Genomic DNA, 50,942 nt, shown 5'->3' on the forward strand with positions numbered 1-50,942 from the left:
GCGCCCGCCACTTTCCCTCGTCAAATCCGCCATTGCGCCGCTGCCGCCCGTTCAAAAGGGCGCGAGTTTAGCTGCCGGCCCCAGCCTGCCTGTTGGGGACTGCCCCCAGACCGCCTCCACCGCGACGCCTCAAAAACGGGCATTGCAAGCGCCGGGCAGGCCGATCAAGCACTTAGCGTCGATGTCGTCAGTCGGCCCACAGACTTGTCCACAGCGGGCGGGGACAAAGCGCATCGAAATGTCATTCCAACCCGTGACATCTGCACTTGGCGGCTTGACTTATCCCCAAACCTGGAAGGCGTCAAGCCCCGCCAGCCCTCCTGCCCCCTGCCGCATGGGCTCTCCGTGCCATGACGCTAAGTTATTGATTCATATAAACGAACCGCAGCTGCCTAGAAATTGAGCAACCTAAGCGGACCCGCATTCCATAAGGGCTTGGCTGCGATGGAGGGGGGTTCTCCACAAAGTTTTCCACAGAGTCGGTGGATAGCTTTCAGAAGCGTTACAAATCAGTGACTTAAGCGCGATCCTTGATGCGCTGCCGAGCTTTCGGCTGCAACTTGGTAGCGCTGCCGGCGCCATCGCAAGCTACATTGGGCCGGCCACCTCAAGGAGAGTCCATTTTGGCTACCCCGAACTACAGCTACGAAAAACGCCAGCGCGAGCTGGCCAAGAAACGCAAGGCCGAAGAGAAGCGCCAGCGCAAGCTCAGCGGCAAGCCCGACGAGCCCGACACCCCGGATGAGCCGCAAGCCGATGGTGAGGCCGCCGCCGACCCGGCCGCCCCCGCCAACCCGCAAACCTAGAATCCGCAGTTCCGTCCGCATCCTCCCGCTCTCAGCGCCCATGCCCCGCCAGCTCTTCGTCACCACCGCCCTGCCCTACGCGAACGCCGGTTTCCACATCGGCCACATCATGGAGTACACCCAGGCCGACACCTGGGTGCGCTTCCAGCGAATGGCGGGCCACGAAGTGCATTTCGTCTGCGCGGACGACGCCCACGGCGCGCCGATCATGATTTCGGCCGAGAAGGCCGGGAAGACGCCGCAGGACTTCGTCGCCGGGATCGCGGCCGGCCGCAAGCAATACCTCGACGGCTTCCACATCAGCTTCGACAACTGGCATTCGACGGACGGGCCCGAGAACCACGAGCTGTCCAAGGCCGTCTACCTCGCGCTGCGCCACAACGAGCTGATCTCGACCAAGACCATCGAGCAGTTCTTCGACCCGGCCAAGTCCATGTTCCTGCCGGACCGCTTCATCAAGGGCGAGTGCCCCAAATGCGGCGCGAAGGACCAGTACGGCGACTCCTGCGAGGTCTGCGGCGCCGTCTATGCGCCGACGGAGCTGAAGAACCCCTACTCGGTGCTGTCCGGCGCGACGCCGCTGCTCAAGACCAGCGAGCACTACTTCTTCAAGCTGAGCGACCCGCGCTGTGTCGACTTCCTGACCCAGTGGACGCAGGAGGCCGGGCGCCTGCAACCCGAGGTGCTGAACAAGATCCGTGAGTGGTTCGAGACCGACGAGGACGGCAACAACAAGCTCAGCGACTGGGACATCAGCCGCGACGCGCCCTACTTCGGCATCGAGATTCCCGACGCGCCGGGCAAGTATTTCTACGTCTGGCTGGACGCCCCCATCGGCTACCTCGCCTCGCTGAAGAACTACTTCGGCAAGACTGGCAGGGACTACGACGCCTTCATGGCCGACCCGGCGGTGGAGCAGATCCACTTCATCGGCAAGGACATCACGTATTTCCACACGCTGTTCTGGCCGGCCATGCTGCACTTCAGCGGCCGCAAGACGCCCAACCACGTCTTCGTGCATGGCTTCATGACCGTCAACGGCGGCGAGAAGATGAGCAAGAGCCGCGGCACCGGCCTGGACCCGCTGAAGTACCTCGCCCTCGGCCTGAACGCCGAATGGCTGCGCTACTACATCGCCGCCAAGCTCAATGCCAAGGTCGAGGACATCGACTTCAACCCCGAGGACTTCGCGGCCCGCGTCAACAGCGACCTGGTCGGCAAGTTCATCAACATCGCGTCACGCGCCGCGGGCTTCCTGACCAAGCGCTTCGACGGCCACCTCAGCGGCGACCTCGGCGTGGAAGGCCGCATGCTGCTGGACGCGCTGCGCGCCCAGAGCGGCGCCATCGCCGAGCTCTACGAAGCGCGTGAGTTCGGCAAGGCCATCCGCGAGATCATGCTGCTGGCCGACAAGGTCAACGAGTTTGTCGACCAGCACAAGCCCTGGGAGCTGGCCAAGCAGGAAGGCATGGACACGGCCCTGCACGACGTCTGCAGCGTCTGCATCGAGGCCTTCCGCCTGCTGACCCTCTATCTCAAGCCCGTGCTGCCGGCACTGAGCGCCCAGGTCGAGTCCTTCCTGAAGATCGCACCGCTGCAGTGGAGCGACAGCGCCCGCGCCCTTGGCGCCCACCAGATCGGCGGCTACCAGCACCTGATGCAGCGTGTCGACCTCGCCAAGGTCGAGCAGCTGTTCGAGGCGCCGCCGGCGCCCAAGGTCGTGCCCGGCGGCGAGGACATCGCGGCCGAGATCAAGATCGACGACTTCGCCAAGGTTGACCTGCGCATCGCCAGGATCGTCAAGGCCGAACTCGTCGAAGGCTCGGACAAGCTGCTGCGCCTGACACTGGACGCTGGCGAAGGCCGCCTGCGCAATGTCTTCAGCGGCATCCGCAGTGCCTACAAGCCGGAAGACCTGGAAGGCAAGCTGACCGTGCTGGTCGCCAACCTCGCGCCGCGCAAGATGAAGTTCGGCATCAGCGAGGGCATGGTGCTGGCCGCCAGCCATGCCGACGAAAAGGCCCAGCCGGGCATCTTCGTGCTGGAGCCCCACAGCGGCGCCCAGCCTGGCATGCGGGTGCGCTGAGCACCATGCGCCGGGCAACGCCCCGTTCGCTGCTCGGCCCTTCTCGGCGCCGGCGTTTCATCGCCGAGCGCTACCACTGCGGACCTCCAGCCGCGACCTCGCCCACCGCGTCGTCGCCACCTCGGAGGTTCCATGCCACTACCCAAGCTCCACCCCTTCCGGCCCCGCGCGCTTGCGCTGCGGTCGGGCTACACGCGGGAGCGCTTCCTCGCTGACCTCGGCGCCGGCCTGACCGTCGGCATCGTCGCCCTTCCCTTGGCCCTGGCCTTCGCCATCGCCTCCGGCCTGCGACCCGAGCAAGGCCTGGCCACCGCCATCATCGCCGGCCTGCTGATCTCGCTGCTGGGCGGCTCCAGCGTGCAGATCGGCGGCCCAGCCGGCGCCTTCATCGTCGTCGTATACGGCATCCTGCAGCGCCACGGCCTGGCCAATCTGCTGCTCGCCACCATGGGTGCCGGTGTGCTGCTGTTCGCCATGGGCGCTCTCAAGCTGGGCGTGCTGGTGCGCTACATCCCGGTGGCCATCGTCACCGGCTTCACCAACGGCATCGCCGTGCTGATCGCACTGGCTCAGTTGAAGGACGCGCTGGGCCTGTCACGAGTGCCCATGCCGGCCGACTTCTTCGGCCAGATCGGCGTGCTGGGCGCGCACGCGGCAGGCTTCAATCCCTGGGCCGTTGCGACGACTGGCGCGGCCGTGGCCGTGGTGCTGCTCTGGCCCAAGAACATCGGGCAGCAGGCCCTGAGCGGCGTACGGCGCTGGTTGGCGCTGCTGCCCAGCACCGTCATCGCGCTCGTGGGCGCCACGCTGGCCACCGCGCTCTTGAACCTGCCGCTGGAAACCATCGGCAGCCGCTTCGGCGGCATCCCCCGGAACCTGCCCGCGCTGGCCTGGCCCGACGTCAGCTGGGACGGTCTGCGCCAGCTCGTCATCCCGACCCTGACCTTGGCGCTGCTGGGCGCCATCGAATCGCTGCTTTGCGCCCGCGTGGCCGACAAGCTGACGCCCGACCTGCCCCGCCACGACCCCAACCAGGAGCTGATGGCCCAGGGCATCGCCAACCTGGTGGCGCCGCTGTTCGGCGGCATGCCGGCCACCGGCACCATCGCCCGCACGGTCACCAACATCCGCGCCGGCGCCAGCAGCCCCGTTGCTGGCATCGTGCATGCGCTGAGCCTGCTGCTCATCCTGCTCGTGGCCGCGCCCCTGGCCATGCACGTGCCACTGGCCGCCCTGTCCGGCATCCTGCTCGTGGTGGCCTGGAACATGGGCGACTGGCACGAGTTCGCCCGGCTGCGCCGCTTCAAGCTCAGCTATCGCACGCTGCTGCTGGGCACCTTCACGCTGACCGTCGTAACCGACCTGACCGTCGCCGTGGAAGTAGGCCTGATCGCGTCCTGCGTCTTCTTCGTCTGGCGCATGGGCCAGCTGTTCACGATCAGCCGCTTCGACGCCGGCCCCCTGCCTGAGGGCGTGGTCGCCTATGAGCTCTACGGCGCCCTCTTCTTCGGCGCGGTCGGCAAGATCGAGTCGCTTCCCGAGCAATTACCCATGGGCACGCGAGCCGTCGTGTTCGAGATGCACCGCCTCGTCGTCATGGACACCTCGGGCATGGAAGCCCTGCGCGAGCTGCACCGCACCCTGGCAAAGGGCGGCGTGGCCCTGGTGCTCGCCCACGTCAACACCCAGCCCCTGGATCTGCTGCGCCGCTCCGGGCTGGCGGCCGAGTTGGGCGACGCCGCCATCGTGCCCGGCATCGCCGATCTAAAATCAGTCCCTTAGCCCAAGAGACCGCCATGCCCCTGTTCTGGAAGCCCTACAAGTCCGAAGTCACCTCCTTCATCGAGCAGCTGAAGGCCCAGCGCCCGACGCTGGAGGCCGAACAGCGCGCCGGCCGTGCCCTGCTGTGGGACAAGGCGCAGGATCGCAGCGCGCAGGCCGACTTCGACGACGCCCGCGTGCCCCAGCAGCCCTACGTCTACCAGACCTCCGGCAAGTAAACCTTGACCGTCATGGCTGAGGAATCCAGCCACGCCGAGTCCGCCGCCCCGGATATGCCCGAGGTGGTCGACGCGGTGGCGGTGGCGCGCCTGTATGGCGAGCCGCTGTTCCAGATGCCGCTGGACCTCTACATCCCGCCGGATGCGCTGGAGGTCTTCCTGGAGGCCTTCCAGGGGCCGTTGGACCTGCTGCTGTATCTGATCCGCAAGCAGAACTTCAACATCCTCGACATCCCGCTGGCCGACGTGACGCGCCAGTACCTCAGCTATGTCGAGCAGCTGCGCAAGCACAACCTCGAGCTGGCCAGCGAATACCTGCTGATGGCCGCGATGCTGATCGAGATCAAGTCACGCATGCTGCTGCCGCCCAAGCGCAGCGAAGACGGCAAGGAAGTCGAGGACCCGCGTGCCGAGCTGGTGCGGCGCCTGCTGGAGTACGAGCAGATGAAGCTGGCCGCCGCGCGGCTGGACCGCCTGCCGCAGTTGGGCCGCGACTTCCTGCGTGCCCAGGTGCACATCGAGCAGTCGCTGACGCCCAACTTCCCCGACGTCAATACCGACGACCTGCGCGAAGCCTGGCTCGACATCCTCCGGCGCGCCAAGCTCAACCAGCACCACAAGATCAGCCGCGAGCAGCTGTCGGTGCGCGAGCACATGAGCATCGTGCTGCGCCGGCTGCAGGGCCAGCGCTTCGTCGAGTTCGAGGCCCTGTTCGACGTGACCCGCGGCCACGCCGTCCTCGTCGTCACCTTCATCGCGATGCTGGAGCTGGCCAAGGAGCGCCTGCTCGAGATCACACAGGCCGAGGCGTTTGCGCCGATCTACGTCAGGCTGGCCTACAGCGCCAGCTAGCCCCTGCCGCGGGTTTGCGTTGAGCTTCGGTCGGCGCCACTGCTGGCAACATGCTGCCCCAAAGATCAGGCCGCGGCCAGGGAGCAAGCAAGATGTTCATCGTCTGGGGGAGAAAGATTGTCCGCAGGAAGCTCGGCCAGGTGGCCGATTTCTGTCCCATCTGCCGCAAGACGACGGCCTTCACACTAGTGCGCGTGGGCTCGGCGGGCCACGTCTACTACATCAGCTCCGGCGAGGGCGAGCTGGTGGGACACGAGCGCGCCTGCACCGAGTGCGGCACAACGCTGCGGGCCGAGCCCGCCACCTACGCTGGCGTGGGCAAGGCACGCACGCCACTGGCGGAGCTGGTCGCGCAGACCTATCCGGGCATCGACGACGCGCGGAGCGAGCGTTTCGCGCTGGAGGCGCGCATTGCGGGCGACCTGCAATCGCTATCCGCCGATGAACGCGGCGCGCTCATCCGGGAGCCCTTCATGGTGCTGTCGGGCAAGGTCGAGGAACACTTCTCCACGACCCACCTCGACAAGGAAATGTTGCTGGCCATCGTCGCGGCATTGGTGCTGTTGGTCGTGGGGCCGGCATCGCTTCACGGCCTCATGCCGGAAGAGGAAGGCACGCTGTTCCTGGTGTTCGGGCTCATCGGCCTTGCTCTCGTCGTGTGGCAAGGCATTCAGTCCGGCCAGCGCTTCATGCGCAAAGCCATACTGCCGCAGCTCGCGCGCGCACTGCATCCGCTGCGACCCACGCAAGGCGAACTGGACGAGGTGCGCTCGGCGCTGCGCACCCATGGCCACAAGCTGGGCCGCCGGTTGCGTACCGAAGACCTGATGGCGCAGCTCGAACGCCGCGAATCCCGGACGAGATCTGCGAGCCTGACGCCCGACCCGGCTTAACGCCCGCGCAGCTTCTGCACCGCCGTCACACCGGCCAGCACCAGCGCCCCGGCCACCACGCCCACCAGCCCGTTCGCGCCGTTCTCCAGCACGGCCGACACAACCCAAGCCCGGCCCTCGGCCAGATGCGCGATGGCATGGTGCAGCGGCGCGATGCCGTGCGCCAGGATGCCGCCGCCGACCAGGAACATCGCCGCCGTGCCCAGCACCGTCAGCAGCTTCATCAACTGCGGCGCTGCGGCCAGCAGGAAACGGCCCACGGCCTGCGCCGCAGCGCCGGCCTTGCGCGACAGCCACAGCCCGGCGTCGTCCATCTTGACGATGCCGGCCACAACACCGTAGACGCCCACCGTCATCGCGAAGGACACCGCCACCAGCACGGCCAACTGGGTCTGCAGCGGCGCACTGGCCACGGTGCCCAGGGCGATGACGATGATTTCGGCGGACAGGATGAAGTCGGTGCGGATGGCGCCCTTGACCTTGTCGCGCTCAAAGGCGGCCATGTCGACTTTCGGGTCGGCAACGGCTTTGACCAACTCGTCGTGATGCGCCTTGTCTTCCTCGGCGCTGTGCAGGAATTTATGCGCCAGCTTCTCGAAGCCCTCGAAGCACAGATAGGCGCCGCCCACCATCAACAAGGGCGTGATGGCCCACGGGGCAAAGGCCGAGATGGCCAAGGCCGCGGGCACCAGGATGGCCTTGTTCAGCAGCGAGCCCTTGGCCACGGCCCACACCACCGGCAGTTCGCGATCGGCATTGACGCCGGTGACCTGCTGGGCATTGAGCGCCAGGTCGTCGCCCAGCACGCCGGCGGTCTTCGTGGCGGCGACCTTGGTCATGGTCGCCACGTCGTCGAGGAGGGTGGCGATGTCGTCGAGAAGAACAAGCAGGCTGGAGGCCATGGTGGAGCGGGCGTTGAAAGCCCGCGATGCTAGCGGTAATGCCGCGCCAGGCTCTCCGCGACACACACCGGCCTGGACATACCCTCGGCTTCAACAGCCACTTCCACCGTCAATTGCACCGCGCCACCGGCGACATCGTCCATGGCCAGCAGCTTGAAACCCGCGCGCAGCCGGCTGCCCACCGGCACCGGCGCCGTGAAGCGCACCTTGTTGAGGCCGTAGTTCAGCACCATGCGGCTCTCGCGCACCGCAAAGCCGGTCTCGAAGAAATAGGGGATCAACGACAGCGTCAGGAAGCCATGCGCAATCGGCCCGCCAAACGGCCCCGCCTTGGCGCGTTCGGGGTCGACGTGGATCCATTGCCGGTCCTCGGTAGCCTCGGCGAAGGCATTCACGCGGGCCTGGTCGACGCCGATCCAGTCGCTGTGGCCCAGGGGCTGGCCGATCAAGGCTTGAAGATCGGCAAGGGTCTCGAAGATGCGCATTCGGGGTGGCCAGAGTGGAGCGGTCGTGCTGCCACGTTACCCTCGCGCGCCCCGCCCGACCGTAGCCCAGGCGACATCGCCATCCATTTCCCATGCACATTCTGTTGATCGAGGACGACCTCGACCTGGGCGCCGCGCTGCAAACCGCCCTGCACGCCGAAGGGCACAGCAGTCTCTGGCTGCGTCGCTGTGCCGATGCGCCCCTGCAACTCGCCCCCGCCGCGCAGGATGCCGTGCTGCTGGACCAGACCCTGCCCGACGGCGACGGCCGCCAGTTGCTGACGCGCTGGCGCCGCCAGGGCAGCACGGTGCCGGTCCTCGTCATCACCGCGCGCGCCGCACTGGAAGACCGCCTCGCCGGTTTCGATGGCGGCGCCGACGACTACGTGATCAAGCCCTTCGAGATGCCGGAGCTGATCGCGCGGCTGCGCTCGGTGCTGAGGCGCTGCGCCCAGCAGGCGAGCGACCAATGGACGCTGGGCGGCCTGACGATCGAACCGCGCCGCCAGCGGGTGTTGCTGGAGGGTGTGGAGCTGGCGCTGTCACCACGTGAATTCCAGCTGCTGCTGGAACTCGCTCGCGAGCGTGGTGGCGTTGTCGCCAAGCACCAGCTCGCGCAGCGCCTGGCGCCGCTGGGCGAGCCGATGGAGTTCGGCACGCTGGAGGTGCACCTGGCCAACCTGCGCCGCAAGGTGGGTGCGACCCGCATCGGCACGCTGCGCGGCGTGGGTTACTGGCTGGAATGCGCATGAAGCTGCAGTGGCTGCAACCCACGCTGACGCGCCGGCTCATCCTCGCGCTGCTGCTCGCCTTCACACTGTGCTCGGTGCTGCTGCTGTTGGACGACCAGCTCGACATCCAGCACCAGCTGGCCACCGACCCCGGCGTGCGCCAGTTGGGCCGGCAGCTGGCCGCGGGGTTGGAGGAGATCGACGATGCCGTGCTGGCAGCCCGCGTGCTCGATGGCCACACGCGCTACATCAACGGGTTGCGCGCGGGGTTGAGCATGACGACCGGCCCGCTGCGCGTGCAGTTGCTGGACCGCGAAGGCCGGCAGGTCTACGCGTCGGCAGCCGGCGACGCCATCGCCAAGCCAGGCGTCGGTGAGCAGACCATCGCCGGCCGCATGCACTGGACCTACCGGCAGGACGGGCCGCGCTGGTCGCTGCGGCTGGCCGAGCCGGCCTTGTCGCGTGCACAGCTGCTCGGCTTTGCCAGTGGGGCGCTGGGCATGCAGCTGCTGGTGGGCTTCCCGCTGATGCTGCTGCCGCTGTGGATCGCCGTCTACACGGGCCTGGCGCCGCTGCGCCGCTTTGCGCGCCGCTTGCACGGCCTGGACCTGCGGCAGGACCTGGCACCGCTGGACGTGGACCTGTGCTACCGCGAGCTGCGCCCGCTGGGCCAGGCCTTCGACGCGCTGCTGCAGCGCCTGCGCCAACGCCGCGCCCGCGAACGCGCCTTCGTGCACGAGGCCGCGCACGAGCTGCGCACACCGCTGGCTGTCGTCGCTACGCAGACTCACGCCCTCGTACGCGCGGGCGACGCCGAGGCGCGCGCGACCGCCGCCGCCGAACTGCAACGCGCCATCGCGCGCAGTGCCCACCTGTCGCGCCAGTTGCTGGACCTGGCCAGCCTCGACAACGATCAGCCCACCACGCCGGCCGCCCTCGACCTGGCGCACTTCTGCGCGCAGCGGCTGGCCGAACAGGCGGGCGCCGCGCGCGAGCGAGGCATCGCGCTGGCGCTGGACGCGCCGGACCACCTGCCGGTGCGGCTGGACATGATGGCGCTGCAGTCGGTGCTGCAGAACCTGCTCGACAACGCGCTGCGCTATGTGGGCCGCGGCGGCCGCGTCGAGGTGAGCCTCGACATCACCCCCGATGGCCCGCGGCTGGCCGTGGCCGACGATGGCCCGGGCATTGCGCCCGACGACCGCGCACTGGCCTTCGAGCGCTTCTGGCGCGGCGCCGGCCATGACGTGCAGGGCAGCGGGCTGGGCCTGGCCATCGTGGCGCGGGCGGCCGAGCGGCTGGGCGGCCAGGTCATGCTGGGCGATGGCCTCGCACGGCCCGGCGGCTGCGGCGCGCGCTTCGCGCTGCAGCTGCCAGCCTCCGTCTTGGGCGTTCCTTAAGGCGCGGCTTTCAACAATGGCCGGTCACTCCCTCAACGACCCGGAGCCTTGTTTGAAAGCTGTGCTGTTCCTCACCGTTGCCGCGCTGGCCACTTGCTGCGCGCATGCCGCCGACCCCTACGTCGGTTTCAACCTCACCACCCCCGGCGAGGCGAACTTCAACATCAACGGCCATGACGTGGCCAACGACAACAAGCCGCATGCGATGAAGCTGTACGCCGGGCTGCAGTTCACGCCCACCTGGGCGGCCGAGCTGGGCTACGGCGCCTTCGGCCGCTACCACGCCACCGACCCCACGCCAGGTTCTCCCTACCAGCTGAAGATGTCCACCAGCGTCACCTACCTGGCCGCAAGAGCCACCACCTCGCTCGGCGATTCCTTCGCGCTCTTCGGCAAGGTCGGCCTGGCCTTGAACCGGCTGAAGGCCAGCGACTCGCTGGGCCACACCGATCGCGAGTCCTTCGTGCGGCCCATGTTCGGCAGCGGCCTGGCGTGGAAGCTCTCGCCGCAGTTGTCAGCCACCGTCGAATACAACCGCTACGGCTCGCGCCGCAGCGACGGCGACCGCTTCACGCAGCAGAAGGCGGAAGTGGGACTGAGCTTCAAGTTCTAGGAGCAAGTTAACCTCGCGGGCCATGCCCGACGCCAACGCCCGCGACATCCTCGTCCTCGCCGCCCATCCCGACCTGGCCCGCTCCCACGCGACCCGCACCGTGCTCGACGCATTGCGCGCTTCGCCCGCGGCCGACCGGGTCGAGTTGCGCGACCTCTATCGCCTCTACCCCGACTTCCACATCCACATCGACGCCGAGCAGCGCGCCCTCGAAGCGGCGCGTCTGGTCGTCATGCTGCATCCCATCTACTGGTACAGCATGCCCGCCCTGCAAAAGCTCTGGCTGGACGAAGTGCCACGCCTGGGCTGGGCCTATGGCCCGGGCGGCACGGCCCTGCATGGCAAGGATTTCTGGCTGGTGGCCTCCACCGGCGGCGGTGCCGAGGCCTATGCGCCCGGTGGCCACAACCATCACCCCATCGAAGAGTTCCTGCTGCCCTACCAGCAGTCGGCCAAGACCTGCGGCATGCACTATCTGCCGCCGCAGATCCTGCACGCCGCCCACCGCGCGACAGACGCCGAGATCACCGCGCATGCCGAGTTGTTCGTGAAGCGGCTGGCGCACTACCCCGAGTGGTGCCATGACCTCGCGGCGCCGGAGGTCGGCGACGAGGAGGCCGTGGCGCTGGACGAAAGGCCGCCGCTGTTCTCGACGATCGGGGGTGCCGAATGACCCACGGCGCCTGGCTGCAACTGCCCCTCGTCTTCCTCGCCGCCGCGGTGCTGGCAGTGCCGCTGGCCCGCTATCTCAGGCTGGGCTCCATCCTCGGCTACCTGGTCGCAGGCCTGCTGATCGGCCCGGCGGTGCTCGGCCTCATCCCTGAATCCACGGCCATCCCGGAGGTCGCCGAACTCGGCGTCGTGCTGATGCTCTTCCTCGTCGGCCTGGAGCTGGAGCCCAAGCGCTTGTGGGCCATGCGCCGGCCGATCTTCGGCTGGGGCAGTGTGCAGTTGCTGGGCTGTGCGGCGGCGCTGACCTTTGTCGGCCTCGCTCTCGGCTACCCCTGGCGACTCGCCGTCGTCGTCAGCCTGGGCCTGGCGATGTCATCCACCGCCGTCGCACTCGCGGTGCTGGCCGAGCGCAATCTCGGCCGCACGACGGCGGGAGAAAGCATCCTTTCGGTGGCGCTGCTGCAGGACATCGCCGCCATCCCCGTGCTGGCCCTGGTGCCGGTGCTGGCCCTGAGCGGAACGTCGGACGACGGCGATGGCCGCACCTGGCTGGCCGGCGCCAAGGCCGTGGGCGCCATCGTCGTCATCATCTTCGGCGGCCGCCTGCTGCTGCGGCCCGCCCTGCGCTGGATTGCCCACAGCAAGACGCCCGAGATCTTCACCGCCGCGGCCCTGCTGCTGGTGCTGGGCACGGCGGCCCTGATGCAGTTGGTCGGCCTGTCCATGGCCCTGGGCGCCTTCCTCGCCGGCGTGCTGCTGGCCGAAAGCGAATACCGCCGCGAGCTGGAGACCGACCTGGAGCCCTTCAAGGGCTTGCTGCTTGGGCTGTTCTTCATCGCAGTCGGCATGGGGCTGGACTTGAAGGCCGTGGCGGCCCAGCCGGGTTTCGTGGCCCTGCTCGTGCTGGCCCTGCTGGGCTGCAAGATCTTCGTCCTCGTTGCGATGTCCAAGGCGATGAAGATCCCGCTGGTGGAGCGGCCGGCCTTCGTCATCCTGCTGGCCCAGGGCGGCGAGTTCGGCTTCGTCGTCTTCCAGCTCGCGCAGAGCGAGGGCATGATCAGCGCGGTGCAGAACTCGGCCCTGGTCGCGGCCGTCGCGCTGTCCCTCGCGCTGACGCCACTGCTGCTGACCGGCGGCGACCGGCTGATGTCGCAGAAGCTCGCCCGCCGCGGCCTCAAGAAGCGCGCCGAGGCCACGCCGCCGCCGCCCTCGCCCATCATCATTGCCGGCAGCGGCCGCTATGGCCAGGTCGTCGCCCGCATGCTGCGCGCCAATGGGTTGGAAGCCACCGTGCTGGACCATGACTCCGAGGCCATCGAGAGCCTGCGCCGCTTCGACTGGACGGTCTACTACGGCGACGCGACGCGCCTGGACATGCTCAAGACGGCCGGGGCGGCGACGGGGCGCATCCTCGTCATCGCCATCGACGACATCGCGCAGAGCGTCGAGATCGCCGAGCTGGCGCGCGAACACTTCCCGCAGCTCACCGTCGTCGCCCGGGCGCGCAATGTGCAGCACTACTACCAGCTGCACGAAGCCGGCGTGCGCCACATCGAGCGCGAGACCTTCGACGCCGCGCTGATGAGCGCGCGCAGCGTGCTGGAGCTGACCGGCATGGAGCCGCACGCCGCACGCCGCCAGGCCATGCGCTTCAGGCGCCACAACATCGACGTGCTCAACACCATGGTGCCGCTGCAGGGCGACGAGGGCGCGCTGATCGCCGCCGCCCGACTGGGCCGCCAGCAGTTCGAGCAGTTGATCGCCGCCGAACGCGAGGCCGAGGACGCCCACCGCAAGGCCCAGCGCGGCGGCTGGGACAGGCAGGACGCCGACGCATCCTCATGAAGGAGGCGCTGGACCAGGCCGCCCAGCTGATCACCCAGGCCGACGCCCTGGTCATCGCCGCCGGCGCCGGCATGGGTGTCGACTCCGGCCTGCCGGACTTCCGCGGCCGCGAGGGTTTCTGGCGCGCCTACCCGGCCCTGGGCCGCGCGGGGCTGGACTTCACCACGGTCGCGTCGCCTCGCACCTTCGAGACCGACCCGCGGCTGGCCTGGGGCTTCTACGGCCACCGCCTGGCGCTGTACCGGCGCACCGTGCCGCATGCCGGCTTCGGCCTGCTGCAGCGCTGGGGTGAACGCCTGCCGCAGGGCCTGGCGGTGTTCACGAGCAATGTCGACGGTCAGTTCCAGCGCGCCGGTTTCGACGCTGCCCCTCTCCACGAATGCCACGGTTCGCTGCATTGGCTGCAATGCCTGCGCGGCTGCGGCCAGGCGCCGCTGCCGGCCGAGGGTCTCGAGCCACAGATCGACGAGGCCGAGTGCCGCTGGCTGGGCGAATTGCCGGCCTGCCCCGGCTGTGGCGGGCTGCTGCGGCCCAACCTGCTGATGTTCGGCGACTGGGGATGGATCGCCGACCGCTACGACGCGCAGGAAGCTCGCCTGGCCCGCTGGCTGACGCAGGCCGAACGCCCGGTCGTCATCGAGATCGGCGCCGGCACGGCGGTGCCCTCGGTGCGCCATTTCAGCCAGCACGTGGCCGTCCATCATGGCGGCCAGATCCTGCGCCTGAACCCCCGCGAGCCGGCCGTCGCCGCGTCGCTGGGCATCGGTATCGCGATGGGCGCGCTGGCCGCGCTGCAAGCCCTGGCAGGCCGACTGGATTGAGGCCGGCGGCGACAATCGCGCCATGTTCGCTCCCTCCCAGCTCGAAGTCCGCCGCTTCTTCTGCGCCACGTATCGCAAATGGCGCGACGGCGCGCCGTTGATCCCCATGGAGGCCATCGCGGCCGACTGGATCGCCGAGCACCCCGAGTACCACGAGGAACTCGCCGACGAGGCCGCCGCGCTGGACAAGGTCTACACGGTCGAGGAAGGCCGCACCAACCCCTTCCTGCACCTGTCCATGCACCTGACCATCACCGAGCAGCACGCCATCGACCAGCCCTCCGGCATCCGCCAGGCCATCGACCTGCTGGCGGCCAAGCGCAATTCCCGCCATGAAGCCCACCACGTGGCCATGGAGGCGCTGGGCGAAATGATCTGGGCCTCGCAACGCAGCGGCCTGCCGCCGGACGGCCACACCTATCTGGACAAGGTGCGCCAGGCGGCCACCCGCTGAGTTCCGCCGGGCCTTGGCAATTCCCTCTTTTTTCGGCATGACGGCAAACAGCCGCCGATGATTGTTTTCCTTTTGGGAACGACGCATTGCTCGGTTACTGGTGTTTCTACTGAGGCGAGCTGCCTACAGTTCAACCCATGGACACCGCGGTCGCGATGCCCAAGCAAACCAGGCGGAACAACCCGCCACGGAACTTGAAGGAAATCATCATGAGCAAGCTGTCTACCGTTTTCGCCACCGCCCTCCTGATCGCCGCCGGTGCTGCCTCCGCCCAGACCACCCGCGAAGCCGTCATCGCCGACCTCGTGGCCGCCCGCAACAACGGTGAACTGGCCGTCCTCCAAGGCGAGAAGGGCATCGAAGTGACGGCACCGGCCGCCGCCAAGAGCGCCGCCGTCGCGACGACCAAGCTGCCCCGCCAGGCCATCCTGATGGTCAAGGCGACGGAACTGCAAACCGAGCAGACCGCTGCCCTGGCCGCCGACCATGGCGAAAACGCCGCTCGCGAACTGGGCGACTTCCCGGCCCCGGTCGCACACCGCGCCACCGCCCTGGCTGCCAAGTAAACAGCGCCTGGCGCAATAACAAGCGGCCCTGCGGGGCCGCTTTTCTTTTGGCCTTCCCGACCGATCGGGCACAAAAAAGCCACCTCGCAAGGTGGCTTCTTTCATTCGAAGTCGCTCAGGCCTGGTAGCTGCCACCGCCAACGCTGCGGCGCTCTGCCTTGCCGCCGGCACCGTAGAGGCCGGTGGGCTCGCTCGGGATCAGCACGTCCAACGCACGGTCCAGCGAGGCGTTGCCGCGGGCCAGGGCTTCGCGCTGGGCGGCCAGCAGGCCACCGGCACGCACGAGGCGGTTGCGCAGGGCACTGGGCACGCTGCCGGTGCGGGCGGCTTCGCTGAAGCTCTGCACGGCGCGGGCCAGATGCTGGTGCAACTCGGCCGCATGCTGTTCGATGGCCGCGGCGTCACGGCGGGCCAGCGCGTCGCCGAGCTGGTTCAACGCGGCCTCGACAGCCAGCAGAGGCTGTTCGAGTTCGGTGCCGAGAGTGGACGGAGCGGTGGCGGTCATGGGTTCAGTGCTTGTTCAATGCTTGTTGACGCGGCTGTCCAGCAATTCTTGCGCATTCGAGACCAGCTTGTCCGCGATCGCGTCTGCATTGACCGTGAACTTACCCTCACTGATGGCCTGGGAGATGCGGGCGACCTTGGCGGCGTCGAAGCTGCCATCGTCGGCGCCACCACTGGCGGCGAGCTTGGCGGTGCTGGAAATGTCGACCTGGGCGCTGGGCGCCGAGGTGGCGGCCTGGGCGGTCTGACGGACGACGTCGGTCGCGGAGGCGGTCTCGGCCTTGCGCGCGGCAGGCCGTTCGGCCTTGGGCGGGCTGACGCTGCCTTCTGGGCTGTTACCGATCTTCATGAGCTTCTCCAGGGTGCGGGGCGGGCCCCGCAGAGGGCATTGCAGGGGAGTTTCCCCCTGTATCGGCCCCTGGCCTAGGAACTTGAGCGGGAACTGGCCGGTTTTTCCGGCCAGTTGTTGCGATTCGTGGCAGTTTGCTCACAGCAACACATCCACGCGGCGTTCGGCGACGGCCCGGCCGCTGGCAACGCGGCCACTTTCAAACCTCACCCTGACCTCCTGGCCCTCGATGCCGGCCGACAGGGCCTGGGCCTCGGAGGCGACGGCAAATCCCTCACCCGCCACGCGGACCTGGACGGTCTCTCCGGCGGCAAACCACTGGCGCGACTTCAGCGCCGGCGCGCGCACCGCCTCGGCGGCGCCGAGCGGGCGCGCCAGCGTACGCCCGATCAGCAAGGCCGGATCGGTGAAGACAGCGCCAGGTTCGGCTGCGATGTCGATATCGGCCAGGGCCAGTTGTTCTTGAGACAAATTCACGCCCGCCGGCAAGGGGCCGTTGGCGACCACGGCGCGGCCGAAGACGGCGACCCGCACCGGCAGGGTCACATTCCAGCGCGCGGCGCCGTCCGTGCAGCGCAGGCCGATGCGGCTCTTGCCCCAGACGGCCATGCCGGCTGGCAGATAGGGCTGGACCTGCTGGCAGGGGGCCAGGCGCAGGCGGGCGTCCAGGGCGCCGATCTCGACGGCGACGCGGGTATTGGGGGGGGCGGCGGCACGCGCGGCCGTTTCGGCCAGCACGCGCACGCGCTCCAGCAGCGCCGGATCGAGCACGGTCTGCGCCCGCCCAGGCAGGGCAGCGAGCAGGCAGACGAGGAGCAGGGTGGCACGGAGCATGGCCGCCACTCTAGAGATGGGAGCGGCCGCCCCTAGGTCGGAATTGAGCGGCTTTGGCCCCGTTAATCCCGCTCATGTTTTCGGGCCTGCTTCAGACAATTTGCGCAAGAGCCATCCCGGCCCTGCACCTCGAAAGAGGCCCCAGATGTTGAACCGACTTACAGACACGCTGAACTTCCAGACCCAGGCGCTCCAGCTCCGGGCGGAGCGTCAGCGCCAGCTCGCCAGCAACATCGCCAACGCCGACACGCCGGGCTACCAGGCCCGCGACATGGATTTCGCCAAGGCGCTGCGTGAAGCGACCGGCGAAGTCGCCACCAACGGCGCCCTGCAGGCGACGCAGCGCGGCCATATCGCCCCGCTGGCCGGCGCACGCGGCGAGAGCGGCAAGGATTACGCGCTGCAGTCCCAGACCAGCCTGGACAGCAACGGCGTCGACATGGACCGCGAGCGCGCCAGCTTCGCCGACAACTCGGTGAAGTACGAAGCGACGCTGCGTTTCATCAACTCGTCCGTGCGCACGACGCTGGACGCGATGAAGTCGCACAACCAGAGCTGATGGAGGACTGAATCATGTCCATGTTCCAGATCTTTCACGTCGCCGGCAGCGCGGTCAGCGCGCAGAGCCAGCGCCTGAACGTCGTCGCCAGCAACCTGGCCAATGCCGACACCGTGGCCGGCCCGGATGGCCAGGCCTACAAGGCGCGCCAGGTCGTCTTCCAGACCCAGCTGATGGGCGCGGGCAACGACAGCGGCGCCGCCGGCGTGCGCGTGACCAATATCAGCGAAGACCAGACCCCCGGTCGTCGCGTGCACGACCCCAAGCATCCGCAGGCCGATGCCGACGGCTATGTGACCTATTCCAACGTGAACCCGGTGGAAGAGATGGTCAACATGATCTCGGCCTCGCGTTCCTACCAGAACAACATCGAAGTCATGAGCACGGCCAAGAACCTGCTGCTCAAGACGCTCCAACTGGGTCAAAGCTGATGGACATCACCGCACTCAACGGCAGCTCGACGAGCACGCCGACCACCTCGGCCAAGAACGCCGCCGAGACCCAGGATCGCTTCCTGAAGCTGCTCGTCGCGCAGATGAACAACCAGGACCCGCTCAACCCGATGGACAACGCCCAGGTGACGAGCCAGATGGCGCAGATCCAGCAGGTGACCAGCCTGTCCACGCTGGACACCAGCATCAAGGGCCTGGGGTCACAACTGGGCCAGATGCAGGCCCTGCAATCCATCTCGCTGGTGGGCCGCGAGGTCAGCGTGCCCAGCGACAAGATCCAGGTCCAGAGCGGCGTCGCCGAAGGCAGCTACGAGCTCGACGGCGCGGCCCAGACCGTCAAGCTCGAGATCCTCGGCGGTGCAGGCAACGTCATCGACACCGTGCAGCTGGGCGCCCAGGGTTCGGGCCGCCAGACCTTCTCCTGGCCCGCCGGCAGCAAGGCGGCCGACGGCACCGAGCTCAAGTACCGCATCACGGCCACCAACGGCGCCAAGGCCGTCACGCCGACGCTCTACGCCCACGACAAGGTGGAAGCCGTCTACAGCGAGAACGGCAGCCTCAAGCTCAATCTCGAACGCCTCGGCCCCGTGGACTACACGGCCGTCTCCTCGGTCAACTGATCACTCCCCGCACGACAGCAAGGACTCCCTCATGAGCTTCCAGCAAGGCCTTTCCGGGCTCAACGCCGCCTCCAAGAACCTGGACGTCATCGGCAACAACATCGCCAACTCCGGCACCTTCGGGGCCAAGAGCTCGCGGGCCGAGTTCTCCGACGTCTACGCGGCCGCGCTGAACGGCGCCGGTGCCAACCAGATCGGCATCGGCACCAGCCTGCAGTCCGTCGCCCAGCAGTTCACGCAGGGCAACATCACGACCACCGAGAACCCCATGGACCTCGCCATCAACGGCGGCGGCTTCTTCCAGGTCAGCGATGGCGTGAACCCGACGCGTTACACCCGCAACGGCCAGTTCAAGGTCAGCAAGGATGGCTTCATCGTCAACAACGACGGCCTCAAGCTGATGGGCTACCCGGCCAATGGCGCCGGTGTCATCCAGCCCGGCACGGCCCAGCCGCTGCAACTGCCCACCGGCGGCATCCCGCCCGCCGTGACGACCAAGGTCTCGATGGAGTTCAACCTCGACTCCCGCCTGAAGACCACCGCCCCCGGCGGTGGCGCTGGCACGGGCATGGACCTGAAGGACAGCACGACCTACAACAACGCGACGTCCATGACGACCTACGACGCCAAGGGCCAGGACGTCGCTGTGACCTTCTACTTCCAACGCGCGGCCGACCCCAGCGGCGCGGTGCCGCCCAACGACGTCTGGAACGTCTACGCGACGGCCAACGGCACGCCCTTCGACACCGACGCGTCCGGCAACGCCATCGCGCTGGATGCCAACGGCAACCCGACGACGCCCTACACCACCATCACCTTCCCGCCCACCGGTGGCGCGCCTTCCGCCATCGCCGGCAGCGCAACGACACCGCCCGGCACGATCTCCATGCCCGTGCCGGCCGGCACCAGCACGCGCGGCAACCCGACGCTGGCCATTGCCGGCATCCAGCTCGACCTGACGGGTGCGACCGAGAACGGCAGCAGCTTCGCGGTGACCGCCCTGACCCAGGACGGCTATGCCCCGGGCCAGCTGACCGGCATCCAGGTGGCCAACGACGGCATCGTCCAGGCCCGCTATTCCAACGGCCAGAGCAAGCCGGCCGGCCAGGTCGAGCTCGCCAGCTTCCGCAACCCGCAGGGCCTGCAGACCATGGGCGGCAACGTCTGGATCCGCACGGTGGCCTCGGGTGACGCCGTCGTCGGCGTGCCGGGCGACGGCAATATGGGTGCGCTGCAGTCCGGCGCGCTGGAGGAAAGCAACGTCGACCTGACCGCCGAGCTCGTCAACATGGTGACGGCCCAGCGTGCCTACCAGGCCAATGCGCAGACGATCAAGACGCAGGACCAGGTCCTGCAGACGATCGTGAATCTGCGCTAACGACTGAAGGCGAGGACGCGCGATGGACCGCATGATCTACCTCTCGATGGCCGGCGCCAAGGCGGCCATGCAGCGGCAGGACGTGCTCTCGCACAACCTCGCCAACGTGACGACCAACGGCTTCCGCGCCGAGCTGCAGGCCTTCCGCGCCGTGCCGGTGCGCGGCGACGGTGCGTCCACGCGCGCCTACTCGCTGGAAACCACCATCGGCTACAACGACGCCCAGGGCCCGCTGACACCGACCGGCCGCAACCTCGACGTCGCCATGCAGGGCAACGCCTGGCTGGCCGTGCAGGCCAACGACGGCACCGAGGCCTACACCCGCGCCGGCTCGCTGGACGTCAACGCCGAGGGCCTGCTCGTCATGCGCAACGGCATGCCGGTGCTGGGCGACGGTGGCCCGATCAATGTGCCGCCCAACAGCGAACTGACCATCGGCAGCGACGGCACCGTCAGCGCCAAGGCACCCAACCAGAAGCCGACCACGGTGGGCCGGCTCAAGCTCGTCACGCCCGAAGCCGCCAACCAGCTCACGCGTGGCGACGACGGCCTGTTCCGCGCCGCGGACGGCGACCTGCCCGCCAACCAGGCAGCGCGCCTGCAGGACGGTGCGCTGGAAGGCAGCAACGTCAGCCCGGTCGAGACCATGGTCGCCATGATCGCCGCCGGCCGCCAATTCGAGCAGCAGATGAAGCTGCTGCAGATTGCCCAGACCCAGGGTCAGCAATCGGCCAAGCTGCTCGGCAGCACTTAAGGAACCCAAGCCATGATGCGCTCGCTCTGGATCGCCAAGACCGGCATGGAAGCCCAGCAGACCCAGCTGGACAACATCTCGCACAACCTCGCCAACGTGGCCACCAATGGCTACAAGCGCTCGCACGCCGTCTTCGAGGACCTGATCTACCAGAACATGCGCCAGGCCGGTGCCAACAGCACCGACCAGACCACGCTGCCCACCGGCCTGCAGGTCGGCCTGGGCGTGCGCCCGGTGGCCACCGCGCGCATCTACACCCAGGGCAATCTGCAGCAGACCAGCAACAACCTGGACCTGGCCATCAAGGGCGACGGCTTCTTCCAGATMCAGCAGCCCGACGGCACGACCGCCTACACACGCGACGGCTCGTTCCAGCTCAATGCCAATGGCCAGATGGTCACCAACAACGGCTACACGCTGCTGCCGGGCATCACCATTCCCGCCAACGCGCAGAGCCTGACCATCGGCAACGACGGCACCGTCAGCGTCACGCTGCCCGGCCAGGCCGCGGCGCAGACCGTCGGCCAATTGCAGCTGGCCACTTTCGTGAACCCGGCCGGCCTGGACCCCAAGGGCCAGAACCTGTTCACCGAGACGGCCGCCAGCGGCACGCCCAACACCGGCGCACCCAACAACAACGGCATCGGCGCACTGCAGCAGGGCTTCGTCGAGACGTCCAACGTCAATGTCGTCGAAGAACTGGTGCAGATGATCCAGACCCAACGCGCCTACGAGTTGAACTCCAAGGCCGTGCAGACCTCCGACCAAATGCTGCAGAAGCTGGCCCAGATCTAAGTTTTAAGGCGCGCCATGAAGTACCTCGCCCTGATTGCCCTCCCCCTCCTGCTCGCCGGCTGTGCGACGCCCTACCCCGAGCCGCATGTGGAGATGGCCGCCACGCCGGTCGTCAACCTGCCGGCGACGCAGCCCATGGCCGCGAGCAACGGCGCCATCTACCAGTCGGCCAGCTACCGTCCGCTGTTCGAGGACCACCGTGCCCGCCTCGTCGGCGACACGCTGACCATCAACATCACCGAGCGCGTGTCGGCGTCGCAGACCAGCACCAGCGAGCTGAGCAAGACGGGCAGCCTGTCCGCCGGCATCACGGCGGTGCCGGGCATCTCGCCCAAGGCCTTCGGCCGCGCCAGCGCCGAGGCCACATCGGCCAATGACAACAAGGGCAAGGGCAGCAACCAGAACACCAACGAGTTCACCGGCGCCATCACGGCCGTCGTGACCGGCGTGCTGCCCAACGGCCATCTGATGATCAGCGGCGAGAAGCAGATCGGCGTGAACCGCAATGTCGACGTGCTGCGCTTCTCCGGCCAGGTGGACCCGCGCATGATCGCCCAGGGCAATGCCGTCGCCTCGACCTCGGTCGCCAATGTGCGCATCGAGCAGCGCGGACGCGGCGCCGCGGCGGATGCCCATGCCGTGGGCTGGCTGTCGCGCTTCTTCCTCAACCTCGCGCCGAGCTGATCACCCCGCCTTGCTGGCCAGGTAGTCCACGGCCAGGTTGGCCAGGGCCCTGACGCCCACCTCCAGGCCGCGCTCATCGACGATGAAGCGCGGCGAGTGGTTCGAATAGGCCTTGCTCGGCTCGATCTCCGGCGGCGTGACGCCGACGAAGAAGAACAGGCCGGGGATCAGGCGCTGGAAGAAGGAGAAATCCTCCGCGCCGGTCGCCTTGGGCACCACCTCGATGCCCATGGGTCGCGGGCCGGTGCTGGCCACGCGGGTCAGCGTCGGCACCATCTGCTCGGTCAACACGGGGTCGTTGCGCGTGACCGGGTAGTTGCGCGTGATGCAGACCTTGCATGAAGCGCGTGACGCCGCCGAGATGCCCTCGGCCAGCTGCGTGACGCGCTCGTGGATGGCCTCGCGCATGCCTTCGTCGAAGCTGCGGATGGTGCCGCGCATCTCCACCGTGTCCGGGATGATGTTCTCGCGCACGCCGCCCTTGATGGCGCCGATGGTGACGACCGCGGGTTCGCGGTTCAGGTCCAGCGTGCGGCTGACGATGGTCTGCAGGCCCAGCACGATCTGGGCCGACGTGACGATGGGATCGATGCCCAGCCAGGGTGCCGCGCCATGGGTCTGCTTGCCCTGCACGGTGATCTTGAGCTTGTCGCTGCTGGCCATCGTCGGCCCCGGCCGGTAGCCGATGACGCCGGCCTGCTGGCGCGACGTGACGTGCAGTCCGAAGATGGCGCTGGGCGTCGGGCTCTCCAGCACGCCCTCCTTGATCATCAGCGCCGCGCCGCCCTCCTCGCCCTCGGGCGGCATCTCCTCGGCCGGCTGGAAGATGAACTTGACCGTGCCGGGGATGTCATCGCGCAGCCCGGCCAGGATGCTGGCCACGCCCATCAGGATGGCGACATGGCAGTCATGGCCGCAGGCATGCATGACGCCGACCTCCTCGCCGTTCCAGACCGCACGGGCCTTGGACGCGAAGGGCAGCTCCACCTCCTCGGTGACGGGCAGGCCGTCCATGTCGGCGCGCAGCGCCACGACGCCGCCGGGCCGGCCGCCCTTGAGCAGGCCGACGACACCGGTGTGGGCGACGCCGGTCCTGACCTCGTCGAAGCCCAGGTTGCGCAGATGCTCGGCGACGACGGCGGCGGTGCGGAACTCGCGGTTCCCCAGCTCGGGATGCTGGTGAAGATCGCGCCGCCAGGCGATGACCTGGAGCTCCAGGGCCGCGGCGGCGGCGGTGATGCGGTCGGCGAAGTTCATGCAGGAGGGCCCGAGTGCGATGCCCTCCAAGTATGGCGTCAGGATGGCTGCGCGAGCCGGTTCAGGTCCTGCCGCGACCATGCGCGTTGCGCGGCCACCGCAAAGGCCAGCGCGAGCGTCATCTCGATGGCCAGCAAGGCCAGGCCGCGCTGCGGCACCCCGCCCGACGCCAACACCGCGCCCAGCAGCAGCACGCTGAGCATCGCCAGGGCCAGGCCTGCCAACACCTGCGCGAAGCCGTTGTTGCGCAGGCCGCGCATCCACAGAATCCAGGTCATGGCCAGCAGCACGTCGGACATCACCGGCGCCCAGGCGCTCAGCTGCACGGCACGCACGTCGGCCGGGCTGACGGCCATGCTCAAGGCCATCACGGCCGACATCCAGGCGATCGCATTCAGCATCGAGCCCGCCACCATGCGGCGCGCCCAGCCGGCAGCCGACGACCCGCGTGGCGCCAGCCGCGCCCGCCAATGCAGCGGCGGGCCGACGACGACGGCGTTGACGAACAGGCCGAGCAGCAGCATCCACAAGCCTGCCCAGGCCAGGTCCGCGCCGCTGGACAGGGTCTTGCCCCAGGCATGGAAGCGCCATTGCGGCGCCTGCATCAGCGCCTGGGGCAGCAGGAACCACATCCACAGCGTGGTGCCGCGCACGTTGGTGGCGATCTCGTGCAGGGTCGCCACATGACGCCAGCGTCGCCAGCCGCCCTTCCAACGCCATGCCGAAGCCGACCGCGGGCGCTGCACGGCGGCGAGCCAGGCCAAGGCCCGGCGCTGCAGGCCGGCGCCCAGCAGTGCGCCGACGAGCAGCGCGGCGGCCAGCACCAGCAGCACCTCGGCGGCCATGCCCAGCAGGTCCCAGCCTGGGCGCAGCCACGCGAGGCTGGCCACCATCACCAGCGGGCCCGCCAGCGCGCGGGCGGCGAGGCGGCTCAGCATCTTCAACAAGACCTGGCGCACCCGCCGGGCGGCCGCCGAGGGCGCCACGCGACGCCGCCAGCAGCCCGCATTGGCCGCTTGCGTGCCGGCAATCACCGCCGCGCCGAACAGCGTCAACAGCGCCTGGATGGCGGAGACGACCTCCAGCGGCGCGCTGCTGGCGATGCCGGAGACCAGCAGCGCCCAGGCCAGCAGGATGCCGAACAGTGAGGCGATGCTGGGCAGCAGCAGGGTCGGGCCGAGGTAGCGCTCCTCGGCCGCGGCCCGGCGGCGGCGTGCGGCAGAGACATTGACCAGCTTCATGAGTTGAGCAGCTCCAGCAGGTCTTCCATGCCCAGGGCCGGCAAGGCGGCAGCCTCGCGATGCTGGCGCGCATCCACCAGCAGCTGGCCCTGCGTCCAGTGCAGTTCGCCCGCCCGCAGTTGCACCGGCTGCTCGGGGCTGGGCAGGCTGCGCAGGTGCTCGACCGCCTCGTCCCATTCGACGAAGAGCTGCAGCCGGCCTTCACGCAGAAACATCACATGGCTGACGACACGCTCCAGGTCGCTGAGCAGGTGGCTGGAGACCAGCACCGTGCGTGGCGCCGGCTTGCGGCGCAGCGCGAACAGCGCGCGCATGAAGTCGCGCCGGGAGATCGGGTCGAGGCTGGCGACCGGCTCGTCCAGCAGCAGCAGGTCGGGGTCGTGGGCCAGCGCCAGCACGACGGCGAGCTTCTGCTGGTCGCCCAGGGACAGCGACGACGCCCGCTTGCCCAGGCTCAGGTCCAGCCGGGCCGCGAGCAGGCCGGCGTCGGCCAGGTTCAGGTCCGGATAGACCGCCGCCATTTCCTCCAGATGCTCCAGCCCGGTCAGGCGCGGGAACAGGTCGGGCGTCTGGGCCGCATAGCCCAGGCGCTCCAGCACCGCGTCGGGCAGGTCGCGGCTGGGCGCGCCGAGCAGGCGGGACTCGCCCGAGCTCGGCGTCGTCAGCCCCAGCAGGCAGCGCATCAGCGTGCTCTTGCCGGCGCCGTTGCGGCCCACGMGGCCGACGACGGCGCCCTCGGGGATGGCGAAGTCGATATGGTCCAGCAGGCGCGGCCGCGCCACGCTCCACTGCTGCTCTTGGACGTCCAGGCAGAGCTGGCGGGCTTCGAGTGCGGGGCTCATGTCGGGGTGTCCTCCTGGGGGGTTTGTTGCAGCGCCAGCTCGAAGGCCGCCAGGGCCGCCTCGGGCGCGATGCCGAGCTGCAGGGCCTGGCGCGCGGCCATCTGCAGGGCCGGCGCCAGCAAGGCCATGCGGTCGGCCGAGGCGCCCGCGGCCTGCACGCCGGCGGCCACCACCATGCCGACGCCACGGCGCCGCTCCAGCAAGCCTTCGGCCTCCAGCAGGCTGTAGGCCTTGCTGACGGTCATGGGGTTGATGGCATGCCGCTCGGCGACGGCCCGCACGCTGGGCAACTCGTCGCCCGGGCGGAGCTGGCCGCCGGCGACGCGGCGCTGCACCTGCTCCACCACCTGGCGGTAGATGGGCGTGGCCAGTTGCGGCTGGATGTCGAAGAAAGCCTGGGGGCTGGGCATGCGTATTAGTGTATTACACACACAATACACATAACAAGCCCCGGTTTGCTAGCCGCCGATGACTCGCCTCAGCCGGCGCTTCAAGTCCAGCCATTGCCTGCCGCGCGAGCGGTCGATGCGCTTCACATCGATGAGGGTGAAGCCACCACAGCCCGTCAAGGTGTGCAGGCCCGCGGTGTGGCTGTCGCTGGCCAGGTCGCCGGTCAGACGCTCGGTGCCGGCTTCGATCTCGACATGCTCGGGCGTCAGCCTGGGAAAGCGCAGCAGCCGCGTCGCGCTGCCATAGCCGGCCGAACTGTCCTGTACGGGCAGGGTCAGCACGCCGTCACGGCCGATGAAGGGGCGGCCGGCCGGGCGGGCGCCCTCGCGGTTGACGCGCACCGGGTTGGCGGCCAGCGGCGTCCACGGGCCGACCAGGGCCGGCGCATGCGCGATATGCAGTTCCCGCTGGTCGCGCGCGCCGGGCCCGACCAGGGTGTAGAACATCCACCATCTGCCCTGGTGCTCGATGAGGGAGGCGTCGGCACCGGGCAGGCGGCCCAGCAGCGCGCACTCGCGCTCCCAATGGTTGAGAGAGCCGTCGGTGGCGCGGTAGAGGGCGATCTCGCCGGCCTGGTAGCTCTCCGGCACCATCCAGGTCTCGCCGTCGTGCTCGAAGACCTGCGGGTAGGACAGGTGGAAGGGCTTGTCCAGCACCGTGGCCTGCCCGCGCCAGGCCAGGTCGTCCAGGCCGAATTCGTGGCGTTCGATGGTGGCCCGCTTGACGCGGTAGTCGAAGGCCTCGACGAAGACATGCAGGGCGTCGCCCCGCACCAGGCCGAAAGGGTCGGCCAGATAGCGCCAGCGGCCGGCACCGGGCAGCCAGGTGATGCGCTCGCGCACGGCGCTCAGCCGGTGGGCGTCGATGTCCTCGACGGGAACAGGAACGATGCCGACCTGCCAGAAGTCGGTGCGTGGCGGCTTCAACATCAAACGTGCCAGGCGGCGTAGGCCTCTTCCCCGTCGTCGAAGCCCTTGGCCTGGGCTGCCTGGTGGAGCATCACGTCGCGATAGAAACCCAGCGTGCGGGCGACGGCGTTGGCGCGGTCGTAGGCGGCCGTGGCATAGCGCACCCCGCGCTCCTGCGGCGTCAGGCGGCGCAGCCGCGCCAGTTCCTCGGCGACGGCGTGGCCCAGGGCGTTGGCGTCGCCCACCGGCACGAGGCGGGCGGGCTGACCGGCCAGCATCTCCTGCGGCCCTTGGGTTGCCGTGGACAGCACCGGCCGGCCGGCGCGCATGGCTTCCAGGATGGCGAGCGGGAAGGCCTCCTCGCGCGACGGCGACACGAAGAGATCGAAGGACTTCAGCGCCTGGTCGACATCGCTGCGGTAACCCAGCAGGCGCACGCGCGGATCGCCCGCCGCCAGTGCCTTCAGGGCCGCCTCATCCGGGCCTTCGCCCAGGATGGCCAGCACGGCGTCGGCCGGCGCATGCGCCTTGAAGGCGGCGATCAGCAGGTCCATGCCCTTGCTGCGGTGCAGTCGGCCCACGCTGCCGACCAGCAGCTGGCTGGGCGCCAGGCCCAGTTCGGCGCGCAGGTCGGTATGCCGTGCCGCGGCCGCGGCGTCGCGCTCGGGCGCCCAGTTGTAGATGAGGCTGGCCAGCGCATCGCCTTTCGGCAGGCCTTCGTGCTGGGCGCGGTTGACGCAGACGAGGCCGTCCAGGCGCGCATGGTGATGGGCCTTGTAGCCGACGTGCAGCGTGCCGATGCGCACCGAGCGGCGGGCATGGGCGACGGCCTTGCAGGCCGGGCCGAGGTGGCCATGGCAGACGTCCGCACCCAGGCGGCGGGCCAGCGCCGCGACACGCCAGCCCCGCATGAGCGGCAGGGCCAGGCCATGGAACTGCACGCCGGACGCCAATGCGCCGGCGACGGCCGAACCGGCCGTGCCGATGACGTGGACGCGGTGACCCAGGGCGGCCTGGGCGTTGGCGAGATCGATGCAATGCCGCTCACCCCCCGCAATGCGGGAGGAAAAGACGACATGAACCAGGGTCAACGGTTCGAAGGGCGGAGGCATGGCAGGTCTTGCAAACGAATGCAGCTCGGATCGGTAAGCAAAACTTTACCGACAGACACATTCAGAAACCTGTCATCAACCCCTGCGATTCGGGGTGCCAGAAAGCCGAAATTTCGCTGAAATGCCGGCAAACAGCGGGAAATCCCGGTAAACGTGAACTAGTTTCGCCCACATGCGCCGATCACAACGACTTCGCGGCACGCTGGCGGCGGTCTGGGATCGGGATTGACAGGATGTCACGTCAGTTGTGACAAAGCTGAGCAGGAGCTTGCTGGTGGCCCACAGCAAAATGCCCGACCGGGCGGTCGGGCATTCCTGAGGCGAACGCGGGCCGTGAGTGGCTCAGCGCATCTTGCTGATCCATTCGTTCCGCTGCTCGTCGTAGCGGTACATCATCAGGAAGCGCAGCGTCTCCATATTGACCTGCTCGCGCGTCAGCGTGCTCACGTCGCGCGGCGCCTTGATCGGCACCCAGCTGCCGACGGTGTCGTCGTAGACATTCATGCGCAGGAACTGGTCGCGCATGGCCAGCACCTCGGCACGCGACATGACGCCCTTGGGCGGCTCCATGCCGGACTTCAGCACCCACATGCCGGTCAGTTCGTCCCAGCGCATCAACGCCAGGAAGGTGTCGCGCTCCATCTTGACCTGTTCGCGGGTCAGGCCCTGGGCCTGGGCGGGTGCCGAGACGGCGGCGAGGGAGGTGGCCAGCACCAGGGTCAGCAGGGAAAGGCGTGTCATATCGGTCTCCAAAAGGATGGTGGAAGAGGGGTTGCTGTGCTGACTGGGCGCCTCAGTGCTCACAGGTGGTGAGTGGTCGGGCAGACCGCCTTGGCCTTACAGCGTGAAAAATCCCCGCCCGACAGCGCAGGACGACCGACGGTTCAGAAAAGCGGGGCTGACCGCGCCCTTTTCGTTGGCTTCGCGGGCTCAAGGATCCGCAGAATCGGTCGAGTGAAGTACCTGCAAGCCCTCCTCCTCAGCCTGGCCGTCGTGCTGGCGCCCGTTGCCCCTGCCCATGCCGCGCGCATCAAGGAGGTCGCGTCGGTCGCCGGCGTGCGTTCCAACCCGCTGACGGGCTACGGCCTCATCGTCGGCCTGGACGGCACCGGCGACCAGACGACGCAGGCACCCTTCACCGGCCAGAGCCTGACGGCCATGCTGCAGCAGTTCGGCGTGCTGCTGCCCCAGGGCGTCACGATGCAGCCGCGCAATATCGCCGCCGTCATGGTGACGGCCTCGCTGCCGCCCTTCGCCCAGCCCGGCCAGCAGCTGGACATCAACGTCTCCTCCATCGGCAACGCCAAGAGCCTGCGAGGCGGCACGCTGATCGCCACGCCCCTGCGCGGCGCGGACGGCCAGATCTACGCCATCGCCCAGGGCAACCTGGTGGTCGGCGGCGCCGGTGCATCGGCCGGTGGCTCCAAGGTGCAGATCAACCACCTCAGCGCCGGCCGCATCCCGGCGGGCGCCCTCGTCGAGCGCTCGGTGCCGACACCGATTGCCCAGGGCGACACCCTGCAGCTCGACCTGAACAGCAGCGACTACGCCACCGCCCGCGCCGTGGCCCAGGCCATCAACAAGGCCAAGGGCGCCGGCACGGCCCAGGCCCTGGACGGCCGCGTCGTGCGCGTGAAGGCGCCGGCCACGCCGGACGAGCGCGTCGGCTTCCTGGCCGATGTCGAGAACCTCGCCATCGACATGGCCACGCCGGCCGCCCGCATCGTCATCAATGCGCGCACCGGCTCCATCGTCATGAACCAGGCCGTCACGCTGTCGGCCTGCGCCGTGGCCCACGGCAGCCTGTCGGTGACCATCAGCTCCACGCCCATCATCAGCCAACCCAATGCGCTGTCCGGTGGGCAGACGACGGTGGCCGAGAAGGCCGACATCTCCATCCGCCAGGAGCCCGGCAGCCTCATCCAGCTGGCCGCCGGCGCGCGGCTGGCCGATGTCGTCAAGGCGCTGAATTCCCTTGGCGCGACGCCCCAGGATCTGCTCGCGATCCTGCAGGCCATGAAGAGTGCGGGCGCCCTGAATGCCGAGCTCGAGGTGATCTGATGGCCAACAGCTTCCAGTCCATTTCCGGCCAGAGCCTTGGCAGCGTCGACGCGCTGAACGGGCTCAAGGCCCAGGCCGCGCGCGATCCCAAGGCCACCATCCGCGAGACCGCCAAGCAGTTCGAGTCGCTCTTCATGCAGGAAGTGATGAAGAGCATGCGCGMGTCCACGCTGTCCAGCGGCATGCTGGACAACAACGCCACCCAGCTCGGCACCGAAATGCTGGACACCCAGTTCGCCGGCAAGATGAGCGGCCTGCCCGGCGGCCTGTCGGAAGCCATCCAGAAGCAGCTGCAGCGCCAGATGGGCGTCCAGGACCTGTCGCCCGAGAACATCAGGAAGAACAGCCAGACAACGCTGGCCCAGGCCCTGCCGGCCCTGGCCACCAAGGGCATCCCCAACCACGTGCAGGGCTTCATCCAGAAGCACGACGCCGCCGCCCGCGCGGCATCGGCAGCCACGGGCATCCCGGCCAGCTTCATGGTGGCCCAGGCCGCCCACGAGAGCGGCTGGGGCAAGCGCGAGATCGTCGGCGCCGACGGCAGCAACTCGCACAACGTCTTCGGCATCAAGGCCACGCCAGCGTGGACGGGCAAGACCGTCGACGTGAAGACCACCGAGGTCATCAACGGCCAGGCCGTCAAGGTGACGGCCAAGTTCCGCGCCTATGGCAGCTACGACGAGGCCTTCAAGGACTACGCCAGGCTGATCAGCAGCAACGACCGCTATTCCAAGGTCGTTGCGCAAGCCCAGAGCGGCAACGCCGCCGGCTTTGCACGCGGCCTGCAGCAGGCCGGCTACGCCACCGACCCGGCCTATGCCGAGAAGCTGGCCAAGACGATCCAAACCACCCAGCGCGTGCAAAGCACGATGCTGGCCTGACATGAAGCCCCTCGCCCAAGAAAAATCTTGGTCGGTCCCCCGCGGGGACGGCGATGCTTGCCGGTTCGACCGTCAAGCACATCGCCAGCGCGGGCCGGCTAGGGAGCGGCCCGGCGCTCGGCCCGCAAATCTGATGCACCGCAACTGCCGCGAGTGCGGAACGGAGAACTGAGATGGCTGGCTTGCTCACCCTCGGCGCCCGCGCGATGTTCGCCAACCAGGCGGCATTGCAGACCATCGGCCAGAACATCGCCAACGCGAACACGCCGGGCTATTCGCGTCAGTCCGTCGTGCTGACCACGTCGCCTGGGCAATACACCGGCGCCGGCTTCTTCGGCAAGGGCGTCGACGTGCAGACCGTCGTGCGCTCGCACAACGAGTTCCTGACCAAGGAGGCGGCATCCTCCAAGGCCACCGCGGTGGCCGATTCCACGCGTGCCGAGCAACTGTCGCGCATGGAAAAGATCTTCCCGCCCGGCACCGACGGCCTGGGCTACGCGGCCAGCCAGTTCCTGAACGCCATGGTCGACGTGACCAGCCGCCCCAACGACCCCTCCGCCCGCCAGGTGGCCCTCGGCCGTGCCAACGAGCTGGCCGTGCGCTTCTCCAACGCCGGCCAGCAGGTCACCGACCTGCAGGCCGGCGTCGTCAGCGACCTCAAGGCCAATGTCGTCGTCGTCAACCAGCTGGCGCAGCAGATCGCCAACATCAACGACCAGATCTCCAAGACCCGCGGCAGCGGCCACACGCCCAACGACCTGCTGGACCAGCGCGAGCGCCTGATCTCCCAGCTCGGCGAGCATGTGGCGGTCACGACGCTGACGGCCGACGACGAGACCGTCGGCGTCTTCATCGGTGGCGGCCAGCGCCTCGTGCTGGGCAACCAGGCGTCGTCGCTGCAGGTCTCACCCGACGCCTACGACCCGGCGCGCGCCGTGGTGTCGCTGAACGAAGGCGGCCAGACCCGCCCGCTGGACGAGAGCGTGCTGACTGGCGGCTCGATGACGGCCCTGCTGAGCTTCCAGAACAAGGACCTGCAGGACGCCAAGAACCTGCTCGGCCAGCTCGCCGCGGCCATCGGCACGCGCGTCAACGAGCAGAACGCGCTGGGCCTGGACCTGTCCAACCCGCCCGGCAAGGGCGCAGCCATCTTCAGCGTCGCCACGCCCAATGTGCTGCCGGCGGCCAGCAACCAGCGCAACCCCGGCGGGGGCTTCACCAATGGCGTCGCGGCCAGCATCGTCGACGCCAGCCAGCTGCAGGCCAGCAGCTACAAGCTGACCTCGAGCACGCCCGGCGTCTACGAGATGACACGGCTGTCCGACGGCCTGGTACGCACCGTCAACGACGGCGACACCATCGACGGCTTCAAGATCACCTTCAGCCCGGCCGCACCGGCCGCCGGCGAGAGCTTCCTCATCGAGCCCGTGGGCTCCGCCGCCGTCAACATGCGGCGCACGCTGGACAACCCCAACGGCATCGCCGCCGCCTCGCCGCTGACGGCCTCCGCCGCCGTCACCAACAAGGGCACCCTCACCGTCGACAGCATCTACGCGGTCAACCAGAACTTCAGCGCGGCCAATGCGCCCATCACGCTGGATTTCGGCGGCCCCGACCCGGCCAATGCGAGCAACGTGCTGTACACGCTGACGCTGGCCAACGGCACGGTGCTTTCGGGGAGCTGGAGCTCCGGCCAGCCCATCGGCAACCAGCCGGCCGCAGGCATCGACCTCGGCTTCGAGATGCGCACCAACGGCGTGCCGCGCCAGGGCGACCGGATCTCCATCGACCCGACCATCTACACCGCCACCAACAACGGCAACGCCAAGGCCTTCCTGAACATCCAGGGCGAGGCCTTCGTCGGCCGCCAGTTGCTGGCCGGTGGCGGCTTCACGCCCGGCTCGACGATCAACGACACCTACGCCGCGGCGATGAGCGACATCGGCGCCCGCGTGCAGAGCGCCAACTACCTGTCCGACGTGTCCACCAACGTCGCCGGCGACGCCGAGTCCAGCCGCGCCGGCCAGGCCGGCGTCAACCTCGACGAGGAAGCCTCGCGGCTGATGCAGTTCCAGCAGGGCTACCAGGCCGCCGCCAAGGTACTGCAGACGGCCCAGACACTGTTCGATGAATTGATGAGGATTGCCCAGAGGTAAGCCATGAGACTTTCAACCGCCAACCTTTTCGACGCCTCCATCGCCAATCTGCAGCGCCGCCAGACGACGATGCAGAACCAGCAGGAGCAGCTGACCTCGGGCAAGCGCATCGCCATGGCCAGCGACGACCCCACCGGCGCCGCGCGCGCCGAGCGGGCTCTGGCCTCCATCGGCCGCGTCGAGGCCAACCAGCGCGCGCTGGAAGCCAGCCGCAACAGCATGACGCTGGCCGAATCGGCCCTGGGCGACGCCAACGAACTGCTGCAGCAGGCCCGCGAAACCATGGTCTCGGCCGGCAATTCCAGCTATTCCGACGCCGAGCGGGCCGGCCTGGCGACCAAGCTCAAGGGCATCCGCGACCAGTTGCTGTCCATCGCCAACCGCTCCGACGGCRCCGGCGGCTTCATCTTCTCCGGCCAGGGCGCCTCCACGCCGCCCTTCCTGGACCAGGCCGGCGGTGTCGCCTACATCGGCGTGCCCGGCACCATCCAGACCGGCAATCTCGACAACTTCCAGCTCACCGTCGACGGTCGCGGCGCCTGGGAGCAGGCCGCCAGCGGCAACGGCAGCTTCGAGACCGGGCCGCGCATCCTGACGACCGACCCCGCCACCGGCAAGCCCGTCGTGCAGCTGATCGACCCCGTCAGCGGCGGGCCCCTCGTCAACGGCATCACCGGCAACCCGGCCTCGGGCTGGATCGACGCCGGCCGCACCGTCAACCCCGCGCTGCTGACCGGCCACAACTACCGCGTCGACATCGCCGGCACCACACCCAACCAGACCTACGCCCTGACCGACACCGACCTCGGGGCAGTCGTCACCAGTGGCGCCTTCAAGCCCGGCCAGGCCATCACGGCCGACGGCATGGCCTTCACCATCTCCGGCACCCCCGTCGACGGCGACGCCTTCGCCATCGCCGGCTCCAAGACCGGCCTCAAGGTCTTCGACGTCATCGACAAGGCCATCACCGACCTGAACACGCCGCTGCGCACCCCCGTGCAGGTGACGCAGAGCAACACCGCCAGCATCCGCGACATCGATGCCGTCATGGGCAATCTGCAGAGCGGCCGCAGCCAGGTCGGCGAGCGCCTGAACAACCTCGACGGCACCGAAACCCGCCTCGCGGCTCTGAAGCAGTACAGCTCCGAGGAGAGGAGCGCCGCCGAGGATCTGGACATGGTCCAGGGCATCTCCGACTTCCAGAACCAGCAGACCGGCTACGAAACCGCGCTCAAGACCTATGCCATGGTGCAGCGCATGACGCTGTTCCAGTACATCCAGGGTTGAGGCCCCTCGCCCAGTCTCGCCCCGCTGGACGCGGGCGAGCCTGATCGGTCCCCCGAGGGGACGGCGATGCTTGCGGCATTGAGCCGCAAGCACATCGCCGGGTGGGCCGGCTCGGGAGCGGCCCAGCGCTCGGCCCGGAATACCCTGATTCCAGACACGCCGGATGGGCCGCGCTAGCGTCTCGGCAGCCCGCCCTCGGGCTCGGAGACGCATATGGAACTCGGATTCATCGGCCTCGGCGTCATGGGCCTGCCCATGGCGCGGCGGCTTGCGGCCGCAGGACATTCGCTGCACGCCTGGAGCCGCAGCGGCACCCAGGCCCTCGAAGGCACGCCGGGCTTGCGCCATGCGGCCAGCGCCGCCGAGGTCTTCGCCCAGGCCGACACCGTGCTGCTGATGCTGGCCAACGCGGCCGCCAGCGATGCGGTGCTGGCACGCGGCAGGCCCCAGTTCGTCAGCCTCGTTCGAGGCCGTACCCTGGTCCAGATGGGCACGACGGCGCCCGAATACTCGGCCGCGCTGGCTGCCGACGTGCATGCCGCCGGCGGCCGCTACGTGGAAGCCCCCGTCTCGGGCTCCCGCGTGCCGGCCGAGACCGGCCAGCTCGTCTGCATGCTGGCCGGCGAGCCGGAAGGCGTGGCCCGCGCCAGGGAACTGCTCGCGCCGCTTTACAAGGACTGTTTCGCCTGCGGCGCGCCGCCGGCGGCACTGCGCATGAAGCTGTCGGTCAACCTCTACCTGATCACGCTGGTAGCGAGCCTCGCGGAGGCCGTGAACTTCGCGCAGCGTCAGGGCTTGGACCTGGGCCTGCTGAACGCCGTGCTGGACGCCGGCCCCATGGCCAGCGCCGTGTCGCGCATCAAGCTGGACAAGCTGGTCAGGCGGGATTTCAGCGTGCAGGCGGCCATCAGCGACGTGCTGATGAATGCCCGCCTGGTCGCCGACGCCGCGGCCGAGGCCGGCGCGCCGACACCACTGCTGGACGACAGCCTTGAGCTCTTTGCCGCCGCGGAAAGCCTGGGCCTGGGCCGCGATGACATGGCGGCCGTCATCCAGGCGCTGGAAGCCCGAGCGCGAACCGCCACCGGGCCGGTCTGAGGTCGGCCATGCCGGGAGCGTCAGGCCGGGGAATGAATTCGGTCACGAATCGTCCCCGTGGGCCGGCGGCGCTCGTGGCAGACTGCCGCATTCACCGCCAGCCCTGCGCCGCGCCATGTCCGACACCACTCCTGCTGCCCTCGATCACGCCATCCTGCCTGGTATCGCCCTGGGGTATGCCCCGGTCATCGACAGGCAGCGCAACATCGCCGGCACGCGGCTGACGCTGGTGCCGCTGCGCGCCGATGCCCGCATCGACCACGCCGAGCTGCTGGCCGCGCTGGCCGCCACCTGGCCCAAGGGCGGTGCCGTCATCAGCGCCCAGGGTGAGGCGCTGCTGGCCGCCCTGCTGGCCCAGCCACCGGCCCAGCCGACCCAGATCGAGGTGCCGGCCTTCATCGCCGCGGACCCCGCCCACGCCGATGCCATCGCCGCCCTGAAGTCGGCCGGCCACAGCGGCCTGCTCAAGGGCCTGCCCAACGCGCCGCTGCCGGCCGCCGTCGCCGCCCTCTTCAAGCAGGTGGTGCTGGAACCCGGACAGGCCGCGCCGGCAGGTACAGCCACCGTGCACGCCGGCGTGCGCGGCGCCGAAGCCATCGATGCCAGCTTCAAGGCCGGCGCCGAGACCGTCATCGGCTGGCCGATGGACGGCGTCTACGAAGCCGCCCCGGGTGCGCCCAAGACCGAGATCGCCGCCGACCTGCAGGTCATCATGGAGCTGATGTCGCGCGTCGACGAAGGCGAGGACGTCGAGCGCCTGGAGCAGACGCTCAAGCGCGACCCCAGCCTCGCCTTCAAGCTGCTGCGCTACATGAACTCGGCCGCCTTCGGCCTGCCGGTGGAGGTTTCGAGCTTCCGCCACGCCATCATGCTGCTGGGCTATGCGCGCCTGAAGCGCTGGCTGGCCCTGCTGCTGACGACGGCCAGCAAGGACCACAGCATGCGCCCCATCATGTTTGGGGCCGTGCGTCGCGGCCTGTTGATGGAAGAGCTGGCAGCCGGCATCGAAGACCGCGAGCAACGCGACGAGATGTTCATCTGCGGCCTGTTCTCGCTGCTGGACCACATGCTCAAGGCGCCTTTCGACAAGCTGCTGCAGAGCATCCCCGTGCCCGAGCGCGTGCGCCAGGCCCTGGTCGACGAGACCGGCCCCTTCCTGCCCTATCTGGAACTGGTGCGCGCCATCGAGGCCGAGAGCGTGTTCGACTACCGCGAGCGTGCCGACGCGCTGATGCTCGGCGCTGGCGAGATCAATGCCTGCGTGCTGCGCGCGCTGCACAAGGCCACCCAGCTCGAATGAGCGGGGTGGCTTTTTCAAGGGCCGGCGAACCAGCCCGAATGAGCCCGTCGACCGGCTGAACCATGTTCGGCCCCCCCGCTTCCGCCAGCTTGTTCGACCTCGTCAGCGATCCGGTGCTGACCCTGAGGACCGACCTGTCCGCGCTGCGCGCCAACCCGGCCGCGCGCGAGTGGCTGGGCACCGATGCCGCCGAAGGCTGGCGGCTGCTGCGCCAGGCGGCCGGCGCCCGGCTGGAAGCCTGGCTGCGCGAGGCCACGCGCGCCATCGACGCTGGCCGCACACCACCGCCCGCACCGCCGCTGAAGCTGGCCGACGGCCAGCGCGCGACGCTGCATCTGCTGCGCGACCGGCCCAACTGGCTGCTGCATGCCCAGCTCAGTGCGGCCGACCCCGGCGAGCCGCCGCTGGCCGAATGGCTGGCCCTGCTGCCCTGGCCGGCCCTGCTGGCCGATGCCGCCAGCGGCACGCTGCTGCGCCACAACGCCGCCTTCGCCAACCTCTACGCCGGCACGCCCCGCCACTTGAACGACCTGCCCGACCTGTTGCAGGCCCTGCTGGGCTGGCACCGCGGCACGCCGCTGCCGGCGCTGACGGCCCAGCGCCCGCAGGACGGCCCCCTGGTCACCGAGGCCGAGTTCATCGACCCCCAGGGCCTCCCCCGCTGGCTGCAGGCGCGGCTGCGGCTGTGGCGCCACGCCGGCCGGGCCCTGCTGCTGGCCGTGCTGGAAGACCAGAGCACGCTGCACGAACGCGACCTCGCCCACCAGCAGCTCGACGCGCTGATGGACACCGCCGCCGTCGGCCTGGCCACCTTCCAGCCCGAGGCCGGCTGGCTCAAGGCCCACCGCAAGGGTTCGCCCTTCAAGACCGGCGCCCGCCAACCCGTGGGCTCGCTGCAGGGCATCAACCGCGAGATCGTCGAGCCCGCGTCGCTGCCCGAATTCGAGCGCCTGCAGCGCGCGCTGAAGAAAGGTGACGCCGTCGAGGTGCGCTATGCCGTGCGCCACCCCGAGCTCGGCCGGCGCTGGCTGCTGACCCGCGTCGCGCCGGGGCTGCTGGCCGGCGGCCGGCGCTCGACCTCGGTCGTCACGCTGGACGTGACCGCCCAGGCCCAGGCCGAGAACGCGCTGCTGCTGCGCGCCGAGAGCGAACGCGCCGTGCTGGACTCGGTGCTGGTGGGCATCGTCACCGTCGGCCCCGACGGCATCGAATGGATGAACCGCTCGGCGCGCCGCATGTTCGGCTGCGAGCTCGAGGACGTGCAGGGCCAGCCCATGGGCGTGCTGGCGCCCGAGGACGACGACCACGCCTTCCACATGGAGCCGGGCGCCGAAGTCTTCGAATGCCGGCTGCGCGGCCGCGACGGGCGCGAGTTCTGGGTCATCGGCAACGCGGTGCAGACGCCGCGCGAGGACGGTGGCACCCAGCTGACCTACGCCCTCCTCGACATCGACCGCCGCCGCCAGGCCGAGGCCCAGAGCCGCATGGCCCAGGCGTCGCTGGCCCGCATCATCGAAGGCGCACCGCTGGCCATCACGCTGCACGAGGCCCAGAGCCTGCGCATCGTCAAGCTCAACCACGCCGCGGCGACGCTGGCCGGCCGGCCCGAGGCCGCCATGCTGGGCGGCACGCCGGCCCAGCTCTTCGGCGACGAGCAGGGCGCCCAGGTGGTGGCCGACATGCGCGAGGCGCTGGAGTCGCAGACCGTCGTGCAGCGCGAATACCACGTGCCGGCGGGGGGCTCGACACGCATCTGGGATGCACGGCTGCTGCACCTGGCCGGCGTCGGCGGTGACGACACGCCCGAGCTGCTTTTGCTTGTTGCCAGCGACGTCACCGAGCAGCGCGCCGCCGAGCAGGCGCGCCTGCAGGCCGCCATCTCGCAGCGCGAGCTGCTGGTGCGCGAGGTGCACCACCGCATCAAGAACAACCTGCAGGGCGTGGCCGGCCTGCTGCAGCAGATCGCGGCGCGCCGGCCCGAGGTCGCCGGCGTACTGAAGGAAGCCGTCGGCCAGGTGCAGGCCATCGCCCAGGTCTATGGCCTGCAGGTCGGCGCCGCGGGGCCGCTGGTGCTGAAGCGGGTGTTCGACGCCATCGTCGGCTCGGTGCAGCGCATGCAGGGCCGCGTCATCACGACCGCCGCCGAGGGCGGCGCGCTGATGGAGGACTGGTGCCTGCCCGAGGCCGAAGCCATTCCGATCGCCCTCAGCCTCAACGAGCTGCTGGGCAATGCGCTGCGGCACAGCAACGGCGCCCAGGTGCGCTGCCAGCTCATCTGCGACACGGCCGGCGTCACGGTCGAGATCGTCAACCCGGGCCGCCTGCCCGAGGGCTTCCTGCTGCAGGACGTGAAGAGCGGCGTCTCGGGCCTGGGCCTGGTGCGCGCCCTGCTGCCGCGGCGCAGCGCCATCCTGAGCCTGGAACAGCAGGGCGAGGACGTGGTTTGCCGCCTGGAACTGATTCCACCCAGCGTGGTTCACAATCCGGCCACAAAACCAAGTTCTGGATAGAGGGGCACGGTGAGCAAGGGCAAGATCCTGGTCGTCGATGACGACCGTCTGGTATTGGCGACGCTGAGCTATGGGCTCACCCAGGCCGGCTTCGAGGTCATCGACGCCGACAACGGCGACGACGCCATCCTGCTCGCACGCGAACACCGGCCCGAGCTGGCCCTGCTCGACATCCGCATGGAAGGCCTGACCGGCTTCGACGTCGCGGCCTATCTGCGCGAATTCCTGCAGACCCCCTTCATGTTCCTGTCCGCCTTCGCCGACGAGGCGACCGTGGCCAAGGTCAAGGAGCTCGGCGCCGTCGCCTATCTCGTCAAGCCGCTGGACATCTCGCAGATCGTGCCGGCCGTCGAGGCCGCCTTCGCACGCTCGACGACGCCCATCCCGACCTCCGCTGCGGCGCCTGCGGCCATGGCCGAAGCCTTCGAGGCGCCCTCAGAACTCCCGCAACTGGACATGACGGCCCTGGCCGTCGGCGTGCTGATGCACCGCTATTCCCTGCCACGCGACGAAGCGCTGGCACGGCTGATGAGCCTGGCCTCGGCCGATGGCCACAGCCTGCCCGAGCAGGCGCGGCGGGTCGTGGATGCGCTGGAACTGCTGGCGCGGCCAGGCGCGCGCTAGCCGAGAGTGAAGTAGAAGCGCGAGCCTTCGCCGACGGCGGATTCGGCCCAGATGTCGCCGCCATGGCGGCGGATGATGCGGCGCACCAGGGCCAGGCCCACGCCGGTGCCCTGGAAGTCGCTGGCGCTGTGCAGGCGCTGGAAGACGCCGAACAGGCGCTCCGCAAAACGCATGTCGAAGCCGGCGCCGTTGTCCGCCACGACGAAGACGCGCCGTCCGCCCTGCTGCACGCTACCGAAGCTGATCTCGGTCTGAGGCACCTTGCCGCTGTACTTCCAGGCATTGCCCAGCAGGTTCTCCAGCACCATGCGCAGCAGCGTCGGGTCGCCCTGCACGGACATGCCGGGCTCGATGTCCAGCACCAACTCGCGCTGCGGCGCCCCGCGCCGGATCTCTTCCATCACATAGCCAGCCTGCTGCGACAGGTTGACCGGCTGGCAGGCCAGTGGCCGCGTCGACAGCTGGGACAGCGACAGCAGCGCGTCGATCATGCTGTTCATGCGCGCGGCGGCGCTCATGACGCGGTCGAGGTGGTCGTTGCCAACCCGGTCCAGCCGCGCGCCATAGTCTTCCTTGAGGATGCGCGCAAAGCCTTCGACGACGCGCAGCGGCGCGCGCAGGTCGTGGGAGACGGTGTAGCTGAAGGATTCGTGCTCGGCCGCCAGGTCGGCGGCCTGCGCCGGCTGGGGTGCCGGCGTCGTCGCCTCGACCGGTGCGTCGGGGCGCGCCGTGCCCAGGTAGCCGGCGAAATGGCCGTGCGAGTCGATGCAGGGCAGGCCGCGCAGCCGCCATTGGGCGGCACCGTCCGCGGCAGTGAGCTGCAGGTCGGCGAAGGGCTGGTGGGCAGCCAGGCGTTCGCGCAAATGAGCCGCCGGCTCGGCAGCCTCGAAGCGATCCCACAGCTGCTGGGTGCTGGCGACCGCACCCACCCAGCTCGACGAAGGTGCGCCCTGAGGCGCCTGCCAGCGCACCAGGCGGTGCTCGGCATCGGTGGCCCATTGCCAGTCCCGCTGCAGCTGGGCCTGCATCAGCAGTTGCTGGCGCACCTCGCGCAGCGGCTCGGCCATGCGTTGGCGCGTCAGACGCACGCCGGCATGCCAACCCAGCGCCGCCGCGACCAGCACCATGACTCCGGTGAAGAATGCCGTCAGGACGAGGGCGGCGTGCACGAGGCCGACCTCGCCACCCCAGACCCGCATCAGCGCCAGCACCACCAGGCCGCCCAGCACCAGCATCAGGATGGAGGCCGTGGCCAGCGTCAGCATCAGCAGCCGCATCGGCAGTCGTCGCTCCTGGCGGCGCGACGTGAGCGCGCTGTCGTCGCTGAGGCTGTTCATGCGCTTCATTGTAGGCAGCGCTTACCCAGCGACAGGCCCTGGGCAAGTCCGGTGTGGCCCGATGTCAATAACCACAGCGCAGCCCGTCAAATCTGTGCATTCCTTCGCGTTTGGCCCCCCTCCCACCCAAGCTACATTTAGACATGCCGAGTCCCTGACCCGCAGACCTGTCCATGACCGCCTCCCAGCCCGCAGCCCTGCTCGATCCCGAGGCGATCCGTCGCCTGCGGGAACTCGACCCGAGCGGCGGCAACAAGCTGCTGGAACGCGTCGTCGCCGCCTTCTCCAACTCACTTGAACGTTTGCTTCCCGACCTCGCCCGCGCCCGCGAAGGCGCCACGCCTGACCTCGCCGTCGTGCGCCATGTCAGCCACACGCTGAAGTCCTCGTCGGCCAGCCTGGGCGCCATGACGCTGTCGGCGCGCTGCGCCGACATCGAGAACATGGCCCGCGACGGCCGCGTGGACGGCCTGAGCGAGCAGTTGGACGCTATGCTCCAAGACATCCAACAGGTACGCACGGCCCTGGCCGCGCTGCTTTGACACCCAGCCTCATGCTGCCCACCGGTCAAGCCCTCGACGATCTGCCACCGCGCCCCCGCGTGCTGCTGGTGGACGATGACGAGGTCAACCTGCTGTTGACCGCCGCCGCGCTGCGTGAGCGCGGCTTTGAAGTCACCGAAGCCCCCAGCGGCAGCGAGGCCCTGGGCCTGCTGTCCACGCGCACGCCCGACGTCGTCGTGCTGGACGCGCTGATGCCCGAGCTCGACGGCTTCGAGACCTGCTCGCTGCTGCGCGCCACGCCCGGCTTCGAGTCGCTCCCCGTGCTGATGCTGACCGGCCTGGACGACGAAGCCTCCATCAACCGCGCCTACCAGGCCGGCGCCACCGACTTCTTCGTCAAGTCGCCGCAGTGGAGCCTGCTCGACGGCCGCCTGCGCTATCTGCTGCGCAGCTCGCGCACGCGGCTGGAGCTGGAGCGCAGCAAGGCCAAGCTGGCCCGCGCCCAGGACCTGGCCCGCATGGGCAGCTTCGAGTGGTGGCGCGACACGGCCGCCAGCTTCGCCATCTCCGCCGAGGGCCTGCGCGTCTTCGGCCGCGGCCCGCAGGACCGGCTCGACTTCGTCGGCGTCATGCGCATGGTGCCGGCCGACGACCGCCACGTCTTCCTGCGCCTGCTGCGCGACGTCATCGCCCACACCTCGGTGCTGGTCACCRACCTGCCGCTGATCCTGCCCGACGGCCGCCAGCGCGTCGTCCACATCGAGGCGGAGCCCGAGTTCAACGAGCAGGGCGGCGTCAGCGGCTACACCGGCATCCTGCAGGACGTGACCGATCGCCGCCAGGCCGAGGACCGCATCCGCCAGCTCGCCCACTTCGATGCGCTGACCGGCCTGCCGAATCGCCGCCAGCTGATCTACCGCGTCGAGCGCGCCATCGAGAGCGCCCGCCGTGGCGGCCATGAGGTCGGCCTGCTGCTGATCGACCTGGACCGCTTCAAGGTCATCAACGACACCCTGGGCCATGCGGCCGGCGACGAGCTCCTCGTCGAGGTCGGCCGCCGCCTGCGCAGCTGCGTGCGCCATTCCGACCAGATCCTGGAAGGCGTGCTCGACGGCATGGGCAACCGCAGCCACCGCGGCCTGGAAGCCGTGGGGCGGCTGGGCGGCGACGAGTTCGTGGCCCTGCTGCCCGAAGTGACCGATGAGCGCGACGCCGAGCGCGTCGCCCAGCGCGTGCTGGACGCCCTGCGCGAGCCCATCTTCGTCGGCGGCCAGGAATGCTTCGTCACCGCCAGCGTCGGCATTGCCCTCTACCCGCGCGACGGCCAGACCATGGCCGACCTGCTGCGCAATTCCGACGTGGCCATGTATGCGGTCAAGAGCCAGGGCCGCAACGCCTCGGCCGTCTACTCGCCGCAGCTGGCCGGCCACGGCAAGCAGAAGCTGGAGCTGGAAAGCGCCCTGCACAAGGCGCTGGAGCGCAACGAGATCGTGCTGCACTACCAGCCCAAGATCGACGTGCGCGCCGCCCGCATGGTGGGCGCCGAGGCGCTGATGCGCTGGCAGCGCGGCAATGTGCTGGTGCCGCCGGCCGACTTCATCCCGCTGGCCGAGGAAACCGGCCTCATCGTGCCGCTGTCCGAGTGGGCGCTGAAGGAAGCCGCCCGCCAGGCCAAGCTGTGGTCACTGCAGTTCGGCTTCAGCGACTCCATCGCCGTGAACCTGCCCAGCCGGCTGTTCGAGCGCACCGATCTCGTCGAGCACATCCACCAATGCGTCAGCGCCTATGGCGTGCCGCACCGGTCGATCCAGCTTGAGATCACCGAGAACAACCTGATGAAGGACCTGCAGAACGTCATCCCGTCGCTGCATCGCCTCAACGAAGTCGGCGTGGAAATCTCCATCGACGACTTCGGCACCGGCTATTCGTCCCTCGCCTACCTGACCACGCTGCCGATCTCGGAGGTCAAGGTCGACCGCACCTTTGTGCGCGACCTGGGCATCACGCCGCAGAGCTCGGCCGTCGTCACGGCCATCATCGCGCTGGCGCGGGCCCTGGGCCTGCGCGTCATCGCCGAAGGCGTCGAGACGCTGCGCCAGATGGAAGTGCTGCACCGCCTGGGCTGCTCGCTGATGCAGGGTTTCCTGTTCAGCAAGGCGCTGCCGGCCGATGAGCTGGAGCGCTGGATCGCCCAGACCGTGCTGCCACGCAAGGCGCCCTGGATCACCCAGGCCGACGGCAGCACCGACGTGGCTTCGCGCGGGCAACGCTGAATGCGCAGCCAACTGCCGCCGGCCCAGCTGGCCAAGGCCGCGCTGCAGCGCCTGGCCCAGGCCAGGCTGGAGCCCACGCCCGAGAACTACGCCCGCGCCTACGCCATCGAAGGCGGCGAGCCCGCACCGGCAGCGGCGGCCAACGGCGCCGTACCCGAGCGCCTGCAGCAGCTGATGTCCAAGCTGATCAGCCTGGCCCTGCCCTCGGGCAACCAGCGCCAGGACCTGCAGACGGCGCTGCGCGACCAGAAACTCGACGAACTGCAACGCCAGGTCGACAAGCTGCTCGACGTGGCCGGCCCGGCCGCCCAGGCCGAGGCCCTGGCTCAGGCCATCGAACGCCTGGTGCGCGGCCTGGAGCGCGGCGGCAAGCACTGGACGCTGGCACGCAAGAAGGACGGCATCCAGCGCGTGCTGGAGCTGGGCCGCAGCGACAGCGGCAAGCTCGTCAAGCGCCTGGGCCAGCTCGTGGTGAGCTGGGACAAGGATGGCGACGGCAGCGGCGTGGAGACGGACGAGGACGGCGGCACGCCCAGCCAGTTCTTCTCCGAAAGCACCTTTGCCGAGACCGGTTTCCGCGAAAGCACGGGCTTCGGCGAACTGAGCCGCACCGGCCTGCGCGACACGCCGGCGCCGGCTGTCGACACCAGCCCGCATTGGGCCGACGTCAGCGGTGAGCTCAGCGGCACGGTGCGCCATGCACTGCGTTCGCCGCAGACCGAGGCGACGCCGGCCGACGCGCTGATGCGCGAGATCGACGCCGCCCAGGCCGAACTCAAGGCCCAGGGCGCCAGCCCCGAGCGCGCCACCCAGATGGCCGCGCTGTGCCTGCGCGCCCGCCACCTGCTGGACCACCGCCGCCATCTCTTCGACGAACTCGGCGGCCTGTGCCGCGAGCTGAGCAGCAGCCTGGTGGACCTCGCCGAGGACGACTCCTGGGCCCGCGGCCAGGCCGAGGCGATGAACCACACGCTGGCCCAGGGCCTGTCGGGACGCGGCGTGCGCACCGTGTCCGAGCTGCTGACCGGCACACGCGAACGCCAGCGCGTGCTGCGCGACGAGCGCTCCAAGGCGCGCGACTCGTTGAAAGGCCTGATCCAGCGCATGCTGACCGAGCTGGGCGAGCTGGGCCAGCACACCGACCGCTTCCAGAGCAGCGTGGGCCGCTACGCCGAAGCCATCGAGCAGGCCGACTCGCTCGAGAGCCTGACAGGCACCGTGCGCGAGATGGTCGAGGAAAGCCGCAGCGTGCAGGGCCTGGTGGCCCAGACACAGCAGCGGCTGACCCTCGAACACGACCGTGCCGCGGCCTTGACGCAGCGCGTCGACGAACTCGAGGGCGAACTGCGCCGCCTCTCCAACGAGGTCCATACCGACCAGCTCACGCAGGTCGCCAACCGCCGCGGCCTCATCCAGGCTTTCGGCATCGAGCAGGCCAAGTCCGAGCGCGAGTCGACTCGGGTGGCGTTGGCCCTGCTGGACATCGACAACTTCAAGAAACTCAACGACAGCCTCGGCCACCACGCCGGCGACATCGCACTGAAGTCGCTCGCCGAGCGCACCCAGGCGTCGCTGCGCCCCGGCGACATGGTGGCGCGCTACGGCGGCGAGGAGTTCGTGCTGATGCTGCCCAACACGCCGCTGGACGAGGCTCAAGCCGTGCTGGTGCGGCTGCAGCGCTCGCTGTCGTCGGCGCTGTTCAACCACGAGGGCAAGGACGTCTTCGTGACCTTCTCGGCCGGCGTGACGCTGTACCGGCCCGGCGAGACGCTGGAGGCCGCGCTGGACCGCGCCGACGTGGCCCTGTATGAGGCCAAGCACACGGGCAAGAACAGGGCCTGCATCGCGGAGTGAAGCCGCCGTGTCCGGCGAGCTGCTGATCCGCACGACGCCCGAAGCGCTGTTCGACGCCAATGTGCTGCCGCGTGCCCGCGGCCGTGTCCACCATGTGCGCGCCTACCCCGGGCCGCTGTCGATCAAGTCGGTCATTCGCGGCCAGGCGCGCGGCCCTGGGGGAATCACTCGCGCGTTGAGCGGCAAAACACACGCAGGGCTTTCAACCCCGCATTGCCGAAAGCCGGCGGGCTGGCTAGGCTCACTTCTGAGCGCCATCCCGCATGACTCGCCCACCCCTCCTGACAGCCCCCCGCACCCTCGCCTGCCGCCTGAGCACCGGCCTGGCGCTGCTGGCCGTGGCTGCGCCCGTGCAGGCCCAGGCGCCTGCCGTGCAGCTGTGCATGACAGATTTCCCGCCCTATGTCAGCATCGAGCTGCCCGATGGCGGCAGCCTGACGGCACTGGCCCGTCGCGCCTTCGCGGCCGGCGGTCTGGCCGCGCAGACCCTGCATGTGCCCTGGGTACGCGCCTTCGCGCTGGCCAAGAATGGCGACTGCCTGCTGATGACGATGTGGCGCAACGAGGAGCGCGACGCTTTGTTCCGCTACTCGTTGCCGGTGGCGCGCATGCAGCTGGGTTTCTTCGTGCGCGGCGACCGCAAGGCACCCTTGCCACCGGATGCCACCGTGGCCTACCAGCGCGGCTCCTACCTGCCACCCGAGCTGACCTCTGGCCGCTACAAGCTGCACGAGCTCGTCGACCCGCGTCCAGGGCTGGAGATGCTCAGCCTGGGTCGCGTCGATGCCGTGTTTTCGGAGCGCGCCACTTTCGAATACCAGCTCACCCGTCAGACCAAGCCGGTCGACGCCATACGCTGGCATGCCGTGCTGGAGGTCAAGCCGACCTTCATGGCCATCAGCAAGAACCACCCGCAGGCCGACGCCTGGCTGGAGCTGCTGAATCAGGAGATCCGGCAGTCGGTGAAGTGAGCCCCTCGTCCAAGGCGTACCTTGGCCGGTCCCCCGAGGGGACGGCGATGCTGGCAGCATTGAGCCGCAAGCACATCGCCCAAGGCGGGCCGGCTAGGTGAACTGGAGTCGGACACAAGCAGTCCCTGCGGACTGCTTGTGCCTACGGAAGGCCATGGGCCTCTGGCCCATGGCAGGCCCGGCGCTCGGCCCGCGGCGCGGGCGACCTTTCAGAAATTGAACGCCAGGCGCAGGCCGCCCCAGTGCTTGCCGTTGACCATGATGGGCGCCGTCGCTTCCTTCAACACCACGAAGCGGCCACCACCCATGTCGCGCCGGTAGGTCTGCAGCAGAAAGGGCCGGGTGTTGCGCGCCGAAGCCAGGCCGGTGCGGTCGTTGAAGATGCGCCGGTAGCGGCTGTTGGCCGTGTTCCAGACCGTGTCGCCCGGGCGCTGCGGCTGGCAGTACTTGCGGTTGTGCGTCGCGATATAGCCGTTGCGGTCGGCCGCGATGCAGAAGACGATCTTGTCGCTGAAGGAGAGCGTCTTCTCCTGCACGGCCGGGAAGAGGCGGTCGGTCAGCTGGCAGAAGCGTGTCGTGTGCTGCTGCGGCGCGGTGCCCTCGATCGGCCGGTATTTGTCGTCGAACAGGTCGGCCTGGCTGATCTGGCCGCTGCGCAGCGCCTCTTCGAGCAGGCCGGCAATCTCGTCGGCCGCGGCCCGGGCGGTGCGGATGAAGGGCATGTCGTCGACCTCGACGCCGCTCTCGGCGATCTGCTCGACGAGCTCCTCGGACATGCGCAGGAAACGGTCGCTGCCGTCGAAGGCCACCTTCAGGCCGTGCGAGGCTTCGGAGACCTCGCGCTCCAGCTCATGGGCGCGTTCGTTGAGCAGGCTCATCTGCTGGCCGCTCTCGCCGGCGGACTGGGAGATGCGCTGCACATCCTGCTCGACCTCATGGAAGGCTGCATGGATCTGGCTGGGTTTGGCGGCGTTCTCGGTCAGCTCGGCGCTGAACCTGTCGATGCGTTCCTGCAGGCTGGAGATGGCGCTGACGATGGCCTTGGACGAGCCCTCGACCTGGCCGGCCAGCGCCTTGACGGCTTCGGCCACGACGGCGAAACCGCGGCCGGCATCGCCCGCATGCTTGGCCTCGACGGCGGCATTGAAGGCCACCAGGCGGGTCTGCAGGGAAATCTTGGTGATCTCGGCGGCCGCATCGGACACCTGGGCCAGCGTGCTCGCCATGCCAACGACCTCGCCACCGACGACACCCAAGGCGCCGCGCGCGCGCTGCACGGCCGCCGCGCTCTGCGCCGTGGCGGTGGCGATGGCTGCCTGAGCCTGGCCGATCTGGTTGAGCTGCTGGGCCAGGGCCTGCATGGCCTGGCTCTGGGCCTGCACGATGCGCTGGGTGTCTTCGAGGGCTCCCCGCACTTCCGCGGCGTCCTTGCCGACGGTGGAAATCGAGCGGGCCAACCGCTTGACAACGTTCAACGCTGCGCTGTCATCTCGACGGACGGGCTCGTCGCGAGTGATGGCGACGGAAGAGCTCCCGCTCTTGGGCCACTTGAACATGCGTTTTGTCCCCGCTTATTGGCCGGGGCTCGGCAAGAAGTGGCCCCGTGGATTACCAGTCACGCAGCTTAACGCGCAACCTTGCAATCGACTGACTGTGCAACTGACACACGCGGGACTCCGTGACCTTGAGCACGGCCGCGATCTCCTTGAGATTCATGTCGTGCTCGTAGTACATGCTCATCACGAACTGCTCGCGCTCGGGCAGGTTCTTGATGGCGGCCACCAGGGCCTCGCGCATGCGATGGTCCTGCAGCATCGCCACCGGGTTGGCGTTCTCGTCGGCGACGTGGCGGTCGAGGTAATCCTGGTCGCCGTCGTCGCCCGACATGTCTTCCAGGTAGACCAGCTGGGTGCCGCGCACCTTGCCGAGCAGCTCCTGGTATTCGGCCAGCGGCAGGCCCATCTCGGCGGCGATCTCGTCCTCGCGCGGCGCGCGGCCGAGGCGCTGCTCGACCTTGTGCACGGCGGATTCGATCTCGCGCTGCTGGCGGCGCGTGCCGCGGCTCATCCAGTCGCCGCCGCGCAGCTCGTCGAGCATGGCGCCGCGGATGCGCTGGGTGGCAAAGGTCTCGAACTGCACGCCCTGCTCGGCATCGAAGCGCGACAGCGCGTCGGTCAGGCCGATCAGGCCGACCTGGATCAGGTCATCCACCTCCACATTGGCCGGCAGCTTGGCGATCATCTGGTGCGCCAGGCGTCGGACCAGCGGGCTGTACTGCTTGATCAGCGAGCTGTTGTCGAGGCGGCCTTTGGGCGTGTACATGGTCAGCTCCGCACGGCCGCCCGAAGGGGCTGAAGCGCCCCCGCGGGGGGCAGTGAACGCAGTGAGCGTGGGGGCATCATGTTTGGACTCCGGCGAGTTCAATGTGCAGCGATGAAGGGGGAAGACGCCTTGCGCGCCGGGCGCAGCGGGGTCGCATCGGAGGCGGCGTCGACGGCCGCTCCCGGAGGGGCCGCGAGCAGCAGCTCACGGGCGAGATGACGCAGTTCGGGCGTCAGCGGTGCGTTCTGKGACGCTCGCGGGTCCAGGCAGGCCCAGTCACGCAGCACCGCGCCGAGGAAGCCGTCGGCGCAGGAGTGAAGCTGTTGCGCGATGCGGGTGGCCACGCGCAGTTGTGGGTGGCAGGCCATCAGCAGACTGTAGACCATCAGCCCGGCCCGTTGTGTGAGCCATTTCATGCCCGCATAGGCTTCCGTCACGCTCGCCGGCTCGGTGTCGGCCAGCAGCAGCGGGCGCACCYCGCGCAGGGCCACCACGCGGGCCAGTTCAGCGGCCGGCGCGTGCAGCAGGATGACATCGGCGTCCGGTGCGGCGTCGGCCACGGCCTCCAGGAAGGAAGCGGCCGAGCCATGGGCGTTGATATGGCGCAGCGGCAGGCCGCGGGCCGCCAGGTAGGACACCTTGGGCGACAGGCGCTCGATGCAGTTGGACAGGTCCACGCTGGCCAGCTCGGAGGGCTTGGGCGAGTGTTCGCCTGCGTCGACGACCAGCGTGGTGAGATTCAGCTCGGCGAAGGCCGAGCACAGGCCCTCCAGCAGCGCGCCGGCGCCCATGACGCGCGGGTTGCTGACGACCGGCACGAAGCGGGTCTTGGAGGCGGCGAAAAGCCGCCGCAGGCCGTGGGCTTGATCGACCATCATCAGTGCACAGCCCTCATGCCTTCGGTCAGCGGCGCGCCGGCAAAGATGAGGTTGACGTCGGTGTTGTCCATGCGCCAGGCGCCCGAGGCAGCGCCCTTCAGCGCGCGCTGCACCAGGCCCACGCTGGGCAGGCGATGCCAGTCTTCGGGCACGCGCTGGCCGTTGGCGACGCCCAGCACCTTGAGCTTGTGGCGGATCAGCGTGTCCAGGGCCGGGGCCAGCTTGACGGCTTCGTCGATCTTGCTGAGCACGACGCCTTCGCAGGCGGCGCCCTTCCAGGCGGTGACGACGTCTTCGATGGTCTCGCCCTGCTGGGCGGCATTGATGACGAGCAGCTTCTTGATGCTGGGGTGGGCCAGCATTTCCAGCAGCTCCTGGGTGCGGCTGTCGCGCTGGGCCATGCCGGCGGTGTCGATGAGGACGAGCTTCTTGCTGGACAGCAGATCCAGCAGGTCGTCCAGCGAGGCGCGGTCATGCGCCGTGTGCACGGGCACGCCGAGGATGCGGCCATAGGCGCGCAGCTGCTCGTGGGCGCCGATGCGGTAGGCGTCCAGCGTGATGAGGCCGAGCTGGCCGGCGCCGAACTTGGTGGCGAAATGGGCGGCCAGCTTGGCGGTCGTCGTCGTCTTGCCGACGCCGGTGGAGCCGATCAGCGCGAACACGCCGCCGCGGTCCTCGATGGCCGGGGCGGCCTCGTCGGTCTGCAGATTGCGCGACAGCACATGGGCGGCCCAGGCGGTCTCGTCGGCCGGGTCGGCGGGCGAGCCCGGCTTGAAGTCCGACGGGCAGCTCTCGGCCAGCTTGCGCACCAGGGCGGGCGAGAAGCCCAGCTCCAGCAGTTTCTGCGTCAGGCGCGCCTGCACCGGCTGGCGCTGCAGCTTTTCCATGAAGGCCAGCGAGGAGAATCGCTCCTCGATGAGGCCGCGCATCTGGCGCAGCTCGGAGGCCATGTCCATCTGGTTGCGCTGGTTGGCGCTGGGCTGGCCGTGTGAACGGCGCTTCGGCTCCGGCCGAACGTGCAA

Annotated in this window: 51 protein-coding genes (1 of these 51 cut by a window edge); 33 read left to right on the forward strand and 18 right to left on the reverse strand. The window is 69.1% G+C overall.

The genetic code is table 11. From position 1 onward, the window contains the following. Positions 1-33, reverse strand: the start of a protein-coding gene (gene minC, locus AC1D2H_RS26150; protein WP_478012923.1) for a septum site-determining protein MinC. The gene continues 804 nt to the left of window position 1, outside the view; 33 of the gene's 837 nt are visible here — the first part of the coding sequence; the start codon lies at positions 31-33; the stop codon falls past the left edge of the window. Positions 34-623: 590 nt separating this feature from the next. On the opposite strand from minC, the gene AC1D2H_RS26155 reads away from it, so the two are divergent. The 6 genes from AC1D2H_RS26155 to AC1D2H_RS26180 all read left to right on the forward strand — a co-directional run bounded on the left by AC1D2H_RS26155 (position 624) and on the right by AC1D2H_RS26180 (position 6,637). Further along, the gene (locus AC1D2H_RS26155; RefSeq protein WP_477931741.1) at positions 624-806 is read left to right on the forward strand and encodes a hypothetical protein; all 183 of its coding nucleotides are present in this window, start codon (positions 624-626) and stop codon (positions 804-806) included. Positions 807-846: 40 nt separating this feature from the next. Beyond that, positions 847-2,892: a methionine--tRNA ligase gene (gene metG, locus AC1D2H_RS26160; RefSeq protein WP_478012924.1), complete on the forward strand. Its 2,046-nt coding sequence runs from the start codon at positions 847-849 to the stop codon at positions 2,890-2,892. Positions 2,893-3,024: 132 nt separating this feature from the next. Continuing rightward, positions 3,025-4,674, forward strand: coding sequence for a SulP family inorganic anion transporter (locus tag AC1D2H_RS26165; protein WP_477931739.1), 1,650 nt, complete (start codon positions 3,025-3,027; stop codon positions 4,672-4,674). Positions 4,675-4,688: 14 nt separating this feature from the next. After that, positions 4,689-4,892 carry a DUF3460 family protein gene (locus AC1D2H_RS26170; RefSeq protein ID WP_477931738.1) on the forward strand — a complete coding sequence of 68 codons (204 nt, stop codon included), beginning with the start codon at positions 4,689-4,691 and terminating at the stop codon, positions 4,890-4,892. A 12-nt stretch (positions 4,893-4,904) separates the two neighbouring features. Next, on the forward strand, positions 4,905-5,744 hold the full coding sequence (locus AC1D2H_RS26175) for a segregation and condensation protein A (RefSeq protein WP_477931829.1): 840 nt from the start codon (positions 4,905-4,907) through the stop codon (positions 5,742-5,744). A gap of 92 nt (positions 5,745-5,836) precedes the next feature. After that, positions 5,837-6,637 carry a hypothetical protein gene (locus AC1D2H_RS26180; RefSeq protein ID WP_478012925.1) on the forward strand — a complete coding sequence of 267 codons (801 nt, stop codon included), beginning with the start codon at positions 5,837-5,839 and terminating at the stop codon, positions 6,635-6,637. On the opposite strand, the gene AC1D2H_RS26185 is transcribed toward AC1D2H_RS26180, so the two are convergent. Both AC1D2H_RS26185 and AC1D2H_RS26190 read right to left on the reverse strand, forming a co-directional pair. Continuing rightward, complete coding sequence (locus AC1D2H_RS26185; RefSeq protein ID WP_478012926.1) at positions 6,634-7,539, reverse strand: DUF808 domain-containing protein; 906 nt, start codon at positions 7,537-7,539, stop codon at positions 6,634-6,636. The genes AC1D2H_RS26180 and AC1D2H_RS26185 overlap by 4 nt on opposite strands. A 29-nt stretch (positions 7,540-7,568) precedes the next feature. Then, positions 7,569-8,024, reverse strand: coding sequence for a MaoC family dehydratase (locus AC1D2H_RS26190; RefSeq protein ID WP_477931735.1), 456 nt, complete (start codon positions 8,022-8,024; stop codon positions 7,569-7,571). 92 nt (positions 8,025-8,116) lie between these two features. On the opposite strand from AC1D2H_RS26190, the gene AC1D2H_RS26195 reads away from it, so the two are divergent. The 8 genes from AC1D2H_RS26195 to AC1D2H_RS26230 all read left to right on the forward strand — a co-directional run bounded on the left by AC1D2H_RS26195 (position 8,117) and on the right by AC1D2H_RS26230 (position 15,126). Next, on the forward strand, positions 8,117-8,776 hold the full coding sequence (locus AC1D2H_RS26195) for a response regulator (RefSeq protein ID WP_477931734.1): 660 nt from the start codon (positions 8,117-8,119) through the stop codon (positions 8,774-8,776). Then, on the forward strand, positions 8,773-10,155 hold the full coding sequence (locus tag AC1D2H_RS26200) for a sensor histidine kinase (protein WP_478012927.1): 1,383 nt from the start codon (positions 8,773-8,775) through the stop codon (positions 10,153-10,155). Before AC1D2H_RS26195 ends, AC1D2H_RS26200 begins: the two co-directional genes overlap by 4 nt. A 61-nt stretch (positions 10,156-10,216) precedes the next feature. Then, on the forward strand, positions 10,217-10,768 hold the full coding sequence (locus tag AC1D2H_RS26205) for an outer membrane beta-barrel protein (protein ID WP_478012951.1): 552 nt from the start codon (positions 10,217-10,219) through the stop codon (positions 10,766-10,768). 22 nt (positions 10,769-10,790) lie between these two features. Further along, positions 10,791-11,441 carry a glutathione-regulated potassium-efflux system oxidoreductase KefF gene (kefF, locus tag AC1D2H_RS26210; RefSeq protein WP_477931732.1) on the forward strand — a complete coding sequence of 217 codons (651 nt, stop codon included), beginning with the start codon at positions 10,791-10,793 and terminating at the stop codon, positions 11,439-11,441. Continuing rightward, positions 11,438-13,285 carry a glutathione-regulated potassium-efflux system protein KefC gene (gene kefC, locus AC1D2H_RS26215; protein ID WP_477931731.1) on the forward strand — a complete coding sequence of 616 codons (1,848 nt, stop codon included), beginning with the start codon at positions 11,438-11,440 and terminating at the stop codon, positions 13,283-13,285. The genes kefF and kefC overlap by 4 nt, the downstream gene beginning before the upstream one ends. Beyond that, the gene (locus AC1D2H_RS26220) at positions 13,282-14,106 is read left to right on the forward strand and encodes an SIR2 family NAD-dependent protein deacylase (protein WP_478012928.1); all 825 of its coding nucleotides are present in this window, start codon (positions 13,282-13,284) and stop codon (positions 14,104-14,106) included. The genes kefC and AC1D2H_RS26220 overlap by 4 nt, the downstream gene beginning before the upstream one ends. Before the next feature lie 22 nt (positions 14,107-14,128). After that, complete coding sequence (locus tag AC1D2H_RS26225) at positions 14,129-14,560, forward strand: DUF1841 family protein (protein ID WP_478012929.1); 432 nt, start codon at positions 14,129-14,131, stop codon at positions 14,558-14,560. Between the two features lie 209 nt (positions 14,561-14,769). Then, positions 14,770-15,126 carry a hypothetical protein gene (locus AC1D2H_RS26230; RefSeq protein WP_478012930.1) on the forward strand — a complete coding sequence of 119 codons (357 nt, stop codon included), beginning with the start codon at positions 14,770-14,772 and terminating at the stop codon, positions 15,124-15,126. Between the two features lie 115 nt (positions 15,127-15,241). Here AC1D2H_RS26230 and AC1D2H_RS26235 read toward each other — a convergent pair whose 3' ends face one another. The 3 genes from AC1D2H_RS26235 to flgA form a co-directional block, all read right to left on the reverse strand. After that, positions 15,242-15,631: a hypothetical protein gene (locus AC1D2H_RS26235; RefSeq protein ID WP_478012931.1), complete on the reverse strand. Its 390-nt coding sequence runs from the start codon at positions 15,629-15,631 to the stop codon at positions 15,242-15,244. Positions 15,632-15,646: 15 nt separating this feature from the next. Next, positions 15,647-15,979 (reverse strand): flagellar biosynthesis anti-sigma factor FlgM, encoded by a 333-nt coding sequence (flgM, locus tag AC1D2H_RS26240; protein ID WP_478012932.1) that lies wholly within the window; start codon positions 15,977-15,979, stop codon positions 15,647-15,649. 138 nt (positions 15,980-16,117) lie between these two features. Then, the gene (gene flgA / locus AC1D2H_RS26245; protein WP_477931725.1) at positions 16,118-16,813 is read right to left on the reverse strand and encodes a flagellar basal body P-ring formation chaperone FlgA; all 696 of its coding nucleotides are present in this window, start codon (positions 16,811-16,813) and stop codon (positions 16,118-16,120) included. Positions 16,814-16,958: 145 nt separating this feature from the next. On the opposite strand from flgA, the gene flgB reads away from it, so the two are divergent. Genes flgB through AC1D2H_RS26280 form a run of 7 tightly spaced genes read left to right on the forward strand, consistent with a single transcriptional unit; the run spans position 16,959 to position 22,055 of the window. Then, the gene (gene flgB / locus AC1D2H_RS26250; protein WP_477931724.1) at positions 16,959-17,372 is read left to right on the forward strand and encodes a flagellar basal body rod protein FlgB; all 414 of its coding nucleotides are present in this window, start codon (positions 16,959-16,961) and stop codon (positions 17,370-17,372) included. A 14-nt stretch (positions 17,373-17,386) separates the two neighbouring features. Continuing rightward, positions 17,387-17,803, forward strand: a complete 417-nt coding sequence (flgC, locus tag AC1D2H_RS26255) for a flagellar basal body rod protein FlgC (RefSeq protein WP_477931723.1) — start codon at positions 17,387-17,389, stop codon at positions 17,801-17,803. Then, complete coding sequence (locus AC1D2H_RS26260; protein ID WP_478012933.1) at positions 17,803-18,444, forward strand: flagellar hook assembly protein FlgD; 642 nt, start codon at positions 17,803-17,805, stop codon at positions 18,442-18,444. The genes flgC and AC1D2H_RS26260 overlap by 1 nt, the downstream gene beginning before the upstream one ends. 31 nt (positions 18,445-18,475) lie before the next feature. Beyond that, positions 18,476-19,822, forward strand: a complete 1,347-nt coding sequence (gene flgE, locus AC1D2H_RS26265) for a flagellar hook protein FlgE (protein WP_477931721.1) — start codon at positions 18,476-18,478, stop codon at positions 19,820-19,822. A gap of 22 nt (positions 19,823-19,844) precedes the next feature. After that, positions 19,845-20,576, forward strand: coding sequence for a flagellar basal-body rod protein FlgF (gene flgF / locus AC1D2H_RS26270; RefSeq protein WP_478012934.1), 732 nt, complete (start codon positions 19,845-19,847; stop codon positions 20,574-20,576). A gap of 12 nt (positions 20,577-20,588) precedes the next feature. Then, positions 20,589-21,371: a flagellar basal-body rod protein FlgG gene (gene flgG / locus AC1D2H_RS26275; protein ID WP_477931719.1), complete on the forward strand. Its 783-nt coding sequence runs from the start codon at positions 20,589-20,591 to the stop codon at positions 21,369-21,371. A gap of 15 nt (positions 21,372-21,386) precedes the next feature. Continuing rightward, complete coding sequence (locus AC1D2H_RS26280; protein ID WP_477931718.1) at positions 21,387-22,055, forward strand: flagellar basal body L-ring protein FlgH; 669 nt, start codon at positions 21,387-21,389, stop codon at positions 22,053-22,055. Here AC1D2H_RS26280 and AC1D2H_RS26285 read toward each other — a convergent pair whose 3' ends face one another. The 7 genes from AC1D2H_RS26285 to AC1D2H_RS26315 all read right to left on the reverse strand — a co-directional run bounded on the left by AC1D2H_RS26285 (position 22,056) and on the right by AC1D2H_RS26315 (position 28,606). Beyond that, positions 22,056-23,312, reverse strand: coding sequence for an amidohydrolase (locus AC1D2H_RS26285; protein WP_477931717.1), 1,257 nt, complete (start codon positions 23,310-23,312; stop codon positions 22,056-22,058). Positions 23,313-23,350: 38 nt separating this feature from the next. Then, the gene (locus AC1D2H_RS26290; protein WP_478012935.1) at positions 23,351-24,553 is read right to left on the reverse strand and encodes a hypothetical protein; all 1,203 of its coding nucleotides are present in this window, start codon (positions 24,551-24,553) and stop codon (positions 23,351-23,353) included. Further along, on the reverse strand, positions 24,550-25,395 hold the full coding sequence (locus AC1D2H_RS26295) for an ABC transporter ATP-binding protein (RefSeq protein ID WP_478012936.1): 846 nt from the start codon (positions 25,393-25,395) through the stop codon (positions 24,550-24,552). The genes AC1D2H_RS26290 and AC1D2H_RS26295 overlap by 4 nt, the downstream gene beginning before the upstream one ends. Next, positions 25,392-25,805 carry a GntR family transcriptional regulator gene (locus tag AC1D2H_RS26300; protein ID WP_477931714.1) on the reverse strand — a complete coding sequence of 138 codons (414 nt, stop codon included), beginning with the start codon at positions 25,803-25,805 and terminating at the stop codon, positions 25,392-25,394. The genes AC1D2H_RS26295 and AC1D2H_RS26300 overlap by 4 nt, the downstream gene beginning before the upstream one ends. A 48-nt stretch (positions 25,806-25,853) precedes the next feature. Then, positions 25,854-26,774, reverse strand: coding sequence for a glucosamine inositolphosphorylceramide transferase family protein (locus AC1D2H_RS26305; RefSeq protein ID WP_478012937.1), 921 nt, complete (start codon positions 26,772-26,774; stop codon positions 25,854-25,856). Continuing rightward, entirely contained in the window at positions 26,774-27,865 is a 1,092-nt protein-coding gene (locus tag AC1D2H_RS26310) for a glycosyltransferase (protein ID WP_478012938.1), read from the reverse strand. Before AC1D2H_RS26310 ends, AC1D2H_RS26305 begins: the two co-directional genes overlap by 1 nt. 342 nt (positions 27,866-28,207) lie before the next feature. After that, a complete protein-coding gene (locus tag AC1D2H_RS26315; RefSeq protein WP_478012939.1) occupies positions 28,208-28,606 on the reverse strand; it encodes a hypothetical protein in 399 nt (132 codons plus the stop codon). 213 nt (positions 28,607-28,819) lie between these two features. On the opposite strand from AC1D2H_RS26315, the gene AC1D2H_RS26320 reads away from it, so the two are divergent. The 8 genes from AC1D2H_RS26320 to AC1D2H_RS26355 all read left to right on the forward strand — a co-directional run bounded on the left by AC1D2H_RS26320 (position 28,820) and on the right by AC1D2H_RS26355 (position 39,782). Continuing rightward, complete coding sequence (locus AC1D2H_RS26320; protein WP_478012940.1) at positions 28,820-29,926, forward strand: flagellar basal body P-ring protein FlgI; 1,107 nt, start codon at positions 28,820-28,822, stop codon at positions 29,924-29,926. Continuing rightward, positions 29,926-30,807, forward strand: coding sequence for a flagellar assembly peptidoglycan hydrolase FlgJ (gene flgJ, locus AC1D2H_RS26325; protein WP_478012941.1), 882 nt, complete (start codon positions 29,926-29,928; stop codon positions 30,805-30,807). The genes AC1D2H_RS26320 and flgJ overlap by 1 nt, the downstream gene beginning before the upstream one ends. Before the next feature lie 173 nt (positions 30,808-30,980). Further along, positions 30,981-32,963, forward strand: coding sequence for a flagellar hook-associated protein FlgK (flgK, locus tag AC1D2H_RS26330; RefSeq protein ID WP_477931708.1), 1,983 nt, complete (start codon positions 30,981-30,983; stop codon positions 32,961-32,963). Positions 32,964-32,966: 3 nt separating this feature from the next. After that, on the forward strand, positions 32,967-34,250 hold the full coding sequence (flgL, locus tag AC1D2H_RS26335) for a flagellar hook-associated protein FlgL (RefSeq protein ID WP_478012942.1): 1,284 nt from the start codon (positions 32,967-32,969) through the stop codon (positions 34,248-34,250). Between the two features lie 213 nt (positions 34,251-34,463). Then, on the forward strand, positions 34,464-35,348 hold the full coding sequence (locus AC1D2H_RS26340) for an NAD(P)-dependent oxidoreductase (RefSeq protein ID WP_478012943.1): 885 nt from the start codon (positions 34,464-34,466) through the stop codon (positions 35,346-35,348). 115 nt (positions 35,349-35,463) lie between these two features. Then, positions 35,464-36,648 (forward strand): EAL and HDOD domain-containing protein, encoded by a 1,185-nt coding sequence (locus AC1D2H_RS26345; protein ID WP_477937783.1) that lies wholly within the window; start codon positions 35,464-35,466, stop codon positions 36,646-36,648. Between the two features lie 62 nt (positions 36,649-36,710). Beyond that, complete coding sequence (locus AC1D2H_RS26350; protein ID WP_477937785.1) at positions 36,711-39,158, forward strand: PAS domain-containing sensor histidine kinase; 2,448 nt, start codon at positions 36,711-36,713, stop codon at positions 39,156-39,158. A gap of 9 nt (positions 39,159-39,167) precedes the next feature. Next, a complete protein-coding gene (locus AC1D2H_RS26355; protein ID WP_477937787.1) occupies positions 39,168-39,782 on the forward strand; it encodes a response regulator in 615 nt (204 codons plus the stop codon). On the opposite strand, the gene AC1D2H_RS26360 is transcribed toward AC1D2H_RS26355, so the two are convergent. Further along, the gene (locus tag AC1D2H_RS26360; RefSeq protein WP_478012944.1) at positions 39,779-41,119 is read right to left on the reverse strand and encodes a sensor histidine kinase; all 1,341 of its coding nucleotides are present in this window, start codon (positions 41,117-41,119) and stop codon (positions 39,779-39,781) included. The two genes, AC1D2H_RS26355 and AC1D2H_RS26360, sit on opposite strands and share 4 nt — an antisense overlap. A gap of 173 nt (positions 41,120-41,292) precedes the next feature. Between AC1D2H_RS26360 and AC1D2H_RS26365 the strand changes: the two genes are divergently transcribed. The 4 genes from AC1D2H_RS26365 to AC1D2H_RS26380 all read left to right on the forward strand — a co-directional run bounded on the left by AC1D2H_RS26365 (position 41,293) and on the right by AC1D2H_RS26380 (position 46,720). After that, a complete protein-coding gene (locus AC1D2H_RS26365) occupies positions 41,293-41,661 on the forward strand; it encodes an Hpt domain-containing protein (RefSeq protein ID WP_478012945.1) in 369 nt (122 codons plus the stop codon). 11 nt (positions 41,662-41,672) lie between these two features. Beyond that, the gene (locus tag AC1D2H_RS26370; RefSeq protein ID WP_478012946.1) at positions 41,673-43,895 is read left to right on the forward strand and encodes a putative bifunctional diguanylate cyclase/phosphodiesterase; all 2,223 of its coding nucleotides are present in this window, start codon (positions 41,673-41,675) and stop codon (positions 43,893-43,895) included. Further along, a complete protein-coding gene (locus AC1D2H_RS26375; RefSeq protein WP_477937796.1) occupies positions 43,896-45,749 on the forward strand; it encodes a GGDEF domain-containing protein in 1,854 nt (617 codons plus the stop codon). A 263-nt stretch (positions 45,750-46,012) separates the two neighbouring features. Continuing rightward, on the forward strand, positions 46,013-46,720 hold the full coding sequence (locus AC1D2H_RS26380) for a substrate-binding periplasmic protein (protein WP_478012947.1): 708 nt from the start codon (positions 46,013-46,015) through the stop codon (positions 46,718-46,720). A gap of 209 nt (positions 46,721-46,929) precedes the next feature. On the opposite strand, the gene AC1D2H_RS26385 is transcribed toward AC1D2H_RS26380, so the two are convergent. The 4 genes from AC1D2H_RS26385 to flhF form a co-directional block, all read right to left on the reverse strand. Beyond that, positions 46,930-48,195: a methyl-accepting chemotaxis protein gene (locus AC1D2H_RS26385; RefSeq protein ID WP_478012948.1), complete on the reverse strand. Its 1,266-nt coding sequence runs from the start codon at positions 48,193-48,195 to the stop codon at positions 46,930-46,932. Between the two features lie 133 nt (positions 48,196-48,328). Beyond that, a complete protein-coding gene (locus tag AC1D2H_RS26390) occupies positions 48,329-49,042 on the reverse strand; it encodes an RNA polymerase sigma factor FliA (protein ID WP_477937802.1) in 714 nt (237 codons plus the stop codon). A gap of 98 nt (positions 49,043-49,140) precedes the next feature. Next, positions 49,141-49,920 carry a MinD/ParA family ATP-binding protein gene (locus AC1D2H_RS26395; RefSeq protein ID WP_478012949.1) on the reverse strand — a complete coding sequence of 260 codons (780 nt, stop codon included), beginning with the start codon at positions 49,918-49,920 and terminating at the stop codon, positions 49,141-49,143. Next, positions 49,920-50,942 (reverse strand): flagellar biosynthesis protein FlhF (gene flhF, locus AC1D2H_RS26400; RefSeq protein ID WP_478012950.1); only part of this gene is annotated, 1,023 nt, incomplete at its 5' end. The genes AC1D2H_RS26395 and flhF, both read right to left, overlap by 1 nt.

The organism is Roseateles sp. P1_C1_2 (genome assembly GCF_056406535.1).

Excerpts from the sequence above, each read along its gene's own strand:
- AC1D2H_RS26220 (WP_478012928.1), top strand. The coding sequence starts at position 13,282 with ATGAAGGAGGCGCTGGACCAGGCCGCCCAGCTGATCACCCAGGCCGAC.
- flgB (WP_477931724.1), top strand. The coding sequence starts at position 16,959 with ATGTTGAACCGACTTACAGACACGCTGAACTTCCAGACCCAGGCGCTC.
- AC1D2H_RS26185 (WP_478012926.1), bottom strand. The coding sequence starts at position 7,539 with ATGGCCTCCAGCCTGCTTGTTCTTCTCGACGACATCGCCACCCTCCTC.
- AC1D2H_RS26175 (WP_477931829.1), top strand. The coding sequence starts at position 4,905 with ATGGCTGAGGAATCCAGCCACGCCGAGTCCGCCGCCCCGGATATGCCC.
- AC1D2H_RS26345 (WP_477937783.1), top strand. The coding sequence starts at position 35,464 with ATGTCCGACACCACTCCTGCTGCCCTCGATCACGCCATCCTGCCTGGT.
- flgF (WP_478012934.1), top strand. The coding sequence starts at position 19,845 with ATGGACCGCATGATCTACCTCTCGATGGCCGGCGCCAAGGCGGCCATG.
- flgE (WP_477931721.1), top strand. The coding sequence starts at position 18,476 with ATGAGCTTCCAGCAAGGCCTTTCCGGGCTCAACGCCGCCTCCAAGAAC.
- AC1D2H_RS26390 (WP_477937802.1), bottom strand. The coding sequence starts at position 49,042 with ATGTACACGCCCAAAGGCCGCCTCGACAACAGCTCGCTGATCAAGCAG.
- kefC (WP_477931731.1), top strand. The coding sequence starts at position 11,438 with ATGACCCACGGCGCCTGGCTGCAACTGCCCCTCGTCTTCCTCGCCGCC.
- AC1D2H_RS26305 (WP_478012937.1), bottom strand. The coding sequence starts at position 26,774 with ATGTTGAAGCCGCCACGCACCGACTTCTGGCAGGTCGGCATCGTTCCT.
- flgC (WP_477931723.1), top strand. The coding sequence starts at position 17,387 with ATGTCCATGTTCCAGATCTTTCACGTCGCCGGCAGCGCGGTCAGCGCG.
- AC1D2H_RS26315 (WP_478012939.1), bottom strand. The coding sequence starts at position 28,606 with ATGACACGCCTTTCCCTGCTGACCCTGGTGCTGGCCACCTCCCTCGCC.
- AC1D2H_RS26235 (WP_478012931.1), bottom strand. The coding sequence starts at position 15,631 with ATGACCGCCACCGCTCCGTCCACTCTCGGCACCGAACTCGAACAGCCT.
- flgA (WP_477931725.1), bottom strand. The coding sequence starts at position 16,813 with ATGCTCCGTGCCACCCTGCTCCTCGTCTGCCTGCTCGCTGCCCTGCCT.
- AC1D2H_RS26195 (WP_477931734.1), top strand. The coding sequence starts at position 8,117 with ATGCACATTCTGTTGATCGAGGACGACCTCGACCTGGGCGCCGCGCTG.
- flgK (WP_477931708.1), top strand. The coding sequence starts at position 30,981 with ATGGCTGGCTTGCTCACCCTCGGCGCCCGCGCGATGTTCGCCAACCAG.
- AC1D2H_RS26200 (WP_478012927.1), top strand. The coding sequence starts at position 8,773 with ATGAAGCTGCAGTGGCTGCAACCCACGCTGACGCGCCGGCTCATCCTC.
- AC1D2H_RS26230 (WP_478012930.1), top strand. The coding sequence starts at position 14,770 with ATGAGCAAGCTGTCTACCGTTTTCGCCACCGCCCTCCTGATCGCCGCC.
- AC1D2H_RS26310 (WP_478012938.1), bottom strand. The coding sequence starts at position 27,865 with ATGCCTCCGCCCTTCGAACCGTTGACCCTGGTTCATGTCGTCTTTTCC.
- AC1D2H_RS26380 (WP_478012947.1), top strand. The coding sequence starts at position 46,013 with ATGACTCGCCCACCCCTCCTGACAGCCCCCCGCACCCTCGCCTGCCGC.
- AC1D2H_RS26375 (WP_477937796.1), top strand. The coding sequence starts at position 43,896 with ATGCGCAGCCAACTGCCGCCGGCCCAGCTGGCCAAGGCCGCGCTGCAG.
- AC1D2H_RS26300 (WP_477931714.1), bottom strand. The coding sequence starts at position 25,805 with ATGCCCAGCCCCCAGGCTTTCTTCGACATCCAGCCGCAACTGGCCACG.
- metG (WP_478012924.1), top strand. The coding sequence starts at position 847 with ATGCCCCGCCAGCTCTTCGTCACCACCGCCCTGCCCTACGCGAACGCC.
- AC1D2H_RS26290 (WP_478012935.1), bottom strand. The coding sequence starts at position 24,553 with ATGAAGCTGGTCAATGTCTCTGCCGCACGCCGCCGCCGGGCCGCGGCC.
- AC1D2H_RS26170 (WP_477931738.1), top strand. The coding sequence starts at position 4,689 with ATGCCCCTGTTCTGGAAGCCCTACAAGTCCGAAGTCACCTCCTTCATC.
- AC1D2H_RS26365 (WP_478012945.1), top strand. The coding sequence starts at position 41,293 with ATGACCGCCTCCCAGCCCGCAGCCCTGCTCGATCCCGAGGCGATCCGT.
- kefF (WP_477931732.1), top strand. The coding sequence starts at position 10,791 with ATGCCCGACGCCAACGCCCGCGACATCCTCGTCCTCGCCGCCCATCCC.
- AC1D2H_RS26165 (WP_477931739.1), top strand. The coding sequence starts at position 3,025 with ATGCCACTACCCAAGCTCCACCCCTTCCGGCCCCGCGCGCTTGCGCTG.
- AC1D2H_RS26360 (WP_478012944.1), bottom strand. The coding sequence starts at position 41,119 with ATGAACAGCCTCAGCGACGACAGCGCGCTCACGTCGCGCCGCCAGGAG.
- AC1D2H_RS26260 (WP_478012933.1), top strand. The coding sequence starts at position 17,803 with ATGGACATCACCGCACTCAACGGCAGCTCGACGAGCACGCCGACCACC.
- flgM (WP_478012932.1), bottom strand. The coding sequence starts at position 15,979 with ATGAAGATCGGTAACAGCCCAGAAGGCAGCGTCAGCCCGCCCAAGGCC.
- AC1D2H_RS26190 (WP_477931735.1), bottom strand. The coding sequence starts at position 8,024 with ATGCGCATCTTCGAGACCCTTGCCGATCTTCAAGCCTTGATCGGCCAG.
- AC1D2H_RS26280 (WP_477931718.1), top strand. The coding sequence starts at position 21,387 with ATGAAGTACCTCGCCCTGATTGCCCTCCCCCTCCTGCTCGCCGGCTGT.
- AC1D2H_RS26180 (WP_478012925.1), top strand. The coding sequence starts at position 5,837 with ATGTTCATCGTCTGGGGGAGAAAGATTGTCCGCAGGAAGCTCGGCCAG.
- AC1D2H_RS26225 (WP_478012929.1), top strand. The coding sequence starts at position 14,129 with ATGTTCGCTCCCTCCCAGCTCGAAGTCCGCCGCTTCTTCTGCGCCACG.
- AC1D2H_RS26285 (WP_477931717.1), bottom strand. The coding sequence starts at position 23,312 with ATGAACTTCGCCGACCGCATCACCGCCGCCGCCGCGGCCCTGGAGCTC.
- AC1D2H_RS26350 (WP_477937785.1), top strand. The coding sequence starts at position 36,711 with ATGTTCGGCCCCCCCGCTTCCGCCAGCTTGTTCGACCTCGTCAGCGAT.
- AC1D2H_RS26340 (WP_478012943.1), top strand. The coding sequence starts at position 34,464 with ATGGAACTCGGATTCATCGGCCTCGGCGTCATGGGCCTGCCCATGGCG.